Genomic DNA, 55994 nt, shown 5'->3' with positions numbered 1-55994 from the left:
CCCGGGGAGCGACGGCGTAGGTGCCGACGAGCCCGCCGGCCACCCAGGCGGAGGCGCAGAACGGGCAGGTCACGAGGTCGCCCACGGCCCGGCGCAGGCCCTTCCCGCGCGGCGTTTCCCCCACCACGGCCTCGTCGCCGTCATGCTCGTGCCGGGTGAAGGGAGCCCGCAGGAAGCCGGTGACCTTGTCCTTGGTCAGCAGCCGTGAGGCCTTGAACGTCGCCGTCCCGAGCAGGGCCAGGTCCCAGGGCGGGACGGTGTCCGGCAGTCGCAGCCCGCGGCGCCGGGCGGTCGCCGCGAAGACCGCGACGCCTGCCGCGAAGGTCGTCGCGAGCGCCGCGTACCCGCCGAGCGGAGTCTCCTCCTCCGCGCCGTCGTGGCGCTGTTCACCGTCCGTCATGGATGCCTCCTCCTGAACCGCCTCTCGGACGGGAGCCGGGTGCCCGGTTCCCGCCGTCCACACGCGTGGAACCGGGTCCGTCCGTCCACACGCATGGAACCGGGTCGGTCTCAGCGCTCCGCGGTCCGGCCGAAGAGATCGGCGCAGTCCGCGGGCAGGTGGGTCAGGAGACGGTCGACGCGTTCGTCGGGGACGGCTTCGGTGAGGGTCGAGAGTACGGCGCCCGCGTCCCACTCCGCGGTGCGCGGCCGGGCCCCGGTCTGCTGGGCCACGCGTCGGAGGAACTCCTCGCGGCCGAAGGTCTCCGGGTGTCCGCGTTCCAGGCGCAGCGCGTCGCCGAGCGGTGCCGGCAGGTCGGAGGCCAGCGCGGCGGCCTCCTCCGGTCCCACCCGGGACGCCACCGCCCAGAGGACGGCCGCGCTGACCTGCTCGGCCTCGTCCTCGCTGTGGTACTCGCCGCGGTCACGGACCAGGGTCAGGAATGCGTCGAGCCGCACGGCGTGCCTCCTTCCACCGGTGCTCCTGCGGGCCGGGTGCCCGTGGCCCGGTGGCGGAAACGGGCACGGGACGGCGATCGGGGCGGAGGGGGAACGGGCCTCGGGATCGCTCGGGCTCGGCGCGCCCGGACGCCCGGGCACGTGACTCCACGCCTGACGTGGACGCGCGGTCCGTGGCGGGCCGGTCGCGGCGCGTCGGTCGCCTCACCGGCTCGTCCGCCGGGCGTCGGTGAGGGCCAGCAACCGGGTCACGGCGTCGTCGGTGAACAGCGCCCGTCCGGCGGCGATCCGCTCCCGCCGGGCCGGGCCGGGGGCGGTGAGCCGCCGCAGCGCGCGGAGCAGCGCGGTGTCGTCCTCGGCGAGGTCCGAGACGCCCAGTGCGGCCATCCGCCGGACGCCGTCCGCACCGTGGCCGGGGATCGGGCGGTGCCCCACGACCGGCAGGCCGGCGGCGAGTGCCTGTACGGCGGTCTGGCCGGCCGCGTTGTCGACCAGGGCGCGGGCGGCGTGCAGCAGACCGGGCATGTCCGTCACCCAGCCCAGCGCCAGCACTCCCGGGGTCCCGGACAGCGCACGGCGCAGCCGCTCGTTGTCCCCGCAGAGCACGACCGGCAGGAACCCGTGGTCCGCCAGGAACCGGACGGTGGGGCGCAGCCGCGAGCCGACCCCCCAGGCGCCGGCGGACAGCACCACGGCGGGCCGCCCCGGACCGAGCCGGTCGAGAAGACCACGCCATCCGGCCGCCCCTGGAGGGTCGGCGAAGAACTCGGGCGCCACGACCGGACCGCACGTCGACGCGCGTGTGCCGGTGCTCTCCCGCACCTCGCGGGCCGCGTCCGGGGTGAGGCACAGGACGTGGTCGTTGCCGGCGTGGAGCCACTGCCGGTGGACCGCGAAGTCGATCACGAGGACGACGCTGGGCACGGGCAGCAGGCCCCGGGCCCGCAGGTGGCCGGTCAGCTGGGCGCCGAGGTGGAAGACGGGGACGACGACGTCGGCGCCCGTGCGCTCGGTCAGCTCCCGCAGCCGGCCGCCGGCCAGCCGGGCCAGGGGCGTGCCGCCGGGGCGGCGTCCGGTGCCGGGGCGCAGGAACAGGCGGTACAGGAGGGCGTACGCCCAGGGGAAGTGGCGGACCGACCCGCGGTAGAAGCGTCGCAGCGCCCCGCCCAGGCCGTACGGCAGCAGCGTGAGGACGTCGACGGTCACGGCCGTCTCACCGCGCTCCTCGGCCCGCCGGACGATTTCGGCGGCGACCGTGTCGTGCCCGGCGCCCATGCTCGCGCTGAGCACCAGCAGGCGCCGTCCGTCCGGCGGACCGGGCGGGGGGTCCGCCGCACGGCGGGACATCGATGAACTGCGAGGACGCACGGCGGCCCGGGTTGCCCGTGCGCCACGATCCAAACCGCCGCACAACCGGGCGTTTCGGGCGCGCTGTCGGGGATACTCCGTGATCGCCCGTCCGGCCGGACGCCGGAGCCCGACCGCCCGGTCAGCCGCTCGCCGGTGTCCGCCCCGAGCCAAGGTGGTCCTCATGGTCCATGCCTTCTCCCACCCCCGGTCGGCCCCCGGACCGCGGGTCGTCGCGCCCGACGCGGATCACGCCAGGCCCCGGCGGGAGCCCGTCGGCGGCCGGGGCACGCGGACCCGCACCGCGCTCGTGACCGGGGCGTCCTCCGGCATCGGCGCGGCCGTGGCCCGCCGGCTGGGCGACGAGGGTGACTGGCGGCTGGTGCTCAGCGGACGCGACCCGTCCCGGCTGCGTGCGGTCGCCGAGGACGCGTCGGCCACCGCCTTCGCGGCGGACCTGACCCTTCCCGGGGCCGATCGGCAGCTCGCCGACTTCACGCTGGCGACGGTGGGCCCCGTGGACCTCCTGGTGGCCGGGGCCGGGGTCGGCTGGGCCGGGGAGTTCGTGGACATGCCGCCGCACACCATCGACGAGGTGCTGGAGATCAACGTGCCGGCCACTCTGCGGCTGGTACGGCTGGTGCTGCCGGGGATGGTGGAGGCCGGGTCCGGGCGGGTGGTGCTCATCGGATCGCTGGCGGGCAGCGTGGCGGTGCGCGACGAGGCCGTGTACTCCGCCGCCAAGGCCGCGGTCGGCGCCTTCGCGGACGCCCTGCGCTACGAGTTGCGGGGCACCGGGGTGGGGGTGACGCATGTGGTGCCCGGTGTCGTCGACACGCCGTTCTTCGAGCGCCGCGGGACGCCCTACCGGCGGTCACGGCCCCGTCCCGTGTCCGCCGAGCGGGTGGCCGAGGCGGTGCGGACCGCGGTGGTCCGGGGCCGGGACGAGGTCTACGTCCCCGGCTGGCTGCGGCTGCCGTGCCGGGTGCGGGGTGCGGCTCCGGGTCTGTACCGGCGACTGGCCTCGCGGTTCGGGTGAGTTCCGGATGAGCGGGAACGCGCGGCGGTGAGTGTCCTCACCGTCGTCCTCGCCCTGTTCGCGGCGCTGTCCAACGCCGCGGCATCGGTCCTGCAACGCCGGGCCGCGGCGCAGGACGAGGACCGGGCGGGCGCCGTCCACACGGCGGTGCGCTCGCTGCTGCGGCTGGTGCGCGACCCGTACTGGGTGGGCGGCGCGGCGCTGCTCGCGCTGACCACGGTCCTCCAGGGGGCCGCGCTGTCGGTGGGCAGCCTGGCCGTCGTCCAGCCGCTCATGGCCACGGAGCTGCTCTTCACCCTGATGGTCGGCAGCGTCGTCTTCCACCGGCGGCCCGACCTGCGGACCTGGCTGGCCTTCGTGGCCCTGGCGGTGGGGCTCGCGCTGTTCCTCGGTGCCGCCAGCCCTTCGGCCGGTCAGGACACCGCCACCCCGGGGCGCTGGGGCTGGGCGGGCCTGGTGCTGTTCGTCCTGGTGACGGCCCTCGCCTCGGTCGGCGGCCTGGTGCGGGGCGCGCCCCGCGCCGCGCTGTTCGGATCGGCGTCCGCGGTGGCGTTCGGCGGTACCGCGGCACTGCTGAAGGAGGTCACCGGTCGCCTGCCCCAGGGGGTGGGCGCGGTGCTGACCCAGTGGCCCCCGTACGCCACGGCGGTCGTCGGGGTCGTCAGTTTCCTGCTGCTCCAGAGCGCGCTGCGGGCGGGAACCCTCGCGGCGTCGCAGCCGGCGCTGACCCTCGGCGACGCGCTGACCAGCGTCGCCCTGGGCTGGGCGCTGTTCGGCGAGGAGATCGCCCTCGGGGTGCGGGTGGTGCCCGAGCTGATCGGCGTGGCACTGATCGGCCTCGGCAGCATCGGACTGGCCCGGGCGCCGTCGGTCCACGGGGCGTGGGACACGGCCCCCGCGGCGCGGGACGGGCCTCGGCCGGGCGGACGACGGGCGGAGCACGGGCCGGGACGTGAAGGGGAGCGGGAGCGTGACGGCGGTCGGGAACGGGATCGGCAGGAGGACCGGGATCAGGACCGCTGGGGGGCATGAGGGGTCCGCGCGGCCCCGGGACAGGAGGCACACGATGCGCAGGAGACCGGCCATCGGAGCGGCGGTGTGCGCCGCCGCTCCGATGGCCCTCGCGCTGGCCCACATCGGCCCGGCCGCGACCTGGCTGCCGGGGTTCCGCCGGCGCGCGTTCCCGGGTCTGGCGGGACTGGGCCGCCCCGGCCACGTCGCACTCACCTTCGACGACGGCCCCGATCCGGCGTCCACCCCGCGCTTCCTCGACCTGCTGGACGAGCTGGGCGTACGGGCCACGTTCTTCCTGCTCGGCGAGGACGTCGTCCGCCACCCGGCGACGGCCCGTGAGCAGGCCCGGCGGGGACACGAACTCGCCGTCCACGGCTGGTCGCACGACCGCCCCTGGACACCGGCCCCGGCGCGGGACGCGCGCGAGCTGCTGCGGGCGGCCCACGCGGTGGGCGAGGTCGCCGGGCACGTGCCGTTCTGGTACCGCCCGCCCTACGGCATCCTCACCTCCGGACGCTGGGCCGCGGCACACCGGGCGGGGCTGCGGCCGGTGCTGTGGACCGCGTGGGGGAAGGACTGGCGGCCGGACGCCACGCCCGCGTCGGTCCGGGCCGCCGTCGCGGCGGACCTGCGCGGAGGCGGCACGGTCCTCCTCCACGACACCGACCACGCCTCCGCCCCCGGCAGCTGGCGGTCGGCGCTCGGCGCGCTGCCCGGCATCGTGCGCGACTGCCGGGAGGCGGGGCTGACGGTGGGGCCGCTGGGGGAACACGCGGTGGGCCGGCCGGACGCGCGGCCCGCACCGGCTCCGGCCCGGTGACGGCCCCGACCGGGCAGCCACCACCGGCCGGCAGGCGTCAGGCGGCCACGCCCGTGAGGTCGCGGTGGATCGGTGCCGCCCCGCCCGTGAGGGGCGCGCCCGTTCCGCCGCGCCGGGTGGCGACGATCTCCGCCGCGATGGAGAGCGCGGTCTCCTCGGGCGTCCGGGCGCCGAGGTCCAGGCCGATCGGTGAGCGGAGCCGGGACAGCTCCCGTTCGGTCAGGCCCGCCTCGCGCAGCCTCCGGTCGCGGTCCTCGTGGGTGCGGCGCGAGCCCATGGCACCGACGTACGCGACCGGCGTCCGCAGGGCCTCCGTCAGCAGCGGTACGTCGAACTTGGCGTCATGGGTGAGGACGCACAGCACCGTGCGTTCGTCGGTCGGCGTGCTCCGCAGGTAGCGGTGCGGCCAGTCGACGACCACCTCGTCGGCCTCGGGGAAGCGGGCCGCGGTGGCGAAGACGGGCCGGGCGTCGCACACGGTCACGTGGTGGCCGAGGAACTTGCCGGCCCGCACCAGCGCCGCGGCGAAGTCGACCGCCCCGAAGACGATCATGCGGGGTGGCGGCACCCTGGACTCGACGAGCAGCGTGAGTCCGCCGGGGCAGTGCGAGCCGTCCTCCGAGAGGCCGACCGTGCCGGTGCGGCCGGCCTCCAGCAGGGCCCGGGCCTCGGCCACCGCCGTGCGGTCCAGGTCCGGGTGGCCGCCGAGCCCTCCGTCGTACGAGCCGTCGGGGCGGACGAGCAGGGCCCGGCCCAGCAGCCCGGCCGGGCCCTCGACGACCCGGGCGAGGGCCGCGGTCCCGCCCCGGGCGGCGGTCGACAGGGCCCCCCGGAGGACCTCCCGTACGGGCGCGTCCGCGCCGACCGGCGTGACCAGTACGTCGATGACCCCGCCGCAGGTCAGTCCCACCGCGAAGGCGTCCTCGTCGCTGTAGCCGAACCGCTGCCGCACGGGCTCGCCGTTCCGCAGTGCCTCGGCGCACAACTCGTACACCGCGCCCTCGACGCAGCCGCCGGAGACCGACCCGATCGCCGTGCCCGCGCTGTCGACGGCGAGGGCGGCGCCGGGGCCGCGCGGCGCGCTGCCGCCGACGGAGACGACCGTGGCGACCGCGAAAGCCCGACCCTCGGTGAGCCATCCGTCCAGCTCGTCGGCGATGTCAAGCACCGTCCGCTCCCCCGCCGTCGGGTGCCGGGGCCGAGAGCACGCGGTCGGGCCGGATGGGCAGGTTCCGGTGGCGCACCCCGGTGGCGTGCCGGACGGCGTTGGCGACGGCCGCCGCCGCGCCGACGATGCCGATCTCACCGACGCCCTTGATGCCGACCGGGTCGTCCGGGTCGGGGTCGTCGACCCAGTCCGCCTGGACGTCCTGGACGTCCGCGTGGCTGGCGACGTGGTAGCCGGCGAGGTCGGGGCCGTAGAGGCCGCCGCTCACCCGCTCCCGGACCGCCTCCTCGTGCAGGGCCATGGAGATGCCCCAGACCATGCCGCCGACGAGCTGGTTGCGGGCGGTGAGCGGGTTGACGATGCGCCCGGCCGCGAAGATGCCGAGCATCCGGCGCACCCGCACCTCACCGGTCGCGGTGTCCACGGCGACCTCGGCGAACTGCGCACCGAAGGAGTGACGTTCCTTCTGCGCGAGGGCACCGAGCGCCTCGGTGGTGTCGGAGCGCACGGTGATGCCCTCCGGCGGGACGGCCGTGCCGAGGGCGAGCCGCTCGCGCAGTTCACCGGCCGCCGCCGTGATCGCCCACGCCCAGGACCGCGTGCCCATGGAGCCGCCCGCGATCATCGCCGGCCCGAAGTCGCTGTCCCCGATCCGCACCCGGACCCGCTCGGGCGCCACCTCCAGCGCGTCGGCGGCGACCAGGGTCAGGGCGGTACGGGCACCGGTGCCGATGTCGGCGGCGGCGATCCGCACGGTGAAGGTGCCGTCGGCCTCCGCGGTCAGCAGGGCCGTGGAGGGACCGGCGCCCGCTCCGAAGGAGGCGGCGGCCGTACCGGTGCCCAGCAGCCAGCGCCCGTCCCGGCGCACACCGGGGCGCGGGTCGCGCTCGGCCCAGCCGAACCGCCGGGCTCCCTCGCGGAAGCAGGCCGCGAGGTTGCGGCTGCTGAACGGCAGGCCGGAGACCGGGCCGACGTCGGGCTCGTTGCGCAGGCGCAGCTCGATCGGGTCGACGCCGCAGCGCTCGGCGAGTTCGTCGAGCGCCACCTCGATCGCGAAGGATCCCGGCGCCTCGCCCGGCGCCCGCATGAAGGTCGGGGACGGCACGTCGAGCCGTACGACGTGGTTGGCGGTGCGGTGGGCCTCGGCGTCGTACATCACCCTGGCGACGCCGGCGCCGGGCTCGACGAACTCGTAGAAGGTCGACGTCTGGTTCAGCGAACGGTGCTCCAGGGCGCGCAGCCGGCCGTCGGCGTCGGCGCCGAGCCGTACGCGCTGGGAGGTGGGGCTGCGGTAGCCGGCCAGCGAGAACATCTGCCGCCGTGTCATCACCACCCGCACCGGGCGTTGCAGAAGGGTCGCCGCCATGACCGCGGACACCTGGTGGGCGCGCAGGCCCTTGCTGCCGAAGCCGCCGCCGATGTGCTCGGAGCGCACCCGTACCGCGGACTCGTCGAGGGAGAACATCTTCGCCAGCTCGCCCTGGACCCAGGTGGCGCCCTGGTTGGAGTCGACGACCTCCAGCCGGCCGCCGTCCCACCGGGCCGTGGCCGCGTGCGGCTCCATCATGCTGTGGTGCTCTTCGGGAGTGGTGTACTCCTCGTCGACGACGACGGCGGACGCGGCCAGCCCGGCCGCCAGGTCGCCCTTCTCGGTCTCCGCCGGCATGTGTCCGTCGGCCGGGTAGGCGCCGGGGTGGTCCGCCGTGAGCGCGATGTCGTGCGGCTCCGTGTCGTACGTGACGGCGAGGGCCTCGGCCGCCTCCCGCGCCTGCTCGGGCGTCTCGGCGACGACCAGGGCGACCGGCCAGCCCGCGTGCGGCACCCGCTCGTCCTGGAAGACTGCGGCGGTCGGGTCCGGCGGGATGCCCAGCATGCCGATGTAGTCGGTGTCGAGGCGCGGGGCGTTGCCGTGGTGCAGGACGGTGAGTACGCCCGGCATGCCGAGGGCGGCGTCGGTGTCCATCGAGCGGATGCGGCCGCGGGCGACGGTGGACAGCACCAGCCAGCCGTGCGCGAGGTCGGCGAAGGGGATCTCGCCGGCGTAGCGGGCCGCTCCGGTGACCTTGTCGCGGCCCTCCACGCGCGTGTGCGAGGTGCCGACGGCGCCCTTCACCGTCGCGGGGCCGGTGGTGGCGGTGCTCATCGGGCGGCCTCCTCGGTGAGTTCGGTCAGGACGGCCACCACGAGGTTGCGCATGAGGGTCACCTTGTATCCGTTGTCGGGCAGCGGCCTGGCGGCGGCGAGTTCGGCGTCCGCGGCGGCTGCGTAGGTCGCGCCGTCGGCCGGGGCGCCGATCAGCACGGCCTCGGCGGCACGGGCCCGCCAGGGCCGGGAGGCGACCGCGCCGAAGGCCAGCCGTGCGTCGCGTACGACGCCGTCCTCGACGTCGAGCGCGGCGGCGACCGAGCCGATCGCGAAGGCGTACGAGGCGCGCTCGCGGACCTTGCGGTAGCGGGAGCGGGCGGCGACCGGGGCGGCCGGCAGGGTCACTCCGGTGATCAGCGCGCCGGGCGGCAGGGCGGTCTCGCGGTGCGGGGTGTCGCCGACGGGGAGGTAGAAGTCGGCGAGCGGCGACTCGCCCGGTCCGTCCGGTGTCTCGTAGGAGACGACCGCGTCGAAGGCGGTGAGGGCGACGCCCATGTCCGAGGGGTGCACGGCCACGCAGTGGTCGGAGGCGCCGAGTACGGCGTGGTTGTGGTGCTCGCCGGTGACGGCGGGGCAACCGCTGCCGGGGACGCGCTTGTTGCACGGCTTGCTCACGTCGGTGAAGTAGCCGCAGCGGGTGCGCTGGAGCAGGTTGCCGCCGACGGTGGCCATGTTGCGCAGCTGCCCGGAGGCGCCGGCCAGCACCGCCTGGGTCAACGCCGGGTAGCGGCGGCGCACTTCGGGGTGGGCGGCGAGGTCGCTGTTGGTGACGGTCGCGCCGATGCGCAGGCCGCCGTCGGCGGTCGGTCCGATGCCGTCCAGGGGGAGGTCGCGGACGTCGACGAGGCGGGCGGGGCGCTCGACGCCGGACTTCATCAGGTCGACGAGGTTGGTGCCGCCGCCGAGGAAGCGGGCGTCCGGGTCGGCGGCGAGCAGTGCCACCGCGCCGGAGACGTCGTCGGCGCGCTGGTAGCCGAACTCCCTCATGCCGCCGCCCCCTCGGTGGAGCCCTCGCGGGCACCGTCGCCCTCGTGGGCCGTGGCGTCGTGGGCCTCGGCCGCGCGGGCGACCGCCTGGACGATGGAGACGTAGGCACCGCAGCGGCACAGGTTGCCGCTCATGCGTTCGCGGATCTCCTCCGGTGTCAGGGGTGGGGGTCCCGCCTCGGGGCGGACGTCCTCGGTGGCGGCGCTGGGCCAGCCGGCCGCGTGCTCCTCGATGACGGCGACGGCCGAGCAGATCTGGCCGGGCGTGCAGTAGCCGCACTGGTAGCCGTCGAGGTCGAGGAAGGCCTGCTGCACCGGGTGCAGCCGGTCGCCGTCGGCCATGCCCTCGATGGTGGTGATCTCCCGCCCCTCGGCGGCGACGGCGAGGTTCAGGCAGGAGACGGCGCGGCGCCCGTCGACCAGGACGGTGCAGGCGCCGCACTGCCCCTGGTCGCAGCCCTTCTTGGTGCCGGTGAGGTCGAGGCGCTCGCGCAGGGCGTCGAGCAGGGTGGTGCGGTGGTCGACGGTCAGCTCGTGCTTCTCGCCGTTGATGGTCAGGACGACGGCGCTGGACGTCGACGAGGGCGCTGGGGCCATGATCAGCCTTCTTTGTGTCTGGTGACTGCGTCTGGTGACTGGGTCCGGTGACTGGGCTGTGGGCTGTCGGCTGTGTCCGGTGAGGCGGAAGAGGGACCGCGGAGAATGGTTTCGCCCGTGTTCGAGCGCACCTGCGGGTCACGCCGACCCGTTCCGCCGCTATCGTGGCCAGCAACCGGACAACTGTCCGCTCATGAAAACGTAACGGACAGTTGTCCGCTTAGCAAGGACGGTATTCGGCCATGACCGTGGAAGGAGGAGGAGTGCCTCACCCGGGCAGGGACAAGAAGGACGCTCCCCTGCGCTCGGACGCCCAGCGCAACCGCGAGCGCATCCTGGAAGTGGCCAGGGAGGAACTGACGCGCTGCGCGGACGCGCCGCTGAGCGCCATCGCCAGGAAGGCGGGCGTGGGGCAGGGCACCGTCTACCGCAACTTCCCGCACCGCGAGGCGCTCGTCCTGGAGGTCTACCGCTACGAGATGCAGCAGGTGGCCGAAGCCGCGCGACAGTTGCTGGCCACCCGGGACCCCGAGCGGGCCCTGCGCGAGTGGATGGACCGCCTGGCCCGGTTCGCCATGACCAAGGCCGGGCTGGCGGACGCGATCAGGCTGGTCACCTCCACACCCGGAGGGCCGGTCAAGCCGGGCCCCACACCCGTGGTGGACGCGGCCGAACTCCTGCTCCGCGCCAACGAGGAGGCCGGGACCATCCGCCCCGGCGTCACGGCGGACGACTTCCTTCTCGCCATCGGCGGCCTCTGGCAGGTCGACCCGCGCGAGGACTGGCAGCCGAGAGTCACCCGGCTCCTGGACCTGGTGATGGACGGACTGCGGGCGGGCGCGCCCGGCCGGTGAGCGCGCCGGCCCCGCCTGCCCCGCCTTCCGCACCGGACGGGCAACGCTCGGGCTGTTCCGTCGTGCCGTCCTCCCGGCTCCCGGTGCGCGCTCACCGGCCCGGCGGCCGGGCACCGGGCGCGGCCCCGGCCGTCCCGAGCCCCGCGGGACGCTCCCGGAAGCGGTAGCGGCGTTCCGGCCGCCCGGCCACGCCGTACCGCAGGGACACGTCCGCGCTGCCGACGGTGTGGAAGTACTCCAGGTAGCGGCGGGCACTGACCCGGGACACGCCGGTCAGGGCCGCGCACTCGCTGGCGGACAGGGTGTCGTCGGCCGCACGCAGGGTCCGTTCGACCAGCTCGGCGGTCTCCACGCTCATGCCCTTGGGCAACGCCGGCACCGCGGCGGCCGGTGCCGCCGCGGCCAGTACGCGGTCGACGTCGGCCTGACTGCGGACCACCGTGCCGAGCAGGCGGCCCCGCTGGACGGCGTAGCGCTCCAGCCGGACCCGCAGGTCCTCGAACTCGAAGGGTTTGAGCAGGTAGTCGACCACGCCGTGCCGGACGGCGCCGCGCACGGCGTCCGCCTCCCGGGCCGCGCTGATGACCATGACGTCGCAGTCGTGGCCGGCGGCGCGCAGCCGGGGAATGACGTCGAGGCCGAAGACGTCCGGCAGGTACAGGTCGAGCAGGACGAGGTCGGGGCGCAGCTCCCCGACCGCCGCGAGGGCCTCCTCGCCGGTGCCGGCCACGCCGACGACCCGGAAGGGCTCGACGCGTCCGACGAAGGCCCGGTGGACCCGGGCCACCATGAAGTCGTCGTCGACGACCAGCACGCCGATCGGGGCCCCGGCGTCGTGGGCCGCCGCTCCCGTCGCGGCGGCGGGGCCGCTGGTACCCGTCATGGTGCTGCTCCTTCCGCCACCGCTTCGGTGTGCTGGCCGACGGTCATGCGTGCGGTGAACATGGCGCCCTCGGGGGTGTTGGTCACCGAGATCTCACCGCCGTGGCGTTCGCAGACCAGCCGGGTCAGTGCCAGGCCGATGCCGCGTTCGCCCTGCCGGGCGGCCTTGGTGGTGAAGCCGTGCGAGAACACCTCACGGGCCAGCTCGGGGGCCACCCCCGGCCCCGAGTCGCGCACCACGATCTCGACGCCGGTGGCGTCCTGCCGCAGCTCGACCTCCACCCACGCCTCCTGGCCGTCGCCGGGCGCCGCGGCGGCGTCCACGGCGTTGTCGACGAGGTTGCCGACCACGGTCGCCACGTCGGCGGCGTCCGCCGGGGCCAGCCGGTCGAGCGCCGTGCGGTCCGAGACGCGCAGGGCGACCCTGCGCTCGGCCGCGAGCGAGGACTTCGCCGTCAGCAGCGCGGCGACGGCCGTGTCGCGGACCCGGCGGCTGAGGGTGACGTCCAGGGACTGGCGGCGCTGGTTGAGCGCGCGGATGTAGCGCACCACCTCGTCCTGCTCGCCGATCTGGATGAGGCCGGAGATGGTGTGCAGCTGGTTGGCGAACTCGTGGGCCTGCGCCCGCAGCAACTCGGAGGTGCTGCGGAAGGCACCGATCTCCCTTTCCAGACGGGCCAGTTCGGTGCGGTCGCGCAGGGTGGTGACGGAGCCGAGGGGGCGGCCGTCCTTCGTCACCGTCATGCGGTTCATCACCAGGACCCGGCCGTGGCGGACGACGACCTCGTCGCCCCGTCCCGCGTCGCCCGGCTCCGCGTCAACCCGTCCCGCGTCGCCCGCGTCCGCCGCGTCGGTGGCGCCGGCCAGGACGTCGCGCAGGCGTCCGTCGATGCCGAGGCCGTCCAGGCTCTGGCCCACGCAGTCCGCCGGCAGGTCGAGCAGGCGCCGGCCCATCTCGTTGACCAGGGTGAGCCGGTGCTGCGGATCGAGGGCGACGACGCCCTCGGCGATGCCGTAGAGCATGGCCTCCCGGTGTTCGGCGAGTCCGGCGATCTCGCGCGGTTCGAGGCCGAGGGTCTGCCGTTTGACGCGCCGGGCGAGGAGCCAGGAACCGGCCACTCCGAGGCCGCTCGCGATGCCGAGGTAGGCCAGCAGGTAGGAGGAGGCGCCGCTCAGCCGCTGCCACACCGTGGGATCGGCCTCGCCGACCATCACCGTGCCCAGGTGCCGGCCGAGGGTCTGCCGGGTGGCGCCGAGCACCGGCACCTGGGCGACCAGTTCCCGGCCGCCCCGCACCGTCAGCGGCCCCGACCAGCCGCGCCCCTCGTCGGCCCCCTCGCCGCGCGGCAGACGGCCACCGATCGCCGTGGGGTCGGTGGAGCTGACCACGCGGCCGTCGGCGTCGGCCACCGTGACCGAGGTGACGCCGGACTGGGTCTGTGTGGAGTTGACCAGCGGGGCCAGGGCCTCCTGCGGCACGGGACGCAGGAGCTGGCTGCGGACCAGCGGAGTGGCGGCCAGCTGTTCGGCCAGGGCGGTGACCCGGCGCCCCTCGACGCGGTTGAACGTGGCCTCGGACTGGGCGAGCGAGACGGCGGCGACCGCGAGCAGGACCACCACGACGATGGCGAGCTGGAGGACCAGCATCTCGCCCGCGAGGGTCTGACGGCGGAAGGTGGGGGCCACGGCGGACTCGATCTCGACGGACGGGCGGGGACTGGAGAGCGGGAGTACGGAGGTGGGGGGTGCGGGGGCGGGAGTACGGGGCGAGACGGGGGGCGCGGCGCGAGGGCGGGGCGCCCGGCGGCTGTGCCGGGTCGCCATCATGGCGCCCACCTGCGACGAAGGAAAGGGATGTGTTGTCTTCGCAATAAACCGGCGATGAACCGTCGATGAAGCGGCGACCCTTCGGAGACGCACCGCGGGGCCCCGGCACCCGCACGGCCGTGACCGCAAAGACCACAACCTCCCTTGGTTCCGCAAGGAAGACAGGGAGCGGGGGCACGGGCACCATGTGGCCCACGTCACCCTCCCCACAGGGCTCTCCCTACCGATCTACCCAACCGACAGGTGGTGTCATACGTGCGCCTGCGCACCCCCCTGGCCCTGCTCGGGGCCGCCGTGCTCGTCCTCGTGGGACCACCGTTGCTCTCCACGGGCAGCGACGCCGGGAACGGCACACAGATCCCCGGCCTGCGCTTCATGGTCCCCAACACGCCCGGCGGGGGCTACGACATCACCGCCCGCACCGCCGCTAAGAACGCCGAGGACGCCGGACTGACCCACAACATCGAGGTGTTCAACCTGCCCGGCGCCGGTGGCACCGTGGGGCTGAGCCGCCTGGTGAGCGAGCACGGCAACGGCAAGCTCGCCATGTCCATGGGCCTCGGTGTCGTCGGCGCCGCCCGCTCCAACCACGCGCCCAAGACCCTCGCCGACACCACGCCGATCGCCCGCCTCACCGAGGAGCAGGACGTCGTGGTGGTCGCCAAGGACTCGCCGTACCGGACCATCGACGAGCTGATCGGCGCCTGGAAGGAGGACCCGGGCAAGGTCCCGGTGGGCGGTGGCTCCTCGCCGGGCGGCCCCGACCATCTCGCGCCGATGCTGATGGCCCAGGCGGCCGGGATCTCCCCCCGGTCGGTGAACTACATCCCCTTCGACGGCGGCGGCGAGCTGCTCGCCTCGATCCTCGGCGACAAGGTCGGGTTCGGGGTCTCCGGTGTCGGCGAGTACCTGGACCAGATCAGGGCGGGCGAGCTGAGGGTGCTCGCGGTGACCGGCCCGGAGCGCGTCGACGACCTCCCGCAGGCGCCGACGCTCAAGGAGTCCGGCTACGACGTGGACTTCACCAACTGGCGCGGCGTCGTCGCCCCGCCCGGCCTGTCCGACGCGGAGCGGGACAAGCTGATCCGCCTGGTCGAGGAGCTGCACGCCTCCCCCGAGTGGAAGAAGTCCCTGGAGCAGAACGGCTGGGACGACGCCTTCCTCACCGGTGAGAAGTTCGGCGCGTTCCTGGACGCCCAGGACAAGCGTGTGGTGTCGGTACTCAAGGAGCTGGGACTGTGACGACGCGGACCGAATCGACTCCCGCCCCGGAACCGTCGCCGTCGCCGTCGCCCGAGCGGCGCTCCTGGCTGCGCGAGCACTCCGAACTGGGCGTGTGCGTACTGCTGTTGGCGCTCGGCGCCGTGGTCCTGACCGACGCGTTCACCATGGACGTCGACCTCACCCAGCGCGGGCCGGTCGGCCCCAGGACCGTTCCCGTCTTGGTCGGCGCCGGCCTGCTGCTGATCGCCGCGCTGCTCGCCGTGGACGTCCTGCGCGGCGGCCGGGGCGAGGCCGAGGGCGGCGAGGACGTCGACCTGTCCGAACCGGCCGACTGGCGCACCGTGCTGCTGCTCGCCGGGATCTTCCTCGGCTCGGCGGTGCTCATCGAGCCGGCCGGATTCCCCGTCGCCGGTGCGCTCCTGTTCTGGGGCGCCGCCTTCGCCCTCGGCAGCCGCCGGACGGACCGCGATCCACTGATCGCCGCGGTGCTGTCCCTGCTCACCTACGTCGTCTTCGACAAGCTGCTCGGAGTTCCGCTGCCCGGCGGTCCGCTGATGGGAGTGCTCTGACATGAACGCCCTGAACTCCCTCATGGACGGCTTCGGAACGGCCCTCACCCCACTCAACCTCCTGTGGGCCGCACTCGGAGTGCTGCTGGGCACGGCCATCGGCGTCCTGCCCGGCATCGGCCCGGCGATGGCGGTGGCGCTGCTGCTGCCGGTCACGTACGGACTCGACCCGGTCGCCGCGTTCATCATGTTCGCCGGCATCTACTACGGTGCGATGTTCGGCGGTTCGACCACGTCCATCCTGCTCAACACGCCCGGCGAGAGCGCCGCCGTGGTCGCGGCCATGGAGGGCAACCCCATGGCCAAGGCCGGGCGCGGGGCCCAGGCCCTTGCGGCCGCCGCGATAGGTCACTTCGCCGGCGGCATGATCGGCACGATGCTGCTGGTGGCCCTGGCACCGGTGGTCGCCGACCTGGCGGTGGACATCGGCGCGCCGGACTACTTCGCCATCATGGTGCTCGCCTTCATCGCCGTGACGTCCGTGCTGGGTTCGTCGCGCGTCAGAGGCCTGGCCTCCCTCCTGATCGGCCTGACGATCGGCCTGGTGGGCCTGGACCAGATGACCGGCCAGCAGCGGTTGACGTTCGGCTCCCTCCAACTCGCCGACGGCGTCGACGTGGTGATCGTCGCGGTCGGTCTGTTCGCGATCGGCGAGGCCCTGTGGGTGGCGGCGCACCTGCGGCGCGGTGCGGCCGAGCCGATCCCGGTGGGCCGTCCCTGGCTCGGCCGGGGCGACGTGCGGCGGACCTGGAAGGCCTGGCTGCGCGGCCCGTTCATCGGCTTCCCGTTCGGCGCCATCCCGGCGGGCGGCGCGGAGATCCCCACGTTCCTCTCGTACGTCACGGAGAAGCGCCTGTCCAAGCACCAGGACGAGTGGGGCAAGGGCGCGATCGAGGGCGTGGCGGGTCCCGAGTCGGCCGCGTCGGCCTCGGCGGCGGGCACGCTGGTGTCCATGCTGACCCTGGGCCTGCCGACGACGGCGGTCGCGGCGGTCATGCTGGCCGCGTTCCAGCAGTACGGCATCCAGCCGGGCCCGCTGCTCTTCGAACGCGAACCGGAGCTGGTCTGGGGCCTGATCGCCTCCCTGTTCGTCGGCATGGTGCTGCTGCTCGCCCTGAACCTGCCGCTGGCACCGGTCTGGGCCAAGCTGCTGCGCATCCCGAGGCCCTACCTGTACGCCGGGATCATGTTCTTCGCGGCCGTCGGCGCGTACGCGGTCGGCGGCGAGGTCATCGACCTGGTGACCCTGCTCGTTATCGGCCTGGTCGGCTTCGGCATGCGGCGCTACGGCCTGCCGATCCTGCCCGCCGTGATCGGCGTCATCCTCGGCCCCAACGCCGAGCAGCAGCTCCGCCGCGCGCTGCAGATCAGCGACGGCAGCGCGACGGGCCTGGTCGACACGCCGTTCGCGGTGACGGTCTACGCGGTGATCGTGCTGCTGCTGGCGTGGCCGCTGGTGAAGCGGCTGGTACGGAGGGTGCGCCACTGACGGCCCGGACACCGGCGCGTCACCTCCGGGCCCGGTCGCCGGTGACGCGCCGGTGACGCCGCCCGACCGGCCCCACCGCTCCCGTTGCCGTAGGCGGTCAGCGGCTCCCTCGCCGGACCGGACACACGGTGTGACGGCGGGCGGGAAGAGGGCCGACCCGGTCGTGCGATCAGGTCCGGAGGCCGGAACGAGGCGACCCGCGTCGCCGGGCCCGAGGGAAACCTCACCCACGAGGTGCCCCGGTTCGGCGGCCACCTCTCCCCCTGTCCGCCGTCCACGGACCGCCTGCCGCGGTCCGCATGCGAGCGACATCCGCTGATGCGGGACCATGGGGCGTGGGGCCTCCCACACGCCGGCCTCGTCGCACGCCGAACCAGGAGCCACCGTCTTGCCCGAGCGCACCCCGAACGCCGCCCGACCCGACCTGCGAGCCGACTGCGGCGACTGCTTCGGTCTGTGCTGCGTGGCGCTGCCCTTCTCACGTTCGTCGGACTTCCCGGTGGACAAGTCCGCCGGCACACCGTGCGGCAACCTCCAGGAGGACTTCCGCTGCGGGATCCACGAGCGGCTGCGCGACAGGGGTTACGGCGGCTGCACGGTGTTCGACTGCTTCGGCGCGGGCCAGAAGGTCTCCCAGATCACCTTCAAGGGCGTCAGCTGGCGCGAGGAGCCGGACTCGGCCCGCGCGATGTACGAGGTCTTCGCCGTCGTGCGCCGGCTTCAGGAACTCCTGAAATACACCGCGCAGGCCCTGGACCTGCCCTCGGCCCGGCCCGTCCACCGGGACCTCCGCCGCGCGTACGAGCGGATCGACGCGCTCACCCGGGACACGGCCCAGACCCTGCTCGCCGTCGACGTGGACGCGCTGCGGGGCGAGGTCAACCCCCTGCTCCTGCGCGCCGGCGAACTGGCCCGCGCGGCGGTCCCGGGGCGCAAGAAGAACCACCGGGGCGCCAACCTGATCGGCTCGCGGCTTCGCGGCGCGAAGCTGCGCGGCGCCAGTCTGCGCGGCGCTCTCCTCGTCGCGGCCGACCTGTCCGACGCCGACCTGCGCGACGCCGACCTGATCGGCGCGGACATGAGGGACACCAACCTGTGCGGGGCAGACCTGCGCGGCGCGCTGTTCCTCACCCAGCCTCAGCTGAACGCCGCGCGGGGCGATGCCCGCACGAAGGTCTCCGACCCCTTGCGGCGCCCGGCACACTGGGCGGTCTGAAGCGGGTCGCGGAAGGCCGCGTCCGGGCGTCCTTCGGGGCAGGTCCGGGAAGCGGGCAGCGCCGCTCGCGACAGCCGCACCTGCCGGTCGGCGTTGTCCACGTTCGTGTCCGCCGAACTCCGTCGAGGCAACCGTCACGTTGCCGGGGGCGGGCACGCGAAGGACCCCGGCACGTTCGCCGGGGCCCTGACGAGAGGTGGTGCGCCGATCCGGAACGGCGGACCGCCGGCTGTGTTTCGGCGGTCCGCCGTCCCTCTAGACGAGCGTCATCGCGTAGACCTCGACGCGGGAGTCGTCCGGCAGCGAGACCGAACGGACCGTCTTGTCCCCGTCGAGCTCGGCGGCCGTACCGAAGAGCCGGATGGACGGCCCGTCGACACCGCTGCCCCGCTTGATGCGGTGGGGCATGTCGAGGACGACCGTGCCGCCGTCCGGCGCGGAGCCCGCCCAGTCGCCGAACGTCACCGGTGCCTCCGTACTGCTGCCGTCCGTGTAGTGCACGGTCAGCGTGGTGGTCACGGGACCGTTGTGCGCCGAGCCGACCAGCCGCAGCGCACTGTGCCGCCCCGCGGGCAGCAGGAGGGCCTGCCCGCTCGCTTCGAGGAAGTTGTCCGCCGTGCCGGTGGGGTCCGGCGCGTCGTACGTCACCCCGTCCCAGGTGACCGGCCCCGCCTTCGGCAGCAGGTCGCCGTCATAGCTCCAGCCATGTCCGTCGAAGTCGCCCTCGTCGGAGTGCGCCACCGTGGCCGTGCCGTCGTGGCCGAGGTCCGCGCGCAGGTCCACCGCGCACTGCCCGTTCTCCTCACTCGCGCAGGTCGTGGCGGCTCCCACCGCGACAGTGGCCTTGCGGACGACCGGGTCCGCCCCTCGGCCCGCCACCTTCACCTCCACCGGGTAGGACCCGGCGGCGACGCCCGGCGGTACGGTGATGTCGAGTGACACCTTCCTCTGCACCGGAAGGTGTCCGGAATCGATCACCAGTGGTGAACGCGGTGCCGTCGTGGCCTTCCAGCCGTTGGGCACCTTCGCCGTGACCGACACGCCCAGCTTGCCGGGTGCCTGCCCGAGGACGTCCAGCGTGAACTTCGCGGTCTGCGCGGTGTCGCCCGTGGGGACGACCGCCGATGCGGGCCGCAGCGACGCGTCGACGTGCTTGCGGCTGTCGGGGGACGCCTGGTTGACGGAGGGCGGCTGGGCGCCCTTGCCCGTGCCCCACGAGGAGGGGGAGGTCCCGAGCCGGTGGGCCAGCTTCCCGCCGTGCGCGAGCCTGCCCCAGCTCAGCCAGGTCTGGGGTACGTCCTTGCCGTTCAGGGCCACGCTCCGCACGTACCGCTTCGTGTCGCTCGCTCCGGGTGCTTCGATCGTCAGCGTGCCGCCCTGGCCCTTGGTGCCGGACGCCTTGGGGTAGCTGCCGATCCGGACGGTCGCCGACTCGAACTGCGGGCTGGACAGGGCCAGGAAGTCGCCACCGCTCATGGTCGGGTAGAGGCCGAGGGAGGAGAAGACGTACCAGGCCGACATGGTGCCAAGGTCGTCGTTCCCCGTCATCCCGTCCGGCCCGTTGGTGAACAGCGTCATCGCCGCACGCACCACGGTCGCGGTCTTCGCCGGGGCGCCGACCCAGTTGTACATGTACGGCGCGTGCAGGTCCGGCTCGTTGTTCGGGTTGTACGTCGGCTTGCCGTAGTAGTCGTACGGCTGGGAGATCCAGTCGTTCCGAGCGGTGCCCACCGGGTCGGTGAGCAGCTTGTCGTGGACGAAGAAGGAGTCGAGCCGCTTCTCGGTGGCGCTCCGGCCGCCCATCAGGCCGACGAGGCCGGCCGGGTCCTGCGGTACCAGCCACTGGTACTGGTACGCGCCGCCCTCATGGAACTGGTGCGCCGCCTCGACCGGGTCGTAGGGCGTGAGCCAGGTGCCGTCGGCCGTCCGCGGCCGGAACTGCTGGATCGAGGAGTCCCACAGGTTCCGGTACCACTGCCCGCGCGCGGCGAACATCCTGGCGTCCGCCTTGTGTCCCAGCCGGTCGGCCATCAGCGCGAGCGACGCATCGGCCGCGGAGTACTCCATCGTCGCCGACGCCGGGTGCTTGCAGTCGTTGTCGCCGCCCTTGTCCGCGCAGTCCTCGCCCAGGTCGAGACCTGACGGGATGTAACCGCGCTCGGTGTAGTGGTCCGATCCCGAGCGTCCGTTGTACGGCGAGTCGGCGGGCGGGGTGCTGGTCGCGTTCTTTCTCAGCAACGCGTAGGTCTCCGCCTCGTGTCCGGCGAGCAGACCCTTCGACCACGCCTCCACGAGGAAGGGCGTGACCGGGTCACCGGTCATGATGTTGGTCTCGCTGTTGGCGAGCGCCCAGCGGGGCAGCCAGCCGCCGTCCCGGCCGGCCGCGACGACCGACAGCGCGACGTCCCGGGCGACCTTCGGCTCCAGCATCTGCAGGAGCTGGTTCTGCGGCCGGTAGGTGTCCCAGAGCGAGAAGTTCTGATACGGCGTGTAGCCCTTGGCCCGGTGCGTCTTGTTGTCGAATCCCCGGTACATGCCGTCGACGTCACCGGCGAGGTTCGGGTGCAACTGGCTGTGGTAGAGCGCGGTGTAGAAGGCCTTCTGCCGGTCCGCCGAGCCTCCGCGGACCCGGATGGAGTCCAGCTGCTTCTTCCAGGTGTCCTGCAACGCCGCACGCGTGGCGTCGAAGTCGAAGGACTCCCCGGTCTCGGCGGCCAGGTTCTTGCGGGCGCCCTCCACGCCGGTGTAGGACAGCCCGACCTTCAGGACGGCGTCCCGGTCGGTGGTCGCGTCGAAGGTCACCCAGGCGCCGTTCTGGCCGTCTCCCTCGGCGTCGCGGGTGCCGGGCTCGGGGTCCGCGCCGTCCCATGTGCCGTATGCCTTGAAGGGCCGGTCGAAGGTGGCGCTGAAGTACACCGTGTGCTCGTCGTGTCCGGCGCAGAAGCCCCCGGCGTGCACACGGCCCTCGATGGTGCGGTCACCGACGACGTGCACCTCGGAGTCCAGCACGGACTGGTTGGCCTTGCCCGTGTTGAACAGGACGTTGGCCGAACCGGTGGAGGGGAAGGTGTAGCGCTGCCACCCGGTGCGCGCGGTGGCGGTGAGTTCCGCGTCGACGTCGTACTTCTTCAGCCCCACCCGGTAGTAGCCGGGAACGGCCTGCTCGTCGTCGTGGCTGTACGGGGAGCGGTAGGCGTTCGGGTCCACGGAGTCGACCGCGCCCGTGGTCGGCATGACGGGCAGCTCACCCATGACGCCGCAGCCGACGCCGGACAGGTGCGTCTGGCTGAAGCCGTGGATCGAGTCCTGCTTGTAGTCGTAGCCGCCCTGGCCGCCGGTGTCCGGACTGACCTGGACCATGCCGAACGGCGCGCTCGCCCCGGGGAAGGTGTTGCCGAAGTTCTGGGTTCCGACGAACGGATTGACCAGATCGATCGGTTCAGCGTCCGCGGCGGCGGCGGGCTCGGCCATGCCGACCACTCCACCACTCACGAGCACGGCGGCCATCAGACCGGCTGCTATCCCGGAAGCACGTGGACGGAACGGTCTGAAAGCAAACCGCATGGGTTGTTTCCCTTCGAGTCCTGACACGACTGACAACGTTGTCACCCTGTTCGTGGGCACCGTAACCCCCGACCGCCCTGGATGTCACTGGGTCAACGGGAGGCAACTTCCGACGCGTTGCAGCGAGCCGGCCGCCGCGGGACCCTCGGTGAGGCGCGATGCCTGCCGGGCCGAGGCTCCGATCCCTACCCGAGGAACGACAACCGCACCGTGCGGTCGTGATTCGAGACGTTCGTGTCCACCAGGCACACCGACTGCCAGGTTCCGAGTTCCAGCCGTCCGCCGATCACCGGGAGGGTCGCGTGGGGCGGCACGAGGGCGGGGAGGACGTGGTCGCGGCCGTGGCCCGGGGTGCCGTGGCGGTGCTGCCAGCGGTCGTCGGCGGGGAGCAGCGTGTGCAGGGCGGCCAGCAGGTCGTCGTCGCTGCCCGCTCCGGTCTCGATGACGGCGATCCCGGCGGTGGCGTGCGGCACGAAGACGTTGAGGAGGCCGTCGCGGCCGGCGGCCGCCTCGCGGAGGAAGGACTCGCAGTCGCCGGTGATGTCGGCGACACGCTCCGCCGAGCCGGTGGCGAGGTTCAGGACCCGGGTGGTGAAGGCGTCAGGCATGCCTCCCATCCTGACGTACCCGGCGGACCTGACGCGGGCCCGGAGGGGGGCGGGTCGGGGGAAGATCGGAGCCCTCGGCCCGGTTGGTAGAAGCGTGAACAACACACGCGAGGTCGAGGTCGTCGTCATCGGTGCCGGTCAGGCGGGGCTCGCCGCCGCCCACCACCTGCGGCGCACCGGGTGGGAGCCGGACCGCGACTTCGTCGTGCTCGACCACTCCCCCGGCCCCGGCGGCGCGTGGCAGTTCCGCTGGCCGTCGCTGACGTACGGCAAGGTGCACGGGATGCACTCCCTGCCGGGCATGGAACTGACCGACGCCGACCCGGCGCGGCCGTCCGCGGAGGTGGTCGGCGAGTACTTCGCGGCGTACGAGCGCGTCTTCGACCTGCGGGTGCGGCGGCCCGTCGACGTGCGCGCGGTGCGCGAGGGCACGGACGGGCGGCTGCGCGTCGAGACCTCGGCGGGCGTCTGGTCGACGCGGGCGCTGATCAACGCGACCGGCACCTGGGACCGGCCCTTCTGGCCGCGCTACCCGGGGCAGGAGACGTTCCGGGGGCGGCAACTGCACACCGCGCGGTACACCGGCCCCGAGGAGTTCGCCGGGCGCCGGGTCGTCGTGGTGGGCGGGGGCGCCTCGGCCACGCAGCACCTGCTGGAGATCGCTCCCTACGCCGCCGCCACGACCTGGGTGACCCGGCGGCCTCCCGTCTTCCGCGAGGGCCCCTTCGACGAGGACGCGGGCCGGGCGGCGGTTGCGCTCGTGGAGGAACGGGTACGGCAGGGGCTGCCGCCCAAGAGCGTGGTGTCGGTGACCGGTCTTCCGCTGAACGACGCGATCCGGGCCGGGCTGGAGTCGGGTGTGCTGGACCGGCGGCCCATGTTCGACCGGATCACGCCCGAGGGGGTCGAGTGGAGCGACGGGCGGCGCGTGGACGCCGACGTCATCCTGTGGGCGACCGGCTTCCGGGCCGCCATCGACCACCTGAGACCGCTGCGGCTGCGGGAGGCGGGCGGCGGCATACGCGTCGAGGGGACGCGCGCGGTGGCCGACCCGCGCGTGCATCTGGTCGGCTACGGGCCGTCTGCCAGCACCGTCGGCGCCAACCGGGCCGGGCGCGCGGCCGTACGGGACATCAGACGGTTGCTGGCCGAAGGGAAGCAGCTCGCCGCGTGACGTCCCGCCCGGTCACGTGGCCAGGTCCTCCTTGGCGGCGTCCTGCCGGACGCGGTTGAACTCGGCGACGTTGCGCTGGTGCTCGGCGTGGTCGGCGGTGAACCGGGTGTCGCCGGGCTTGACCGTGACGAAGTAGAGCCAGTCGCCGGGGGTCGGGTTGATCGCGGCGCGCATCGCCTCGTCGCCCGGGTTGGCGATGGGGGTGGGAGGCAGGCCCATGCGCTGGTACGAGTTGTAGGGGCTGTCGATCCGGGTGTCCTTCGTGGTGGTGTGCAGCGTGGAGCGCCCCAGGGCGTAGTTGATGGTGGAGTCCATCTGCAACGGCATGCCGCGTTCCAGCCGGTTGAAGATCACCCGGGCGGCCTTCGCCATGTCGCCTTCGGTGGCGACCTCCGCCTGCACGATGCTGGCGATCGTGACGGCCTGGTAGACGTTCAGGGCGTTGCGCTGGGCGCCCGCGGCGACCGGCGCGCCGGTGAACTTCTCGTTCGCCTTGTCGACCATGGCCGCCAGCAGCTTCTCCGGGGTCGGGGCCTCGCCGAGCGGGTAGGTCGCCGGGAAGAGGTAGCCCTCCGGGTTGCCCTCGGCGTCGTTGGGCAGCTTCAGTTCGGCCTTGGCCAGGGACTTCCTGGTGGTGCCGGCGGGCAGGGCCAGGGCCTTGTCGACGGCCGCGTAGACCTGGGTCGCGCGCCAGCCCTCCGGGATCACCAGGGACGTGGGTTCCGACCCGCCCTCGTCGTCCGTCGTCAGCAGCGGCACCGCCACGGCGGTACCGGCGACGACGGCGCCGGTCACGATCAGGGCGATACGGCCCCGGCGCGTCAGTCGGATCGTTCTCCTCGTGCCTCTCGCACCGCGTGGCGGAGTGTTCGTCTGCATGCGGGCACGGTAACCCCCATCTGCATACAAACCCGGCATATCTTCATCTTGTCGGCTCCAGTCGGGCGTCCCGGCGCACCAGTGCCGCGTACCTGCCCTCCTGCGCCAGCAGCTCCTCGTGCGTGCCCTGTTCCGCCAGGCGCCCCGCGTCGAGGACCACGATGCGGTCGGCGTCCCGGACGGTGGACAGGCGGTGCGCGATGGTGATGGTGGTGCGGTTGGCGGACAGGGCGTCGATCGCCTCCTGCACGGCGGCCTCGGTGCGCGTGTCCAGGGCGCTGGTGGCCTCGTCGAGGACGAGTACGGGCGGGTCGCGGAGGATGGTGCGGGCGATGGCCAGGCGCTGCTTCTCCCCGCCGGAGAAGCGGTGGCCGCGCTCGCCCACGACCGTGTCGTACCCGTCGGGCAGGGCTGCGATGTGGTCGTGGATCTGGGCCGCCCGCGCCGCCGCCTCCAGCTCCGCGTCGGTGGCGTCCGGCTTGGCGAAGCGCAGGTTCTCCGCGACCGAGGCGTGGAAGAGGTACGTCTCCTGCGAGACGACGCCGACCGCCCGGGCGAGGGTGTCGAAGTCGAGGTCGCGCACGTCGGCCCCGTCCAGGGTGACCCGGCCGCCCGTCACGTCGTACAGCCGCGGCACGAGGTGGCCGAGGGTGGACTTGCCGGCGCCGGTCGGGCCGACGACGGCGAGGCTGCTGCCCGCGGGGACGGTGATGTCGATGCCGTCGAGGACCGGGCGGTCCGTGCCCTCGTAGCGGAACTCGACGTTCTCGAACCGGACCTCGCCCTTGATGTGGTCGAGGTGGCGGGGGGCGTCCCGTTCGGTGATGTCGATCGGCAGGTCCAGGTACTCGAAGATCCGCTGGAAGAGCGCGAGCGAGCTCTGGATCTGGACGCCGGTCGACAACAGGCTCACGGTCGGGCGGAAGAGTCCCTGCTGGAGCGAGACGAAGGCGACGATCGTGCCGAGCGAGACCTCGGGGCCGCCGAACCGGAAGGCGATGCCGGCGGTCCAGTAGATGACGGCCGGCATGGCGGCCATGACGATCGTGATGACCGCCATCCGCCAGCGGCCCGCCATGTTCGACCTGACCTCCAGGTCGACCAGGCCCTCCGACTCGTCGGCGAAGGCCCGGGTGAGCGAGTCGGAACGCCCCATGGTGCGGCCCAGCAGGATGCCGCTGACGGAGAGCGACTCGGTCACCGTGGCGGCCATCGCGGCCATCTGCTTCTGGCGCCGGGTGGTGATCTTCCTGCGTTCCCGGCCGACGCGGCGGCTGATCCACACGAACACCGGCAGGAGGAGCAGCGAGACGACGGTGAGTCGCCAGTCCAGGACGACCATGGCGGCGATCGTGGCGATCACGCTGGTGAGGTTGGAGACCAGGGAGGTCGCCGTCGACGTGACGGTGGCCTGCATGCCGCCGATGTCGTTGGCGATGCGGGACTGGACCTCGCCGGTGCGGGTGCGGGTGAAGAAGGCGAGGGACATCTGCTGCAACCGGCCGTAGACGGCGGTGCGCAGGTCGTGCATGACGCGCTGGCCGACGGTCGTCGAGATCAGCGTCTGCAGGACACCGAAGACGCTGGTGAGGACGGCGCCGAGGATCATGCCGAGGGCGAGCAGGCTCAGCAGGCCCGTGCGTCCCTCCGGGAGGGCGACGTCGAGGATCTCCTTGAGCAGGAAGGGGGTGGCGACCGACACGAGCGACGCGGCGCCGACGAGCAGACCGACGATCGCCAGCCGGCCGCGATAGGGGCGGAAGAGTCTCAGAATGCGGCGCACCTGCCGCGGCTGTTCCTTCGCCTCGGCGGGTGCGGTCCAGGCGGACTCGTGGTCGGGATGCATGGGCTCCTACGGGGGTCGGCGAGCGGAAAGCCGGGACGGCAGAGGTCGGGGACGGCGGAGGTCGGGGGCGCGGGGCCGGGGGAAGCCTGTCGGATCACGGGCCCCGGGCGGACTGCCGGAGACCTCGCGTATGCGATCCAGGGGATCAGACCCTGCGGATCAGACCCTGCGGATCCGACCTTGCGAATCAGACGTGGCGGACCCGACTCACCGGATCTTAGCTCATTGTTACCTATACTCACAATGAACGTCATCCTGATATTGTTCCCGTATGACCGCCCCCGATCCCGACGGCCTGCTCGCCGAGCAGTTGCTGCGGCTCACGCGCCGGGTGCACCGCATCCAGAAGCGCCATCTCGAACACCGCGACCTCGGCATCACACCGGCCCAGTCCCGGCTGCTGCGCACGCTGGCGCACTACGGCTCACCGCCCCGCATGGCCGACCTGGCGGAGCGTCTGGAAGTGGTGCCCCGGGCGGTGACGACGCTGGTCGACGCTCTGGAAGCCGCGGGGAAGGTCCGCCGCGTCCCGGACCCGGCCAATCGCAGGGTGATCCGGATCGAACTCACCGACGACGGACACGCGGCCCTGCGAGAGCTGCACGGCGCGCGCCGCTGCGCCGCGGAGGAGATCCTGGCGCCGCTGACGGGCGAGCAGCGTACGGTGCTCGGCGGGCTGCTGGACACGCTGGTCGACGGCCCCGGCGTCATGCCGGGCGACCGGACCGGGTGACCGGGGAGGCGTACGCTCAGCGCCGCAGGTGCTCCCTGTCCCCCATGACCACCACCGGGTGCAGGTCCGGATCCAGCGTGCGCAGCAGATGCTCCATGGCCGGCTTGGGCAGGCTCACGCAGGCGGACGTGCCACTGCCGTGGTCCATGTGCAGCCAGATGCCACCCCCCTCGGACGCACCCCGCGGACGGGTCGGGTCGTTCGGCGGGGTGCCCTTGACCCGGTTGTAGTCGATGGCGATCACGTAGTCGAAGTCGTGCCAGTAGGACTTCTTCCACCACCTCGGTGCCGCGAAGGCGGCGGACCGCGTGTAGGGCAGGCCGGCGCCGGGTGCCGGGGCGGGGTCCGGGAGGACGCCGCCGGCGTCGCTGAGCGTGAAGACGCCGACGGGGCTGCGCCGGTCGTTCTCGCGGTGGTCCGTCGTCCACCCCTTCGTACCGTTGTGCGCCGCCCAACTGCGCACGCGCTGCCAGCCGGAGCCCCGCTTCGTGTACAGCACGACCGTGGAGGCGGCGGAGTCCTCGCCCTGCCCGTACACCGCGACGACCTGCCGGGAGTCGGCGGGAACGAGCCGCTGGAGACGGTCGCCGACGCCGGGAATGCGGGTCGGGTCGGCCGTCGCGCCGCCCGCCCCCGTCCCTCCGGCGGGCCCGCTCGCCCGGGCGCCCGCCCCGCCGCCCGCGCCGGGCCCGGACGGGCCGCCGCAGGCGGACACCGTCGCCAGCAAGGATCCGAGGACCGCCAGAGCGACCGCCGTACGCCGTGCACCACCCCTACGCATCGGTCCATGGTCGCACCGGCGCGGCGCCCGTCGAAAAGGGGTGGGGCGGAGGGCCGCCGGATTCATGTCCCCGCGCGGAAAACCGCTTGATTTTGGGCATGCCGCGACGCGAACCTTGCACGGTTTGCAGTCTCTTGCCGCCGTATCGCAACGGCACCCCCTGACACGAGCCACTGGGACGTCATGCAGATCCAAGACCTTCCGTATCCCGACCCGGGCGTGCCGGACGCGCGCTCGGGCCCCCGCTTCCTGTGGTGGCTGTTCCGCAACCAGCTGGGAGGCCAACTCAAGGCCCTGGCCTGGGGCATGTTGCACTTCGTCTCCGTCTCCGCCCTGCCGTTCTGCGTGGGTGTCGCCGTCCAGGCCGTCATCGACCGGTCCGGCGCCCGACTCGCCCTCGCGGGCGGCCTCCTGGCCCTGTGCTGCGTCGGCAACGCGCTCGGCGACACCTTCCTGCACCGTGCCGCCGTCACCAACTGGATCACCGCGGCGGCCCGGGTCCAGCAACTGCTCGCCCGCAAGACCGCGGTGCTGGGCTCCGCGCTGACCCGCCGGGTCGCGGCGGGCGAGGTCGTGGCCGTCTCCACCGGCGACGTCGAGAAGATCGGCTGGTTCGTGGAGGCCCTCTCCCGCTTCACGGCGGCGGCGCTGACGATCGTGCTGGTGTGCGTCGCCCTGGTCGTCTACGAGCCGGCGCTCGGCATAGTCGTGATCCTCGGTCTGCCGGTACTCGCCCTCGCCGTGCTGCCCCTGCTGCCGCGGGCCACCCGACGGGCCGACGTCCAGCGGGAGAAGGCCGGGCGTGCCACCGAACTCGCCTCGGACACCGTGGCCGGGCTGCGGGTGCTCCGCGGCATCGGCGGCGAGGAGCTCTTCCTCGACCGCTACCGCAGCGCCTCCCAGGAGGTGCGCCACGCTGCCGTGCGCAGCGCCCGCATGTGGTCCCTGATCTCCGCGATCCAGGTGCTGCTGCCGGGGCTGCTGCTGGTCGGCGTGGTCTGGCACGGCGTTCATCTCGCCCGCCAGGGCCGCATCGGGGTCGGCGAACTGGTCACCGTGTACAGCTCCGTCATGCTCCTCACCTATCCTCTTCGGCACTTCGAGGAGATCGCCATGGCGTACTCCTTCTCCCGGCCGTCGGCCAAGCGGGCCGCGCGGGTGCTCGCCCTGGAGCGGGCCACCGACACCGCCGGCTCCCGCGCCGCCGAGGTACCGACCGGGGATCTGTACGACCCGGCCACCGGTCTCCTGGCGCCGAGGGGCCGGTTCACCGCCGTGGTGTGCGGCGACCCGGACGCGGCAGGACGGCTCGCGGAGCGGCTCGGTGGGCATCCCTCGGAGCAGGGCGAGTCGGCGCTGCTCGGCGGTGTGCCGCTCGACGAACTGCCGCTGGAGTCCGCCCGCACCGCCGTGCTGGTCCAGGACAAGGACCCGGTCCTGCTCTCCGGCACGCTGCGGGAACTGCTCGACGTGCCCGCCTCCGGCACGGTCGCCGCGCGGGACGCGCTGGCCGCGGCCCAGTGCGACGACGTCCTCGCGGCACTCACGCAGGGGTCACCGGGCGTGCACGACCCGATGGACGCCCGCATCACCGAACGCGGACGCTCGCTGTCCGGCGGCCAACGCCAGCGACTGGCCCTGGCCCGGTCACTGATCACGGACCCGGAGGCACTCGTTCTGGACGAGCCGACGTCGGCCGTGGACTCGCACACCGAGGCGCGGATCGCGGAAGGCGTGCGGACGCTGCGCGACGGTCGGACCACCGTGGTGTTCACCTCCTCGCCGCTGCTGCTGGACCGCGCGGACCGGATCGTCTTCCTGCACGACGGCGAGGTCGTTGCGGTCGGCGGCCACCGGGAACTGCTGCACACCGACCCCCGGTACCGCGCGGTGGTGACCCGTGAGACCGACGAGGAGACCGCGGCGCGCGGGGAGACGGTCCCCGCGGCCGGAGGCGGCCCGGAGCCGGCCCCGAACGGTCGGCCGGCGCTGAACGGTGAGCACCGGCGCGACCGCGAGAAGACCCCGGACGACGGCGCCCTCGTCGACGACGACGTGCTGCGCCGACTGGAAGAGATCGAGGAGACGGCATGATCGGCGTCGCGCCACCGTCGTACGACCCGGCGGCCCCGACCACGGCGAGCACCCTGCCCGTCGGAGCCCCCGCCACCGTACGCGCGTACACGGGAGAACTGCTGCGCCGGCACCGCCGGGCGTTCCTCCTCCTGGTCTCCGTCAACACGGTCGCGGTGATCGCCTCCATGGCGGGCCCCTACCTGCTGGGCGGGCTGGTGGAACGGGTGTCGGACGAGTCGCGTGAGCTGAACCTCGGGCTCACCGTCTCGCTGTTCGTGCTCGCGCTCGTCGTCCAGGCCGTGTTCGTGCGGGAGGTGCGGCTGCGCGGGGCCGTGCTGGGCGAGCGGATGCTGGCCGATCTGCGGGAGGACTTCCTCGTGCGGTCGGTCAGGCTGCCGCCCGGCGTGCTGGAACGGGCCGGCACCGGTGATCTGCTCTCCCGGATCACGACGGACATCGACCGGCTCGCCAACGCCATGCGCGAAGCCGTGCCGCAGCTGGTCATCGGGGCCGTGTGGGTGGTGCTGCTGCTCGGCGGGCTCGTGATCACGGCGCCGCCGCTGGCGCCCGCGGTGCTGATCGCCGTGCCGCTGCTGGTCGTCGGCTGCCGCTGGTACTTCCGGCGGGCGCCCGCCGCCTACCGCTCGGAGGCCGCCGGGTACGCCGCCGTCGCCGCCGCGCTCGCCGAGACCGTGGACGCCGGCCGCACCGTGGAGTCCCACCGCCTCGACGCCCGTCGCATCGAGCTGTCGGAGCGGCGGATCACCGAGTGGACGGCCTGGGAGCGCTACACGCTCTGGCTGCGGTCGGTGCTCTTCCCGGTCATCAACGTCACCCATGTGACCGTGCTCTCCTCCGTCCTGCTGATCGGCGGCGTGTTCGTCCTGCAGGGCTGGATCGGGGTCGGTCAGCTGACCACGGCGGCGCTGATCGCGCAGATGCTCGTCGACCCGGTCGGCCTGATCCTGCGCTGGTACGACGAGCTCCAGGTCGCGCAGGTGTCCCTGGCGCGGCTGGTGGGAGTGCGGGACATCGAGCCCGAGGCCGGTGACCCCTCGCTGGCCCCCGAAGGACGGCACGTGCACGCCGACCGCGTGCACTTCGGCTACGTCGAGGGCGTGGACGTCCTGCGCAGGGTGTCGCTGGAGGTCGCTCCCGGCACCCGGCTGGCGCTGGTCGGGCCCTCGGGCGCCGGCAAGTCGACGCTGGGCAGGCTGCTGGCCGGCATCTACGGCCCCCGCGACGGCCGGGTCACCCTGGGCGGCGCCGAGCTGTCCCGGATGTCCGCCGAATCGGTCCGCTCGCACGTCGCCCTCGTCAACCAGGAGCACCACGTGTTCGTGGGCTCCCTGCGCGACAACCTGCGCCTCGCCCGGACCGGAGCCACCGACGCCGAGCTGTGGGCGGCGCTGGGCGCGGTCGACGCGGACGACTGGTCCCGGGGACTCGAGGAGGGCCTGGACACCGAGGTCGGCTCGGGCGGCTCCACGCTCAGCCCGGCCCAGGCCCAGCAGATCGCGCTGGCCCGCCTGGTGCTGGCCGACCCGCACACCCTGGTCCTGGACGAGGCGACGTCCCTGCTCGATCCCCGGGCGGCCCGCCACCTCGAACGGTCCCTCGCCCGGGTCCTCGACGGCCGGACGGTCGTCGCGATCGCGCACCGGCTGCACACCGCCCACGACGCGGACGTCATCGCCGTCGTCGAGAAGGGGCGGATCAGCGAGCTGGGCAGCCACGACGAGCTGGTCGCGGCGGGCGGGGCCTACGCGGCGCTCTGGCGCTCGTGGCACGGCTGACCGGGCCCCGACGGGCACCCTCCGGCCGGACTCGGGCCACCCCGCCGCTCGGCTCCGGCCGGGCGGCGGGCCGGGCGGACGCGGGGCGGGCGGCACCGGCACGGTCGGCGTCGCGGGCCGGAGTGCGGGGTACCCGGTCGACGGCTGTGGCGTTGCGCGGTCCCGAACGGGAGTGGAAGGCTGGAAGCAGGCACCGGCTCGGGGTAGGCCCGGGAACCGTGCGGTTCGTGACGGGTGACGCCTGTGCCCCGTGCAGCGGCGGCCCGCCGCGGTCCACGGTGAGAAGGGGCCCGTCCCCACCCCCTGGAGGTACCCGTGAACAGCGCCGACGGATGGGGAGACGACGTCTACCAGCCCGACGGATCCGAGCAGCGGGAGGACACCGGGCTGCTCGACGGGGAGGACACCCTCGAGAACGACGGTGTCGACGATCCGCTCGACCGTGGCTGGTCCCCGCCGGAGCGCCCCTGGGCGGTGGAGCACACCGGAGTGACGGCGGCCGAACGGCAGGCCGGCGAGACGCTGGAGCAGCGGCTCGCCGAGGAGCGGCCGGACGTGCTCGCCCCCGACGGTGACGGACTGGGAGACTCCGACGGCACCGACGGAGAACTGCTAGACAACGAGGTCGGCGCGGACCGCTCCGGTCGGCTCGTGGCGCCCGACGAGGGGGTTCACGAGGACGAGGAGCCGGCGCTGGTCGCCCTGGACGTCGGGATCGACGGGGCGGCGGCCTCCGCCGAGGAGGCCGCGATGCACGTCGTCGACGAGGACTCGCTGCCCGGCTGACACCCCCCGTGGCGGTGATCCGCCGCCGACCCGACGATCCGCGCCGTACGAGGAGCACTCATGCAGCAGGACAAGCACCCCGAGTACCAGCCCGTCGTCTTCCGTGACCGCAGCGCCGGGTACGCCTTCCTCACCCGGTCCACGGCCACCAGCGACCAGACCATCGCGTGGGACGACGGCGAGACCTACCCGGTGGTCGACGTGGAGATCTCCTCGGAGAGTCACCCCTTCTACACGGGCAAGGCCCGGACGGTGGACTCCGAGGGCCGCGTGGCGCGTTTCGAACGGCGCTACGGCGGAGGCGAGGGTCAGGGCTCGGACACACCGGGCTGAGCAGGCAGGGGCGGCGGCCCTCAGATGAAGTTCAGCGCGGCCGCGCCGCCGACTCCCCCGAGCAGCATGAACGCCGGCATCAGCACCTTCAGCTCGACCCAGCTGCCCGCCCGGAACCGCATGGCCTTCGGCGGACCGATCGGATACCAGCGCTTGCGGCCCACCGGTATCGGCCAGAGTATCGGGCAGCCCGAGACGGTCAGCGCGTCCCCGATGTCGTGGACGAGGGCGCCGAGCACGATCGGCAGCCCGAGCCACAGGTACTCCTGTCCCGGCGCGGTGAAGAGCCAGTCCGAGCCGCCCTCCGACTTGTCCAGTATCCCGGCGATGATCCAGGCACTGGTCCCGGCGAGCAGCCAGACCAGCACGTCGCTGCTGGAGCCGCGGGTCGCCCGCCAGAGCAGGCCCTCGATGGCGAGCACCATGTGCACGAAGAGGAGCGCCAGCACGGCCCAGCGGCCGCCCGTGACCGCCAGCGCCGAGGCCCCCGCCCCGATCAGGACCGCCCAGAGCCAGGTGTGGGTCAGCGTCCGGTGTCCGCCGGAGCGCCGTGGGTCGCCCTGCTTCTTCGTGGCCTTGTAGACGGCGTAGGACAGCTTGTCGACGATCTCGCACAACCCCCGTGAGACGGGTCCGAAGGCCCGGGAGATGGTGGCCGCCTTGTGGTCGAGGTCCGGGGCGAGGGCCGCTCCCGCGCAGATCAGGGCTCCGGCGAGCAGCACCGGCCAGGGCATCGGGTACCCCGCGGCGGTGGTCGCCGCCCCGACGCCGAGCCATGCCGCGGCGCCCGAGAGTGAGTGTGCTGGTCCCATCATCGCCGTTGCCCGCCCCATTCCTCGTGTGCCGCTGTGCAGTTGTCCGGGTCCGCTCGTGCCTCGTCGGCGACCCAGCGTAGCGTTCGTGATCTTCACGCGGACAGCCGATTCCCCCATCGCGACCGAGGCCAGGCAAGATGGGGGCGTGACCCTCATCGATCAGCTGCCGCGGACCGCCGACCCCGATGCCCTGTACGAAGCCTTCGAGGCGTGGGCGCAGGAGCGCGGTCTCACGCTCTACCCCCACCAGGAGGAGGCGCTGATCGAGGCGGTCTCCGGTGCGAACGTGATCGTGTCGACGCCCACCGGGTCCGGCAAGAGCATGATCGCGGCAGGCGCCCACTTCGCCGCGCTGGCCCGGGACGAGGTCACCTTCTACACGGCTCCGATCAAGGCACTGGTGTCGGAGAAGTTCTTCGAGCTGTGCAAGATCTTCGGCACCGAGAACGTCGGCATGCTGACCGGCGACGCCTCCGTGAACGCCGACGCCCCGGTCATCTGCTGCACCGCCGAGGTCCTGGCGTCGATCGCCCTGCGTGACGGCAAGCACGCGGACGTCGGGCAGGTCGTCATGGACGAGTTCCACTTCTACGCGGAACCGGACCGCGGCTGGGCCTGGCAGATCCCCCTGCTGGAACTGCCGCAGGCCCAGTTCGTCCTGATGTCGGCGACGCTCGGTGACGTCTCCTTTTTCGAGAAGGACCTCGCACGCCGAACCGGCCGTCCCACGGCGGTGGTCCGCTCGGCCACCCGGCCGGTGCCGCTCTCCTACGAGTACCGCTACACGCCCATGACCGAGACGCTCACCGATCTGCTGGCGGCGCGGCAGGCCCCCGTCTACATCGTGCACTTCACGCAGGCGCAGGCCGTGGAGCGGGCGCAGGCGCTGATGAGCATCAACATGTGCACGCGTGAGGAGAAGGAGCGGATCGCCGAGCTGATCGGCAACTTCCGCTTCACCACGAAGTTCGGCCGCAACCTCTCCCGTTACGTCCGGCACGGCATCGGTGTGCATCACGCGGGCATGCTGCCCAAGTACCGGCGACTGGTGGAGAAGCTGGCGCAGGCCGGCCTGCTGAAGGTGATCTGCGGGACGGACACGCTCGGTGTGGGAGTCAACGTCCCCATCCGGACGGTGTTGTTCACCGCCCTGACCAAGTACGACGGCAGCCGGGTGCGCACGCTGCGGGCCCGTGAGTTCCACCAGATCGCCGGCCGGGCCGGACGCGCGGGCTTCGACACGGAGGGCTTCGTCGTCGCCCAGGCGCCCGAGCACGTCGTGGAGAACGAGAAGGCCCTCGCCAAGGCCGGTGACGACCCGAAGAAGCGGCGGAAGGTCGTCCGGAAGAAGGCTCCCGAGGGCTTCGTGGCCTGGTCGGAGAGCACGTTCGACAAGCTCATCGTCTCGGAGCCGGAGCCGCTGACGTCCCGGTTCCGGGTCACGCACACCATGCTCCTGTCGGTGATCGCCCGGCCCGGTGACGCGTTCGCGGCGATGCGGCACCTGCTGGAGGACAACCACGAGCCGCGCAAGCAGCAGTTGCGGCACATCCGGCGGGCGATCGCCATCTACCGCTCGCTGCTGGACGGCGGCATCGTCGAGAAACTCGACCGGCCGGACGCCGAGGGGCGCATCGTCCGTCTCACGGTGGACCTGCAGCACGACTTCGCGCTGAACCAGCCGCTGTCCACGTTCGCCCTGGCCGCGTTCGAGCTGCTGGACCCGGAGTCGCCTTCGTACGCGCTGGACATGGTGTCCGTCGTGGAGTCCACCCTGGACGACCCGCGGCAGATCCTCGCCGCCCAGCAGAACAAGGCGCGCGGTGAGGCCGTGGCCGCGATGAAGGCGGACGGCGTCGAGTACGAGGAGCGCATGGAGCGCCTCCAGGACATCACGTACCCGAAGCCCCTGGAAGAGTTGCTCTTCCACGCGTACGACACGTACCGCAGGAGTCACCCGTGGGTCGGTGACCACCCGCTGTCGCCCAAGTCCGTCATCCGCGACATGTACGAGCGGGCGCTGACCTTCACCGAGTTGGTCTCGCACTACGAGCTGGCCCGCACCGAGGGCATCGTGCTGCGCTACCTCGCGAGCGCGTACAAGGCGCTGGACCACACCGTGCCGGACGACCTGAAGTCCGACGATCTGCAGGACCTGATCGAGTGGCTCGGCGAGATGGTGCGCCAGGTCGACTCCAGCCTGCTGGACGAGTGGGAGCAGCTCGCCAACCCGGAGGAGATGACCGCCGAGGAGGCGCAGGAGAAGGCCGACCAGGTGCGGCCGGTCACCGCCAACGCGCGTGCCTTCCGCGTCCTGGTCCGCAACGCCATGTTCCGCCGTGTCGAGCTCGCCGCCCTCGACCAGGTCGAGCAGTTGGGCGAGATGGACGGCGACGCCGGCTGGGACGCCGACGCGTGGGGCGAGGCCATGGACAAGTACTGGGACGAGTACGAGGACCTCGGCACCGGCCCGGACGCCCGCGGCCCGAAGCTGCTGGTGATCGAGGAGGAGCCGCAGAACGGGCTGTGGCGAGTCCGGCAGATTTTCGACGACCCGAACGACGACCACGACTGGGGCATCAGCGCGCAGGTCGACCTCACGGCCTCCGACGCGGAGGGCCGGGCGGTCGTCCGCGTCACCGATGTAGGCCAGCTGTGAGCACAGGAGAAGCCCACTCATGACGAATCCGGCCGAGAGCCTCGTGTCCCTGCTCGACCTGGAACAGATCGAGGTCAACATCTTCCGCGGCCGCAGCCCCGAGGAGTCGCTGCAACGGGTCTTCGGCGGCCAGGTCGCCGGACAGGCCCTGGTGGCCGCGGGACGCACCACGGACGGCGAGCGCCCGGTGCACTCGCTCCACGCGTACTTCCTGCGCCCCGGGCGACCGGGTGTGCCGATCGTGTACCAGGTCGAGCGGGACCGGGACGGCCGGTCCTTCACGACGCGCCGGGTCACGGCCGTGCAGCAGGGCCGCACGATCTTCACGCTCACTGCCTCCTTCCACAAGCCTGAACAGGGGAGTTTCGAGCACCAGCTGCCGCCGGCCCGCAAGGTTCCGGACCCCGAGTCACTGCCGACGGTCACGGACGAGGTGCGGGAGCACCTGGGGGCGCTGCCCGAGCAGTTCGAGCGGATGGCCCGCCGCCAGCCCTTCGACATCCGCTACGTGGACCGGTTGCGCTGGAGCGCCGAGGAGGTCGAGGAGGCCGAGCCGCGCAGCGCCGTGTGGATGCGCGCGGTCGGGCCGCTCGGTGACGACCCGCTCGTGCACACCTGCGCCCTGACCTACGCCAGCGACATGACGCTGCTGGACGCCGTGCGCATCCCGGTGGAGCCTCTGTGGGGGCCGCGGGGCTTCGACATGGCGTCTTTGGACCACGCCATGTGGTTCCACCGGCCGTTCCGTGCCGACGAGTGGTTCCTCTACGACCAGGAGTCGCCCATCGCCACCGGCGGGCGGGGTCTGGCACGGGGCCGGATCTACGACACGCAGGGGCGCATGCTGGTCTCCGTCGTCCAGGAAGGGCTCTTCCGGGCGCTGTAGGTCATGGGCCCGCGCGCCACAGCCTGCTGAACATGGTGCGGATCCGTCCGGGGGCCTCGGCCTCGGACGGGCGGGGCTCGGGACCGGGTGGGGGCGGGACCTGCGGCACCGGGTGGAGTTCCGGGTGCGGCGCTCGGCGCGATGGGTGCGGGTCCCTCGGTGTCCGGCCGTGTCCGGCCTCTCCCGGAACCGGGCGCGGGAGCGGGCGAGGGGCCGGGTGCTGCCCGCGAGCGACGTCCAGCGCACCCGTCAGGTCCACGCGGAGCCAGTCGATCTCGTCGGGGTCGGTCGCCGTCATGATCTCCTCGGCCAGTTGCGCGGCCGGGGAGCCGGGGGTCCCGTGGAACGGCTGGGCCGGTCGGAACCGCAACAGGTGGGAACGTTCGTAGGGGTCCCTGACGACCTCCGACACCGACACCGGGTCGAGCAGCGACGCCACGGCCGCGGCACGGGACCACGGGTCGTCGGCCCGGCGGAGCAGGAACCCCAGATGCCGGCCCCGCCAGTTGCGGGGGCGCAGGTCAAGGCCCTCCGTCAACTGGTCCCGCAGTCCTTCCGGTGTACGGCCCTTCAGAAGTGCGGCGTTCCCCTCGTCGGAGGCGAACTGCCGCAGGTCGTCGGCCAGGTAGAGCCAGACGACGGCGCGGTAGCGGTTGACGTAGAACGACACGGGGGCCAGGAGGCCCAGCCGGGCGAGGCGGGTGAAGCGGGCCCTGGTCACTTCCAGGAGAGCCGCGCCCTCCGCGGTCCCGACGCAGCGGACGCTCTGCCGCAGTCCGTCGGGGAAGCCCTGCTGCGCCCGGATCCGCTCGATCTCGTCGCGGGCCACCCGCCCGCCCCCTCCCCCTTCGTCGGGCAGCGTGCGGATGCGGCCGAGGTGCACCGCGAGAGCGAACTCGCTGCGCTTGAGGCCGAGTTCGCGTGCCGCTCGGCCGGGCGTGAGGGACGTGCCGCCGCGGGTGGTGCCGATCCGGTCTACGGAGGCCGTCGTTTCGTGCGTGAGGATGTTGCCGGACATGCTCGTCTCCCCCGTGGAGTGTGCGGCCGGCGCCGTCCGCGCCCGCCTGACACAAAACCGTAGCCGCCGGCGCGGACTCGGCGGCGGGCCTGTGGAAAACTCTCCGGACGACCTCACCCGAGGATGAAAACCCCAGGTCAGAACTCTGTCGGTGCTATGCGACCCGGCTGTCGCGCGTCGACGTCGAGGTGTTCACCGACCCGGTTCACGAGCAGCGTCATCTCGTAGGCGATCTGCCCGATGTCCGCCTCGGCACCGCTGAGCACGCACAGGCAACTGCCCGAGCCGGCGGCGGTGACGAACAGGACGGCGTCGTCGAACTCGACCATCGTCTGCTGCACCTGCCCGGCCCCGAAGTGCCGGCCCGAGCCCTTGGCCAGGCTGTGCAATCCGGACGAGACGGCGGCGAGATGCTCGGCGTCCTCCCTCCGCAGCCCCGTACTCGCCCCGGTCACCAGCCCGTCGTTGGACAGCACCAACGCGTGCCGGACGTGTTCCACCCGCCCGGTCAGGTCGTCCAGCAGCCAGCCGAGTCCCTGGTTCTGCACCATGGTCCGAACTCCCCGTGTTGTCCCCGTATGCATGGTCTCCCCCTGGCCGGAGGATCTGCCCGCCAGCCTTCCCCACGCCCGTGCTCCGGGCAAGGAGGATGGGGGCATGGCAGAGAAGATGACCGATGAGGAATGGCGGGCGTTCGTCATGGACGGCACCCGCACCGCGAAGCTGTCGACCGTCCGGGCGGACGGCAGCCCGCACGTGGCCCCGATCTGGTTCCTGCTCGACGGGGACGACGTGGTGTTCAACACCGGCAAGGACACGGTGAAGGGACGCAACCTGGTCCGTGACGGGCGTGTCGCCCTGTGCGTGGACGACGACCGGCCGCCCTTCGACTTCGTCGTGCTGCAGGGGCGTGCGCGGATCTCGGAGGACCTCGCCGACCTCCGGCTCTGGGCCGAGCGCATCGGTGCCCGGTACATGGGCGAGGAGCGCGCCGCGGAGTTCGGGGCCCGCAACGGCGTCCCGGGCGAACTGCTCGTCCGCGTCACCGTGGAGAAGGTCCTGGCGCAGCGGGCCGTGGCGGACTGAGGCCCGTCCGGTCCGAGGCGTGGCGCGGTCAGCGCACGGAGTCGAGCAGTCGGGCGGTGTGCATCCGCCCGGCGTACTCGACGAGCCGGATGAGCACCTCCTTCCCCGAGGCGCGGTCCCGGGCGTCGCACAGCACCACGGGCGTCCCCCGGTCGAGGTCGAGGGCGCGCAGCACGTCGTCGGCGTCGTAGCGGCGTGCCCCCGTGAAGCAGTTGACCGCCACGACGAACGGGATGCGCCGGTGCTCGAAGTAGTCCACCGCCGGGAAGCAGTCGGTGAGGCGCCGGGTGTCCGCGAGGACGACGGCGCCGAGCGCTCCCTGGGAGAGTTCGTCCCACAGGAACCAGAAGCGGTCCTGACCCGGTGTCCCGAAGAGGTACAGGGAGAGTCCGGAGCGGATGGTGATGCGCCCGAAGTCCATGGCGACGGTCGTGGTGACCTTGCGGTCGACGCGGTCCTTGTCGTCCACCAGCCGGCCGGCCTCGCTGAGTTGTTCCTCCGTACGCAGCGGCCTGATCTCGCTGACCGCCCCCACCAGGGTGGTCTTGCCCACGCCGAACCCTCCGGCGACCAGGATCTTCAACGCCAGAGCGCCCGTGTCGCCGTCCGCGGCGTCGGAGTGTTCGGAGGCCATTGCTCACTTCTTCCCGTCCGGGTGGTCGTGCACGGTGTTGCCGGTCATGGTTCTCGGCCTCCGCTAGAGGGCGCGGAGCCCGTCGATCACTTCGCGCAGGATCCGTTCGTCGGGCAACTGCGCGGGTGGTACGGGACGGCTGACGGTGACCGAGCCGAGTTCCACCAGGTCGCCGAGGAGCACTCGGACGACGCCCACGGGCAGGTCGGCGCCGGCGGCGAGTTCGGCGACCGACTGGGTCTCCGTGCGGCACAACCCGAGCAGGGTCCGGTGTTCCGGTCCCAGCGCGGGGTTGTCAGCGTCCGGTGCGCCTGGGGCACGCGTCACGAGGGCGATGAGGTCGAACGCCGTGCCCGCGGGGCCCGGGCGGGTGCGTCCGCCGGTCATGGCGTAGGGACGCACCAGCGGTCCGGCCTCGTTGTCGTACCACTGGCTGCCCGGCCGCTCCCGGCCGTGGCCCGTGGTGTCTCCGTTCATCCGCGCGCCCTTCCCGTTCATCCGCCGGCGGGCGGCCGTGCGGCGGCGCGCGGGGCGGTGCGGAGGTGCTCGCCGACGCGTCGCACCATGCGTGCCATCTCGTAGGCCACCAGGCCGATGTCCACGGTCACGGCGGTGAGGACGGCGAGACAGGAGCCCTCGCCGGCGGCGGCGACGAAGAGGAAGCCGTCGTCCATCTCCACCATGGTCTGGCGCACGCCCCCGGCACCGAAGTGACGGCCGGCACCTTTGGCCAGGCTGTGGAAGCCGGAGGCGACCGCGGCGAGGTGCTCGGCGTCCTCGCGTCCGAGGCCGGTCGAGGCGCCGACGGCGAGGCCGTCGTTCGACAGCACCACGGCGTGTCGCACTTCGCCCACCCGTATGACGAGGTCGTCCAGCAGCCAGTCGAGTGCGCGGGTCCGCCGGGCGGTTCCCGGGCCGGAGTCGTGGATCATGCGGGGTCTCCTTCATCGCTGTTGCCGCCTCCCGTGGTGCCCCCCGGTGCACCGCGGCCGGCTCTCCGGCCCCCGCCCCGCGCCCAGCCGTCCCGGTAGGCCGTCATGCGGTCCCGGGCGGCCTCGGGGGTGCGTTCGTCGTCGCGCGGCGGCGGCTGTGCGCGGCCCGCGGGGCGTCCGTCGCGCAGTTGCGGCGCGAGACTGGCCTGCCGTGTGCGCCGGGGGAGGCCTTCGGGCTCTTCCGGCACGGACCGCAGAACGGGCTCGTCGGAGCCGGCCGAGTCGCCGGGAGAACGGTGCAGTCGCAAGGCGGGGGCTCCCGGGTTCCGGGTCGGTGCGGTCGGTTCCGGCCTGACCGGTGCGAAGGCCGCCAGGGCAGGCCGGTCGGCCGGTGCCGAGACGGTCTCCTGGTGTTCCGCGGGGCCGGGCACGCACGCGCGGAGGTCCTCCTCGGTCCGCGGTGCCTCGTGCGCGGCCCTGGGTGACGGGGTCGCCGCTTCGCCGTGCAGGAGCGCGGTGGGCAGCAGGACGACGGCGGTGGTGCCTCCGTAGGGGGAGGTCCTGAGGTGGACCTTGATGGCGTGCCGGGCGGCGAGCCGGCTGACCACGAACAGGCCGAGCCGGTCGCTGTCGAACAGGTCGAACGTCTCCGACCGGGCGATGCGGTGGTTGGCCTCGGCGAGGCTGTCCTTGCCCATGCCGAGCCCACGGTCCTCGACCTCGATCGCGTATCCGTTGCCGACGGGCTCGCCTGTGACGCGGACGCGTGTGTGGGGTGGGGAGAACTGGGCGGCGTTCTCGATGATCTCGGCGACGAGGTGGGTGAGGTCGGCGACGGCGGCCCCGACGACGGACGCCTCGGGCAGCTGCCGTACCTCCACGCGCGCGTAGTCCTCGACCTCAGAGACGGCCGCGCGGACGACATCGGTGAGGGAGACCGGCATGCGCCAGGCCCGGCCGGGCGCCGCGCCGGAAAGGATGATCAGGCTCTCGGCGTGGCGCCGCATGCGGGTGGTGAGGTGGTCGAGGCGGAAGAGGTCGCTCAGTTCGTCGGGGTCCTCGGAGCGGCGCTCCATGGTGTCCAGGAGGCTCAGCTGGCGGTGGACGAGGATCTGGCTGCGGCGGGCGAGGTTGACGAAGACGCCGGAGATGCCACTGGCCAGTTCGGCGCGTTCCACCGCGGCCCGCAGGGCGGCACGGTGCACGGTGTCCAGGGCTTCGGCGACCTGACCGGGCTCGTCCTCGGCGGGTGGTCCGGGCGGCGCCTCGGAACGGATGTCGATCTCCTCTCCTTCGCGCAGTCTGCGCATGGCCTCGGGCAGCTTGCGCCGGGCGATCCGCAGGGCGCTGTCGCGCAGGCCGACCAGGTCGACCACGAGGCCGCGGCCGATGCGCACGGAGACGACGAGCGACGCGGCCACGGAGAGCAGACCGAGGAGGACCGCGGCCCCCGCCGGTGTGAGCAGGCCGCGCGTGAACGGGTCGGCCCGGTCGGCGACCTCCCGCCCGGCGTTCCGTTCGATGGTCCGCATCCCGTCGCGTACGCGCGCGTACGCGTCGTCCCAGGTGGCCCGTGGCGCCGTCGCGTCGATGCCCCGGGGTCGCGCACCGCGGGCGAGCAGCCTGTCCTCGGTCGCCCCCAGGGACGCGTAGGCGCCGCTTGCGGCGAGTTCCCGCCAGGCGGCGCGTTCGGGGCCTCGCAGGTCGGCGACGGAGGAACCGGTCAGTGTCCGGCGGCGGTCGACGGCTCCGGTGAGCAGCCGCAGCCGCTCGCCGTCGAGGCCGTCGGCGAGGCGGGCGCCGGCGAGCAGGGCGTCCTCCTGGGCCAGTGCCTCGCCCGCGCGGGCGAACTCGACCAGTACGCGCGCGTCGGAGCCGAGATCGGCGTCCTGGACACCGCTCAGCGCGCCGCCCACCGGGAAGGCCGCCGCGATGGCCACCGTGTACCGGCGGTACACCTGCTCCCAGTCCGTGCGGCGGTCGAGGACCGCGTCACGCAGTGGCCCGAGCCGTTCGACGCCGTCGACGAAGGCGTCGAGGCGCCGGGCCACATCGGCGGGGAGGTCCTCGCTGTCGGCGACGGTGTGGCGGTCGCCGAGCCGCAGTCTCGCGACCGCGCTGTCGGTGCGCGCGAAGAGTTCCCGGTAGTCGCCGCTGGGCGCCGCCGACGGATCGGTGGTGTGGCGTACCGCGGAGAGCCGTTCGGCCTGCAACGCGGCGACGGCGGCGCTCACGGGGGACCTGACCTGGCCGTCCACACGCTGCACCTGCCGCAGCCGGGCGATGTCCTGGGCGGTGGTGACGGTGGCGTACGCCCACAGACCGAGCAGGGAGACGACGGGCACCATCAGCAGGCAGACGACTCTGGCGCGCACGGTGCGCGGGCGTATCCCGCGGCGGGCGCGGGTGAGCACCGGGTCGGGTGTCTCGCTCACGGGGTCCGTCCGGTCCTCGTCGGCCGGTGGTCCGGCGTGCGCGCGACGGCCGCGGACGGCCGGCTCGGGCGGCGACGTCCCGGCGCGGGTCGCGGTGGTCGTACGGGTTGTGCGCATGGCCTCCTCGCTCGGTGAGGATCGGTCGGTGCCTCGGGTCGCCGGACTTCGTGGTCCGGGGCCCGTCACCGGGTGCTGCTCCCCACGGGCCGCCGGGCCGGGACGGTAGCCTCCCGCTCCCCTGCCGTCGGCGACAGTGCGACGAAGGCCGCGGTCAGGAAGAGGTAGGACCCGAGGCCGACGGCGAGGGGGAAGACGAACTGCATCGCCGTGGCCCCGGGCAGTGCCGCGCCGGAGGGCGTGACCCGCACGCTCACCGCGGACATGCCGGTGTAGTGCATGCTGCTGACCGCCGCTCCCATGATCAGCGAGGCGCCGGTGACGGCGAGGGGCGAGCTGATGTCGAGCGCCGCCCACAGGGCTGCTGTGGCCGCGGCGACGGCGACGAGGACGGAGAGTCCGACGCGCGTCGGGTCGTAGCTCACGTCGCCGTGCAGGCGCACGGCCGCCATGCCGAGGTAGTGCATGCCGGCCACGCCGAGACCCGTGGTGAGCCCGCCGAGCAGGAGTGACCGCCCGCGGTGGCGACCGTAGCCCACCGCGAAGACGCCGGCGCAGACCACGATCATGGCGACGAGGAGGCTCACGAAGGTGAGCGGTACGTCGTAGCGGATGTCGGTGCCGTGGACCCGGAAGCCGAGCATGGCGACGAAGTGCATCGTCCAGATGCCCGTGCCGATCGCCGAGGCGGCGGTGAGGAGCCAGTTGCGGCGCGCCCGCCCGGTGGCGGCGAGGGCGCGTACGGTGCAGCGCAGTCCGAGGGCCGCGCCGGTACAGGCCATCGCGTACGACAGCGCGGGGGTCAGCCAGCCGAGGGCGGCGTGGTCCAGGTGTCCCATGGCCCCGGGACGCTAGTCCCGGCCCGGGCGCACAACGGGGGCGCATTGCGAAAGGTGTTGTTATCTGACGCAGAGAAGCGCTGGAACGATCGCGTCATGCTCGAACGTGCGCACTGCGGCGTCCTCCCTGCGCTTGGGGGATCATGCGGACCATGAGCGACGACCACACACACGTGCAGGACTTCTTCGGCGCCCGCGCCGCCGACTGGGACAGCCGGTTCCCCGACGACGGGCCCGCCTACGAGGCGGCGGCCGCACAGCTGGGTCTGCGGGAGGGGGACCGCGTGCTCGACGCGGGGTGCGGTACCGGCCGCGCCCTGACGCCGCTTCGGGCGGTCGTGGGGCCGTCGGGCCTCGTGGTCGGGGCCGACCTGACACCTGCGATGCTCCAGGCCGCCGTACGGGCCGGCCGGGATCGTGACGGGCGGCTGCTGCTGACCGACGTCGCCGCGCTGCCGCTGCGGTCGCGTTCGCTCGACGCCGTGTTCGCGGCGGGTCTCGTCGCGCACCTGCCCGATCCCGCGCGCGGTCTGCGGGAGTTGGCACGCGTCGTGCGACCCGGCGGGGTGCTGGCCCTGTTCCACCCGATCGGCAGGGCGGCGCTCGCCGCACGGCAGGGGCGGCGGCTCACACCGGACGACCTGCGGGCCGAACCCCGTCTCCGCCCCCTGCTGGCCGGTTCCGGGTGGTGCATGACGTCCTACGTCGACGAGGACGACCGCTTCCTGGCGCTGGCCGTGCGCGAGGACTGACCGCTCAGCCCCGGCCCGCGACCGCGGCCGCGAAGACGTCGGGCCGGTCGAACATGACGTTGTGCCCGGCCCCCGGCACGGTGATCACGCGCACGCCCGCGTCTTCCAGCGCCTGCCGGCCCGCCACTTCACCGCTGAGTTCGCCCTGGAGGTACACCCGGTCGACCGGCAGCCCTTCGAGGAGGGCGCGCATCACGGGCCGCGACCCCCGGCGCAGCCCCACGGCGGAGCGGTGCAGGGCCCGGGGGTCGGCCAGCCGCATCGTCGCCGCCCACACCGGTCCGACGTGCTCCAACACGCGCGCGTGGCCGCCGTCGACGAAGTCGTCCTCCTCATGGGCGGCTATGCCGCTGCTGCCGGCGGACGGTGGCGGGCAGGCGTCGAGGTTGGCCTCCGTGAGGACCAGGCGGGAGACCAGCTCGGGCCGCCGGTGGGCGAGGACGACGGCGACGGCGCCACCCATGCTGTGCGCGATCAGCTCGGCCCCGGACAGGCCGGCCTCGTCCAGCGCGGCGGCCAAGGCGTCGGCGTGGTCCTCGAGGGTGTAGCCGAAGCCCGCGGGCCGGTCGCTGATGCCGTGACCGGGCAGGTCCACGAAGAGGCTGCGCCGTCCCGCGAGTTCGCGACGCGCCGCGATGTGCGCGTGGTACACGGACGACATCGCGCCGAGACCGTGCACGTACACCCGCGCGGGTTCCTCCCCCGGCGTCTCCGTCCAGCGGATGCGGCTTCCCTCGCTGTCGAAGCGGGCCTCTCGCATTCCGTCCTCCCTCGGTGGGCCGCGGCCCTCGCCGCCCCTCCAGGAGAATACATCGGGACCGATGTATTGGGTAAGCGGAGTATCACACGCTCGATGTACAGCGGTCGTGCGCGAGAATGCGGGCATGCTGGAACTTTCCATCCTCGGATTCCTCTACGACGCCCCCCTGCACGGCTACGAGCTGCGCAAACGCATCAGCGCGCTCACCGGGCACGTCCGGCCCGTCGCCGAGAGCACGCTCTACCCCGCGATCAAGCGCCTGGAAGCGGCGGGCCTCCTCGCGCGCGCGACGCAGCCGGGCTCCGTGGCGGCCCCGCGCCATGTGCTGACCCTCACCGAGGAGGGACGGCAGGAGCTGCGCCGTCGGCTCGCCGAGCCGACGAAGCGTGACATCACCGACGAGAACCGCTGGTTCACGGTCCTCGCCTTCCTCCGGCACCTGGACGACGCCGACGCGCAGGCCGCCGTACTGCGCCGCCGACTGGCCTTCCTGGAGGAACCGGCGAGCTTCTTCTACGACGGTGACCGGCCGCTGCGCGCCGAGGAGCTGGACGACCCCTTCCGGCGGGGCGTCCTCACCATCGCCCGAGCCACGTCCCGGGCCGAACTGGGCTGGCTGCGCGAGACCCTCGGCTCACTCGGCGGCTGACGCCCCGATCCGACGGACCGGGCAGCCCCGGACGCCGGGGGTCGGGTGGGTGCCCAGCTCCGCCAGCCGGTAGCCGTCCGGGTAGCCCTTGATCTCCCTGTTCTGCCGGGCGTGGTGCGGGGCGCGCCTCGGTGGCATCAGGCGGACCGCACGCCCGCGCAGGCGCACCGCGCGGCGCACGATCGCACGGCTGGTGGCGCTCGGCGGCGTGTACCGGAACGCGCTCAGGAGGGGCTCGTCGAGCAGGGCGAGGGTGCCGGTACGCAGGAGCGGTGCGAGGGCGCCGGGGTACCAGGAGGCCATGAGGTCGAGGGTGCCGTCGGCGACCCGGCGTGCCTCCTCGTCCCACGCGAAGTGGGCCTCCTCGTAGGCGTCGAGGCAGGCTTCGAACTCCTCGTACGAGGCGGGCACCTCCTTGATGCCCATGTGCCGTCCCAGCGTGCGGTGGTGGACGGCGGAGGCGACGGTCTCGTGGCGCGACAGTCTGCGCCAGCCGTAGGCGTCGATCCACCGCTTGGGGATCACCACGAACGTGCACAGGACGTAGCGCATGTCGTCGTTGGTGATGTCGTAGGCGCGGTGCATCTGGTTGATGCGCCGGATGGCCGTGCGGCCCTGCTCACTGCCGAAGCCGTGCTCGACGACGGCGTCGAGCAGCAGCGCCGTGTCGTCGTAGCGCTTCTGCGCCCGGTCCGTGAACTCCTCGGTCCGCGCCAGCAGTCGGCCGATGCTCGGCACGGCGTAGGTGCGGTACAGCGCCAGCTCCAGGGCGCGGGCGAAGTCCCACGGGAACTCGTAGGCCGAGGCCAGCCGATAGATCTCCGACGCGTCCTCGTTAGGGTCCATCCGCCGGATCTGCCGCAACCGCTCGTAGCGCTTCACAGTCCCCGTCCCCTTCTGCCGTAGGAGCTTCAACTCTACTTTGGGGAGCGGGAGATGCACGGTCGCCGACCGTGGTATCCGGCAGGGGAGGTGGTCCGCTTGTTCGGCAGGATCCGCGAGAACTGGGGCAGGTCCCGCACCGTCCGGCGCACCGGGGGCAGCGGCGGAGGGGGGCCGCGTTCGCGCAATCTCTTCGATGCCGCCGCCGCCTACGTCTCGGCGGCCGCGGAGAACGACCAGGAGGGCATCGACGAGGCGGCGGGCTGGGTGTCGCCGGAGGCCCTGTCGTTCGGGGTGAACGAGCTGGCCTGCCGGGCCGTGATCGCGCTCGCGCGGGAGCGCGGCGAGTCGCCGCGGGAGGTGGCCCGGGACCTTCTGGGGCTGCCCGCGTCCTGACCCGGCCCTGCGGGGGCCGGTGGTCGATTCGCCCCGACCAGCCGGAAAGCTGCAGCTAGGGTGCGTCTGGGAGTCGTGACAAGGGCTTCCCGGTCGCACTAGGGTGCGCGCCATTGGACCAACCGATGGGGAGGCTGGGATGGCCGGGACGGACGAGGACACCGTCGCCGCCGCGGAAGATGCGCTCTACGTGCTCACGGCGGTGTTGCTGACGCCGGCGAAGTTCCCGAGTGTGCTGGGCGACGACTACGTGGAGGCGTGCGCGGCGCTCGGTCTCCCGCCGCTGGCCGACGGCTACGGCCTGGTGCTCGGCCAGGACGGCGACGGTGCGCGGTGGACGGTGGTCATCGACGACGCGTCGCTGGTCGCCGTGGCCGTGGCGTCCTGGGACTGCGGGATGGAGTACGAGCTGTCGCCGGACGAGCGTACGGTCGTCACCGCGCTGCCCGGCTGGCCCCTGGCGGTGGCCGTGGCGGCCCCGGGCGTGCCCGCGCCGCACGATCCCGGTCCCGAGTCCGTCGACCAGCCCGCGTTGACGCCGCCGGACACGTCCGTGTGGGGGCCGGCGCAGCGACGGCTGGGGGCCGACGAGATCGCCCAGCAGTGGGCCCGGTGGCGGGAGCAGATCGACGACGCGGACTTCCCCGTGCCGGACGGCGGGCCCGCCGCGGACGGGCGCGTCCCGAACGATGACGATGACGCCGCCGCCGACGGGGACCGGGCCGCCGGCGCCGACGAGGGGGCGCCGGCCGGCGGCACGGACCGGGCCGCCCCCGCGGACGGCACCGGCACCGGCACCACGGACCGGGGCGCCACGACGGATCAGGCCGGCGCCGTGGGCCCGGTCGATGCCGGGTCTCCCGGGCACAGCGGTGTCCGGCGCGTGCTCGCGGAAGCGCGCGCCTACCTCGACACGCCCCCGCCACTGGGACGGGTCCGTTCGTCGTTCGCGTCGGGGGACGCCCGGACACTGCGGGCCGACGGTCCCGGCTGGTCGCTCGTCGCCCGCACCGACGACATCGCCTTCATCCTGCTCGACGAGGAACCCGGGGAGGTTCTGCCGGTCGGCCGGGGGCCGTCGCTGCCCGGGCTCCTGGAAGCCCTCGACAGAATGGCGGTACGGCCGAGCTGATCGGGTGGCGGAGGGCCCGGCAACGGTGCGGGACCGCCCCGGGCCGCCTTCCCCCCCATACCTGGCCGTTCCCTCATGTGGTTCGAGCACATGGATACGGTCGCGGTGGGCCCGCACGATGGGGCAGCCCTGAGCTCCGCCCCACAGCGCCTGGAGGCCCTGATGCGTCTGCCCCGTGGTGTCCCCTTCCTCGCCGCCGCCCTCACCGCGGTCGCGCTCACCGGGCCGGCCCCCGCGGCCGCGCAGGCCGACGGCGGAGGGGGGCACTGCTCCCGCCAGGACCGTGTGCGGGTGCCGGGCGCGGCCGTGCAGCGCAGCGCCTGCCTGGACGATCTGACCACCACCGGGCTCGCGGGCACCCCGTACACCGACATGGCCGACCAGGCCGGGCTGACGGCCGGTGGCACCGAGGTGCCGTCCGGTGTTCCCGGCGTCCAGGTGGACGGCTACTTCCCGGACTCCTCCCGCTTCAACGCCACGCACGGCTGGCGGCACGACGCGCAGTTCGTGATCCGGCTGCCGGACCGCTGGAACGGCGGCCTCGTCGTCACGGGGGCGCCGGGCACGCGCAAGCAGTACGCCACGGACAAGGCGATCTCCGACCGCGTCCTCGCCCAGGGGTACGCGTACGCCGCGACCGACAAGGGCAACAGCGGCGCGGACTTCTACCGGGACGGCGCACGGCCCGGAGACGCGGTCGCCGAGTGGAACACCCGCACCACGCAACTCACCCGCGCCGCACGGCGCGTGGTCGCCCAGCGCTACGGACACGCACCGCGTCACACGTACATCACCGGGATCTCCAACGGCGGCTACCTCACCCGCTGGCAACTGGAGAACCACCCGGAGCTGTACGACGGCGGTGTGGACTGGGAGGGGGCGCTGTGGACCGCGGACGGCCCCAACCTGCTCACGTCCCTGCCGGTGACGGTGGCCCGGATGCTCGGCGGGGCACGGGAGGAGGACCTGTACACGGCGGGCTTCGCGCGCGGATCCGAGTTCCTGTGGCCCTACCACGAGAAGGCCTACTGGGGGCTGACCCAGAAGATCTACCGCGCCGAGTTCGACCCGGGCTACGACCCCCGCTGTCCAGGACCGACCGCCGGGACCGCGCTGGAGGAGATCCTGGCGCCGTGCCCCTCCGACGCCGTCTACGACTACGCGGCGCGCCCCGCCTCCGTCCACCGCGCGGTGGCCCGGGTCGCCCTGACCGGACGCGTCGCGAAGCCGCTGATCACCCTGCACGGCGATCTCGACGCGCTGCTGCCCAAGGCCGCCGACTCCGACGTGTACGCGCGCATGATCGACGCGAACGGCCGGGGGAGGCTGCACCGTTACTACACGATCGGGGGCGGCACCCACGTCGACGGGCTGTACGACACCCATCCCGACAGGCTGCGACCCATCCTGCCCTGCTACCGGTCGGCGTTCGACGCGCTGACCGCGTGGGTGGAGCGGGGCACCCAGCCGCCCGCGGACCGCACGGTCGGCAGGCCCGCGGACGGCGACGTGGTCAACTCCTGCTCGCTGCGGGAGCCGGCCGCGACGGGGCGTTAGCGCCTCATCGGCCTATCTCCCTGCGGGTCGTACGGCGCAGTCTGCGCCGCTGCGAGGGGTCCAGGGTGAGGTATGCGGCGGCCGGGACTCCCAGAACGATCAGCAGGGCGGCCCACCACGGGAGCCAGATCAGCAGGATGAGCCCGGCCGCCACACCTCCCGCGGCAACCTTGGCGTTCTTCGACATGGTCTCGCCTCCTTCGCGGCCACTGCCGCTCTCTGTCCTGAAAACGGGCCCGCGCTCCCGGCAGTTCCGTGCGGCGCCCCTGAGACCTCCCTGAGGCTCGACCCCTACGCGACCCTGAGACGGCGCACGGCGGCGTTTCCTCCCGGCGCTTCGTCCGAGGCGTCGTCCGGTACTGCCACTCTCCTCCTCGAACAGTGTCGCAAGCCACACCCGGGGCGCACCTCACGGCAACGGAAAGCAGGTAAGCTCTGCGCTCGCGACCTTGGCTAGTCAAATTTGAGGAATACATCATCGCCGCACGGACCGTCCTCCCGGCCGCACCCTCCGCCCTCTCCGACCTCTCCGACCTCGCTCACTGCCGTGCCGTCTTCCTGCCCGGCGATCCCGCCCGCGCCGGGGCGGTCGCCTTCTGGCACCCCGACGCCGAGGACCCTCCGGGCGTCGCCACGGGGCTGCCCGCGGAGCGCCTGACGGTCGTGCTGCCCGAGGGTGACGGTGTGCGTCCGGTGAGCGTGTCGGCGACGCTGCTTCCGGTGGGGTCGGCACTGCCGGTCCTCACGCGCGCGCGGGTCCGCGCGGAGGGCCATCGGGCGACGGAGTTCTGGGGCGCGGTCGCGGTCGAGGCCCTCCACCTCGTGGCGCGCGGGCTGCTGCTGCCCGGCCTGTCCGCGGCCGACCACGAGGCCTGGCGCGCGGGCCCGTTGGGCGCCGACGACGCCGAGCGCGTGCGCCATCTGGCGGCCGCTATGCCGCCCGAGGCACACGCGGTCCCGATCGACGGCGTCGAACCGCTGCGGCTCCCCGACCCGGAAGGGCTGGTGCGCGCCTTCCTGGACGCCGTCGCCGACACCCTGCCCCGCTCCCCCGCCGCCCCGATGGTGACGGCCGGTCCCGCCTACGCCTCGCGGGAGCCCCGGCGGATGCCCGAACTGCGCGAATGGGCCGCCGACGTCGCCGCGGGTCACGACGCGGGCGTACGCCTGTCCCTGCGCGTCGAGGTCCGGGGGCTGTCGGACGCGGCGCCCTCGGAGGCTCGGCCGGCGTTCCGGGCGGTGGTCCAGGTGCACAGCGTGAGCGATCCGGCGCTCGTCGCGGACACCGCCGAGGTGTGGGCCGGATCCGCGGTCGCCGCGTTCGGCACCCGCGCGCGGCTGGACGCCCTGCTCGCCCTCCGCCGGGCCGCCCGGGCCTGGCCCGCCCTCACGCCGTTGCTGTCGGCGGCCGTGCCGGACGCGGTCGAACTGGCCGACGAGGAGGTCACCGAGCTTCTCGGGGCGGCTTCCCGGGCGCTGGCCGGCGCGGGAGTCGACGTTCACTGGCCGAGGGAGCTGGCCCGTGACCTGACGGCTCACGCGGAGGTCGGACCGCCCGAGGAGGAGTCGGCGGGGCGCACGGCCTCGTCCGACGCCGGTCCGTCGTTCCTGTCCGCCGACGCGCTGCTCGCCTTCGACTGGTCGTTCGCCCTGGGCGACCAGCGGCTCACCCGTGCGGAACTGGAACTCCTCGCTGAGGCCGACCGCCCCCTGGTGCGCCTGCGTGACCAGTGGGTGCTCGTCGCCCCGGAGGAGGCGCTGCGCGCCCGGAGCCGCCGGGAGCACAAGGTCACGCCCGTCGACGCGCTCGCCGCCGCCCTGACGGGCTCGACGGAGGTCGACGGCGAGCGCGTCGAGGTGCGCCCCACGGGGTGGCTGGCCGAGCTGCGGGAACGCCTCGCCGATCCCGAGGCGCGGGAGGCCGTGGGACAGCCCGCGGCGCTCGACGCCACGCTGCGCGACTACCAGCTACGGGGACTCGGCTGGCTGGTCCGCATGACGTCACTGGGGTTGGGGTGCTGTCTCGCCGACGACATGGGTCTCGGCAAGACCATCACCGTGATCGCGCTGCACCTGCACCGGCAGACCGATCCGACCGCAGCCGGGCCCACGCTCGTGGTCTGCCCGACCTCCCTCATGGGCAACTGGCAGCGGGAGATCGAGCGGTTCGCGCCCGGCACCCCCGTGCGCCGCTTCCACGGCGCACGACGTGACCTGGAGGGCCTGGCGGACGGCGCGTTCGTGCTCACCACCTACGGCACCATGCGCCTGGACGCCGGACGGCTGGCCGCCGTCCCGTGGGGCCTGGTCGTGGCGGACGAGGCACAGCACGTGAAGAACCCGTACTCGGAGACCGCGCGGCAGCTGCGTTCCCTCGGCGCGCGCGCACGCGTGGCACTCACCGGCACCCCGGTGGAGAACAACCTCTCGGAACTGTGGGCGATCCTCGACTGGGCCACCCCGGGTCTGCTGGGGCGGCTCGGCAGGTTCCGCGAGCACTACGCGCAAGCCGTCGAAGGGGGGCAGGACCCGGCGGCCGCTGAGCGGCTGGCGCGCCTCGTCCGGCCGTTCCTCCTGCGCCGACGCAAGTCGGATCCCGGCATCGCTCCGGAACTGCCGCCCAAGACGGAGACCGACCACCCGGTGTCGCTGACCGCGGAGCAGACGGGCCTGTACGAGGCGGTGGTGCGCGAGGCGCTCGAGGAGATCTCCGGGGCCGACAGCATGGCGCGACGCGGCATGATCGTGAAACTGCTGACGAGCCTCAAGCAGATCTGCAACCACCCGGCGCAGTTCCTCAAGGAGGACCGTCCCCGGATCGCCGGACGTTCGGGGAAGCTGGAACTGCTGGACGAGTTGCTCGGCACGATCCTCGCCGAGGGGTCGAGTGTGCTGGTCTTCACGCAGTACGTGCAGATGGCGCGCCTCCTCGAACGACACCTGGCCGCCCGCGGCGTGTCGTCGCTGTTCCTCCACGGGGGGACGTCCGTCACGGCGCGGGAGTCGCTCGTGCGGCGCTTCCAGGACGGGGAGGTCCCGGTGTTCCTGCTGTCGCTGAAGGCGGCGGGCACCGGACTGAACCTCACGCGCGCGGAGCACGTCGTGCACTTCGACCGCTGGTGGAACCCGGCCGTCGAGGCGCAGGCCACCGACCGCGCCTACCGCATCGGCCAGACCCGCCCCGTGCAGGTGCACCGGCTGGTCGCCGAGGGGACGGTCGAGGACCGCATCGCCGCCCTGCTGAACCGCAAGCGGAAACTGGCCGACGCCGTACTGGGAGCCGGCGAGGCGGCGTTCACGGAGCTGACGGACACGGAACTCGCCGACCTGGTCGAGCTGCGAGGGGGTACGCGATGACACGGTACGACGACGACACGCAGCGGACGTTCGCCGCACTGCCGCCCGCACCGGGCCGGGGCTTCGCGCAGACCTGGTGGGGCCGCTCCTGGCTGAAGGCCCTGGAGGACGCCGCGCTGGACACGGCCCAGGTGAAGACGGGCCGCCGGCTCGCACGCGCGGGAGCCGTCGGGGCGGTGTCGGTACGGCCGGGCCGTATCACCGCCGTCGTCCAGGACCGGGACGGCACCGCGCACCGTGCCGACGTCCTGCTCGAGACGCTGTCCGACGCCCAGTGGGACCGCTTCGTCGACATGGCGATCGAGCGGTCCGGGCACGTGGCCGCCCTGCTGGACCACGACATGCCGCCGCACCTCGTGGAGGACGCCGCGACCGCGGGGATCGACCTGCTGCCGGGCCTGGGCGACCTGGAACCGGAGTGCGACTGCGACGCCTGGGACCACTGCGGGCACACCGCCGCGCTCTGCTACCAGGTGGCCCGGCTCCTGGACCAGGATCCCTTCGTGCTGCTGCTGATGCGGGGCCGCGCGGAGAGCGCCGTACTCGACGCCCTTCAGACGCACGGCGGGACGTCCGCGGAGGGACGCGCCTCGCGTCCGACGGGGGTGGACCCCGCCGAGGCCTACGCGGCGGGGCACGTGCTGCCTCCGCTGCCCGCGCTGCCCGCTCTGGGCAAGGAGCCGGGCGTACCGCCCTCCCTGGAGACCGAGGCGGTGCCACCCGCCGGCATCGACCCCGCCGCGCTGGCCTACGTGGCCGCGCAGGCCGCGGCGGAGGCGCACCGGCTGCTCGCCGAGGCCCTGCGTTCGGGGGTCCCGGGTGACGGGCAGACCGGGTCCGCGGAGGCGACCGCAGCGCAGGACGCGGTACGGCTGGCGGCCGGCGACCCCGGACCGGAAGTGACGCGACGCCTCGCCGAGGGCTCGGGACGTGACGGGGAGGAACTGGCCGTCGCCGTGCGCGCGTGGCGGCTCGGGGGAACGGCCGCCCTGTCCGTGCTCGAGGAGGAGTGGACACCGCGGGGCGACGCCTACGCACGCGCGCGTGCCGCGCTCGGGTCCGCCTGGGACGAGGACGAGCGGCCGTCGCTGCGGGCACGGGCCAACCGTTGGACCGTCGTGGGCGCGCCGCATCAGCTCCGGCTGGACCGCGACGGCCGCTGGTGGCCGTACCGCAGGGAGCGGGGCCACTGGCTCCCGGCGGGCGGTCCGGTCCGGGACCCCGCGACGGCCCTGGCCGCGGCGGCGCTCGCGGCGGACGAGGGAGCGTGACGCCCGTCCCCCCGACATCACGCCGGGGGGCGGGCGGTCGAACGGGCTCCGGCCCCACCCGTGCGACGGGGGGGGCCGGAGCCGTCGGTCAGCGGACCGCTCAGCGGGCGCCGAGGAGGTGGTCCATGGCGAGCTGGTCGAGGTGCTCGAAGGCCATGCCGCGGGCGGCGGCCTCGTCCACGTCGAAGGTGTCGTAGGCGGTCGGGTCGGCCAGCAGCGCCGCGAGGCCGTCCTCGGCGGTCGGACGGGCCAGCTCGTCCAGCCGTGCCGCGGCGAGCGCCTCCTGCACCTGCGGGTCGGCGCGGAACGCGGCCGCCCGGTCCTTGAGGATGAGGTAGTTGCGCATGCAGCCGGCCGCCGACGCCCACACGCCGTCGAGGTCCTCGGTGCGCGGCGGCTTGAAGTCGAAGTGCCGCGGCCCCTCGTACCCGGCCCGCTCCAGCAGGTCGACCAGCCAGAACGCGGCCCTCAGGTCACCCGCGCCGAACCGGAGGTCCTGGTCGTACTTGATGCCGGACTGGCCGTTGAGGTCGATGTGGAACAGCTTGCCCGCCCACAGTGCCTGCGCGATGCCGTGCGGGAAGTTGAGCCCCGCCATCTGCTCGTGGCCGACCTCCGGGTTCACCCCGTAGAGCTCCGGCCGCTCCAGCCGCTCGATGAACGCCAGCGCGTGGCCCACCGTCGGCAGCAGGATGTCGCCGCGGGGCTCGTTCGGCTTGGGCTCGATAGCGAACCTCAGGTCGTAGCCCTGCTCGGTGACGTACTCGCCCAGCAGGTCGAAGGCCTCCTTCATGCGGTCCAGCGCGTCCCGCACGTCCTTGGCCGCACCGGATTCCGCGCCCTCCCGGCCGCCCCAGGCGACGTACACGCTCGCCCCCAGCTCCACCGCGAGGTCGATGTTGCGGATCGTCTTGCGCAGCGCGTACCGGCGCACGTCGCGGTCGTTCGCGGTGAACGCGCCGTCCTTGAAGACCGGGTGCGTGAACAGGTTCGTCGTCGCCATCGGGACCTTCAGGCCCGTCGCGTCCAACGCCTGCCGGAACCGCTTGACGTGCTCCTCGCGCTCGGTGTCGCTCGACCCGAACGGGATCAGGTCGTCGTCGTGGAACGTGACCCCGTACGCGCCCAGCTCGGCCAGGCGACGCACCGACTCCGCCGGGTCCAGTG

Annotated in this window: 50 protein-coding genes (2 of these 50 running past the window's edge); 24 read left to right on the top strand and 26 right to left on the bottom strand. The window is 73.4% G+C overall.

Features of this window, described 5'->3' with window-relative positions; translation table 11 throughout:
* The 3 genes from AC07FV_RS13180 to AC07FV_RS13170 form a co-directional block, all read right to left on the bottom strand.
* A protein-coding gene (locus tag AC07FV_RS13180) for a DUF1360 domain-containing protein (protein WP_479086951.1) crosses the window boundary here: on the bottom strand, nucleotides 1–400 show its 5' portion. It extends 95 nt beyond the left edge of the window; only the first 400 of its 495 coding nucleotides appear in the window; it begins with the start codon at nucleotides 398–400; its stop codon lies beyond the left edge, outside the window.
* Between the two features lie 110 nt (nucleotides 401–510).
* Nucleotides 511–897 (bottom strand): DUF2267 domain-containing protein, encoded by a 387-nt coding sequence (locus AC07FV_RS13175; RefSeq protein WP_479086949.1) that lies wholly within the window; start codon nucleotides 895–897, stop codon nucleotides 511–513.
* Between the two features lie 204 nt (nucleotides 898–1101).
* Nucleotides 1102–2244 carry an MGDG synthase family glycosyltransferase gene (locus tag AC07FV_RS13170; protein ID WP_479086947.1) on the bottom strand — a complete coding sequence of 381 codons (1143 nt, stop codon included), beginning with the start codon at nucleotides 2242–2244 and terminating at the stop codon, nucleotides 1102–1104.
* 184 nt (nucleotides 2245–2428) lie between these two features.
* Between AC07FV_RS13170 and AC07FV_RS13165 the strand changes: the two genes are divergently transcribed.
* The 3 genes from AC07FV_RS13165 to AC07FV_RS13155 are packed head-to-tail and all read left to right on the top strand — an operon-like array spanning nucleotide 2429 to nucleotide 5117.
* Nucleotides 2429–3283 carry an SDR family NAD(P)-dependent oxidoreductase gene (locus tag AC07FV_RS13165; RefSeq protein WP_479086945.1) on the top strand — a complete coding sequence of 285 codons (855 nt, stop codon included), beginning with the start codon at nucleotides 2429–2431 and terminating at the stop codon, nucleotides 3281–3283.
* Nucleotides 3284–3310: 27 nt separating this feature from the next.
* Complete coding sequence (locus AC07FV_RS13160; protein ID WP_479086944.1) at nucleotides 3311–4315, top strand: DMT family transporter; 1005 nt, start codon at nucleotides 3311–3313, stop codon at nucleotides 4313–4315.
* A gap of 34 nt (nucleotides 4316–4349) precedes the next feature.
* Nucleotides 4350–5117: a polysaccharide deacetylase family protein gene (locus tag AC07FV_RS13155; RefSeq protein WP_479086942.1), complete on the top strand. Its 768-nt coding sequence runs from the start codon at nucleotides 4350–4352 to the stop codon at nucleotides 5115–5117.
* Nucleotides 5118–5154: 37 nt separating this feature from the next.
* Here the strand turns inward: AC07FV_RS13155 and AC07FV_RS13150 are convergent, their stop codons facing one another.
* Genes AC07FV_RS13150 through AC07FV_RS13135 form a run of 4 tightly spaced genes read right to left on the bottom strand, consistent with a single transcriptional unit; the run spans nucleotide 5155 to nucleotide 10013 of the window.
* Nucleotides 5155–6285: an XdhC family protein gene (locus AC07FV_RS13150; protein WP_479086940.1), complete on the bottom strand. Its 1131-nt coding sequence runs from the start codon at nucleotides 6283–6285 to the stop codon at nucleotides 5155–5157.
* Entirely contained in the window at nucleotides 6278–8428 is a 2151-nt protein-coding gene (locus AC07FV_RS13145) for a xanthine dehydrogenase family protein molybdopterin-binding subunit (RefSeq protein WP_479086938.1), read from the bottom strand. Before AC07FV_RS13145 ends, AC07FV_RS13150 begins: the two co-directional genes overlap by 8 nt.
* Complete coding sequence (locus AC07FV_RS13140) at nucleotides 8425–9417, bottom strand: FAD binding domain-containing protein (protein WP_479086936.1); 993 nt, start codon at nucleotides 9415–9417, stop codon at nucleotides 8425–8427. Before AC07FV_RS13140 ends, AC07FV_RS13145 begins: the two co-directional genes overlap by 4 nt.
* Nucleotides 9414–10013, bottom strand: coding sequence for a (2Fe-2S)-binding protein (locus AC07FV_RS13135; RefSeq protein ID WP_479086934.1), 600 nt, complete (start codon nucleotides 10011–10013; stop codon nucleotides 9414–9416). Before AC07FV_RS13135 ends, AC07FV_RS13140 begins: the two co-directional genes overlap by 4 nt.
* A 263-nt stretch (nucleotides 10014–10276) precedes the next feature.
* On the opposite strand from AC07FV_RS13135, the gene AC07FV_RS13130 reads away from it, so the two are divergent.
* A complete protein-coding gene (locus AC07FV_RS13130; protein WP_479086932.1) occupies nucleotides 10277–10867 on the top strand; it encodes a TetR/AcrR family transcriptional regulator in 591 nt (196 codons plus the stop codon).
* A gap of 91 nt (nucleotides 10868–10958) precedes the next feature.
* Here the strand turns inward: AC07FV_RS13130 and AC07FV_RS13125 are convergent, their stop codons facing one another.
* Both AC07FV_RS13125 and AC07FV_RS13120 read right to left on the bottom strand, forming a co-directional pair.
* Complete coding sequence (locus AC07FV_RS13125) at nucleotides 10959–11750, bottom strand: response regulator (RefSeq protein WP_479086930.1); 792 nt, start codon at nucleotides 11748–11750, stop codon at nucleotides 10959–10961.
* Nucleotides 11747–13435: a sensor histidine kinase gene (locus AC07FV_RS13120; protein WP_479086928.1), complete on the bottom strand. Its 1689-nt coding sequence runs from the start codon at nucleotides 13433–13435 to the stop codon at nucleotides 11747–11749. The genes AC07FV_RS13125 and AC07FV_RS13120 overlap by 4 nt, the downstream gene beginning before the upstream one ends.
* Before the next feature lie 396 nt (nucleotides 13436–13831).
* On the opposite strand from AC07FV_RS13120, the gene AC07FV_RS13115 reads away from it, so the two are divergent.
* The 4 genes from AC07FV_RS13115 to AC07FV_RS13100 all read left to right on the top strand — a co-directional run bounded on the left by AC07FV_RS13115 (nucleotide 13832) and on the right by AC07FV_RS13100 (nucleotide 18074).
* The gene (locus AC07FV_RS13115) at nucleotides 13832–14818 is read left to right on the top strand and encodes a Bug family tripartite tricarboxylate transporter substrate binding protein (RefSeq protein WP_479086926.1); all 987 of its coding nucleotides are present in this window, start codon (nucleotides 13832–13834) and stop codon (nucleotides 14816–14818) included.
* Nucleotides 14815–15369 carry a tripartite tricarboxylate transporter TctB family protein gene (locus AC07FV_RS13110; protein ID WP_479086924.1) on the top strand — a complete coding sequence of 185 codons (555 nt, stop codon included), beginning with the start codon at nucleotides 14815–14817 and terminating at the stop codon, nucleotides 15367–15369. The genes AC07FV_RS13115 and AC07FV_RS13110 overlap by 4 nt, the downstream gene beginning before the upstream one ends.
* Nucleotide 15370: 1 nt before the next feature.
* Nucleotides 15371–16858, top strand: a complete 1488-nt coding sequence (locus AC07FV_RS13105; protein WP_479086922.1) for a tripartite tricarboxylate transporter permease — start codon at nucleotides 15371–15373, stop codon at nucleotides 16856–16858.
* A gap of 388 nt (nucleotides 16859–17246) precedes the next feature.
* A complete protein-coding gene (locus tag AC07FV_RS13100) occupies nucleotides 17247–18074 on the top strand; it encodes a pentapeptide repeat-containing protein (protein ID WP_479086921.1) in 828 nt (275 codons plus the stop codon).
* A 255-nt stretch (nucleotides 18075–18329) separates the two neighbouring features.
* On the opposite strand, the gene AC07FV_RS13095 is transcribed toward AC07FV_RS13100, so the two are convergent.
* Together AC07FV_RS13095 and AC07FV_RS13090 are read right to left on the bottom strand one after the other, a co-directional pair.
* On the bottom strand, nucleotides 18330–21545 hold the full coding sequence (locus AC07FV_RS13095) for a GH92 family glycosyl hydrolase (protein ID WP_479086920.1): 3216 nt from the start codon (nucleotides 21543–21545) through the stop codon (nucleotides 18330–18332).
* Nucleotides 21546–21823: 278 nt separating this feature from the next.
* Entirely contained in the window at nucleotides 21824–22246 is a 423-nt protein-coding gene (locus tag AC07FV_RS13090) for a secondary thiamine-phosphate synthase enzyme YjbQ (RefSeq protein ID WP_479086919.1), read from the bottom strand.
* 94 nt (nucleotides 22247–22340) lie between these two features.
* Between AC07FV_RS13090 and AC07FV_RS13085 the strand changes: the two genes are divergently transcribed.
* Nucleotides 22341–23420 carry an NAD(P)-binding domain-containing protein gene (locus tag AC07FV_RS13085; protein ID WP_479086918.1) on the top strand — a complete coding sequence of 360 codons (1080 nt, stop codon included), beginning with the start codon at nucleotides 22341–22343 and terminating at the stop codon, nucleotides 23418–23420.
* Nucleotides 23421–23432: 12 nt separating this feature from the next.
* On the opposite strand, the gene mltG is transcribed toward AC07FV_RS13085, so the two are convergent.
* Together mltG and AC07FV_RS13075 are read right to left on the bottom strand one after the other, a co-directional pair.
* On the bottom strand, nucleotides 23433–24299 hold the full coding sequence (mltG, locus tag AC07FV_RS13080; RefSeq protein WP_479086916.1) for an endolytic transglycosylase MltG: 867 nt from the start codon (nucleotides 24297–24299) through the stop codon (nucleotides 23433–23435).
* Between the two features lie 43 nt (nucleotides 24300–24342).
* Nucleotides 24343–26145 (bottom strand): ABC transporter ATP-binding protein, encoded by a 1803-nt coding sequence (locus AC07FV_RS13075; protein WP_479086915.1) that lies wholly within the window; start codon nucleotides 26143–26145, stop codon nucleotides 24343–24345.
* Nucleotides 26146–26416: 271 nt separating this feature from the next.
* Here AC07FV_RS13075 and AC07FV_RS13070 point away from each other — a divergent pair, with 271 nt between their 5' ends.
* Nucleotides 26417–26878 (top strand): MarR family winged helix-turn-helix transcriptional regulator, encoded by a 462-nt coding sequence (locus AC07FV_RS13070; RefSeq protein WP_479086914.1) that lies wholly within the window; start codon nucleotides 26417–26419, stop codon nucleotides 26876–26878.
* A gap of 16 nt (nucleotides 26879–26894) precedes the next feature.
* On the opposite strand, the gene AC07FV_RS13065 is transcribed toward AC07FV_RS13070, so the two are convergent.
* Nucleotides 26895–27659 (bottom strand): hypothetical protein, encoded by a 765-nt coding sequence (locus tag AC07FV_RS13065; protein ID WP_479086913.1) that lies wholly within the window; start codon nucleotides 27657–27659, stop codon nucleotides 26895–26897.
* Between the two features lie 183 nt (nucleotides 27660–27842).
* On the opposite strand from AC07FV_RS13065, the gene AC07FV_RS13060 reads away from it, so the two are divergent.
* The 4 genes from AC07FV_RS13060 (at nucleotide 27843) to AC07FV_RS13045 (ending at nucleotide 32650) form a co-directional block, all read left to right on the top strand.
* The gene (locus AC07FV_RS13060) at nucleotides 27843–29753 is read left to right on the top strand and encodes an ABC transporter transmembrane domain-containing protein (protein WP_479086911.1); all 1911 of its coding nucleotides are present in this window, start codon (nucleotides 27843–27845) and stop codon (nucleotides 29751–29753) included.
* Nucleotides 29750–31531 carry an ABC transporter ATP-binding protein gene (locus AC07FV_RS13055; RefSeq protein WP_479086909.1) on the top strand — a complete coding sequence of 594 codons (1782 nt, stop codon included), beginning with the start codon at nucleotides 29750–29752 and terminating at the stop codon, nucleotides 31529–31531. Before AC07FV_RS13060 ends, AC07FV_RS13055 begins: the two co-directional genes overlap by 4 nt.
* Nucleotides 31532–31846: 315 nt before the next feature.
* Complete coding sequence (locus AC07FV_RS13050) at nucleotides 31847–32317, top strand: DUF5709 domain-containing protein (protein ID WP_384691105.1); 471 nt, start codon at nucleotides 31847–31849, stop codon at nucleotides 32315–32317.
* 60 nt (nucleotides 32318–32377) lie between these two features.
* Nucleotides 32378–32650: a type B 50S ribosomal protein L31 gene (locus tag AC07FV_RS13045; RefSeq protein WP_384691102.1), complete on the top strand. Its 273-nt coding sequence runs from the start codon at nucleotides 32378–32380 to the stop codon at nucleotides 32648–32650.
* Nucleotides 32651–32670: 20 nt separating this feature from the next.
* Here the strand turns inward: AC07FV_RS13045 and AC07FV_RS13040 are convergent, their stop codons facing one another.
* Nucleotides 32671–33465: a metal-dependent hydrolase gene (locus tag AC07FV_RS13040; protein WP_479086907.1), complete on the bottom strand. Its 795-nt coding sequence runs from the start codon at nucleotides 33463–33465 to the stop codon at nucleotides 32671–32673.
* A gap of 145 nt (nucleotides 33466–33610) precedes the next feature.
* On the opposite strand from AC07FV_RS13040, the gene AC07FV_RS13035 reads away from it, so the two are divergent.
* Together AC07FV_RS13035 and AC07FV_RS13030 are read left to right on the top strand one after the other, a co-directional pair.
* Nucleotides 33611–36124 (top strand): DEAD/DEAH box helicase, encoded by a 2514-nt coding sequence (locus AC07FV_RS13035; RefSeq protein ID WP_479086905.1) that lies wholly within the window; start codon nucleotides 33611–33613, stop codon nucleotides 36122–36124.
* A 19-nt stretch (nucleotides 36125–36143) separates the two neighbouring features.
* A complete protein-coding gene (locus AC07FV_RS13030) occupies nucleotides 36144–37010 on the top strand; it encodes an acyl-CoA thioesterase (RefSeq protein WP_356606584.1) in 867 nt (288 codons plus the stop codon).
* A 1-nt stretch (nucleotide 37011) separates the two neighbouring features.
* Here AC07FV_RS13030 and AC07FV_RS13025 read toward each other — a convergent pair whose 3' ends face one another.
* Both AC07FV_RS13025 and AC07FV_RS13020 read right to left on the bottom strand, forming a co-directional pair.
* Nucleotides 37012–38028 carry a DUF6397 family protein gene (locus AC07FV_RS13025; RefSeq protein ID WP_479086903.1) on the bottom strand — a complete coding sequence of 339 codons (1017 nt, stop codon included), beginning with the start codon at nucleotides 38026–38028 and terminating at the stop codon, nucleotides 37012–37014.
* Nucleotides 38029–38165: 137 nt separating this feature from the next.
* Entirely contained in the window at nucleotides 38166–38579 is a 414-nt protein-coding gene (locus AC07FV_RS13020) for a roadblock/LC7 domain-containing protein (RefSeq protein WP_356606580.1), read from the bottom strand.
* 106 nt (nucleotides 38580–38685) lie between these two features.
* Between AC07FV_RS13020 and AC07FV_RS13015 the strand changes: the two genes are divergently transcribed.
* Nucleotides 38686–39114: a PPOX class F420-dependent oxidoreductase gene (locus AC07FV_RS13015; RefSeq protein ID WP_479086902.1), complete on the top strand. Its 429-nt coding sequence runs from the start codon at nucleotides 38686–38688 to the stop codon at nucleotides 39112–39114.
* A 28-nt stretch (nucleotides 39115–39142) separates the two neighbouring features.
* On the opposite strand, the gene AC07FV_RS13010 is transcribed toward AC07FV_RS13015, so the two are convergent.
* The 5 genes from AC07FV_RS13010 to AC07FV_RS12990 all read right to left on the bottom strand — a co-directional run bounded on the left by AC07FV_RS13010 (nucleotide 39143) and on the right by AC07FV_RS12990 (nucleotide 44071).
* Nucleotides 39143–39748: a GTP-binding protein gene (locus AC07FV_RS13010; RefSeq protein ID WP_479086901.1), complete on the bottom strand. Its 606-nt coding sequence runs from the start codon at nucleotides 39746–39748 to the stop codon at nucleotides 39143–39145.
* Nucleotides 39749–39811: 63 nt separating this feature from the next.
* Complete coding sequence (locus AC07FV_RS13005) at nucleotides 39812–40225, bottom strand: DUF742 domain-containing protein (RefSeq protein WP_479086900.1); 414 nt, start codon at nucleotides 40223–40225, stop codon at nucleotides 39812–39814.
* A 17-nt stretch (nucleotides 40226–40242) separates the two neighbouring features.
* Nucleotides 40243–40680 (bottom strand): roadblock/LC7 domain-containing protein, encoded by a 438-nt coding sequence (locus tag AC07FV_RS13000; protein ID WP_479086898.1) that lies wholly within the window; start codon nucleotides 40678–40680, stop codon nucleotides 40243–40245.
* Nucleotides 40677–43232: a sensor histidine kinase gene (locus AC07FV_RS12995; RefSeq protein ID WP_479086896.1), complete on the bottom strand. Its 2556-nt coding sequence runs from the start codon at nucleotides 43230–43232 to the stop codon at nucleotides 40677–40679. The genes AC07FV_RS13000 and AC07FV_RS12995 overlap by 4 nt, the downstream gene beginning before the upstream one ends.
* Before the next feature lie 65 nt (nucleotides 43233–43297).
* The gene (locus tag AC07FV_RS12990; RefSeq protein ID WP_479086895.1) at nucleotides 43298–44071 is read right to left on the bottom strand and encodes an MHYT domain-containing protein; all 774 of its coding nucleotides are present in this window, start codon (nucleotides 44069–44071) and stop codon (nucleotides 43298–43300) included.
* Between the two features lie 152 nt (nucleotides 44072–44223).
* Between AC07FV_RS12990 and AC07FV_RS12985 the strand changes: the two genes are divergently transcribed.
* Complete coding sequence (locus AC07FV_RS12985) at nucleotides 44224–44823, top strand: class I SAM-dependent methyltransferase (protein ID WP_479086894.1); 600 nt, start codon at nucleotides 44224–44226, stop codon at nucleotides 44821–44823.
* Between the two features lie 4 nt (nucleotides 44824–44827).
* Here AC07FV_RS12985 and AC07FV_RS12980 read toward each other — a convergent pair whose 3' ends face one another.
* Nucleotides 44828–45583 carry an alpha/beta fold hydrolase gene (locus AC07FV_RS12980; RefSeq protein ID WP_479086893.1) on the bottom strand — a complete coding sequence of 252 codons (756 nt, stop codon included), beginning with the start codon at nucleotides 45581–45583 and terminating at the stop codon, nucleotides 44828–44830.
* A gap of 124 nt (nucleotides 45584–45707) precedes the next feature.
* On the opposite strand from AC07FV_RS12980, the gene AC07FV_RS12975 reads away from it, so the two are divergent.
* Nucleotides 45708–46232 carry a PadR family transcriptional regulator gene (locus AC07FV_RS12975; protein WP_479086891.1) on the top strand — a complete coding sequence of 175 codons (525 nt, stop codon included), beginning with the start codon at nucleotides 45708–45710 and terminating at the stop codon, nucleotides 46230–46232.
* Here AC07FV_RS12975 and AC07FV_RS12970 read toward each other — a convergent pair.
* A complete protein-coding gene (locus AC07FV_RS12970; protein ID WP_479086890.1) occupies nucleotides 46218–47114 on the bottom strand; it encodes an oxygenase MpaB family protein in 897 nt (298 codons plus the stop codon). The two genes, AC07FV_RS12975 and AC07FV_RS12970, sit on opposite strands and share 15 nt — an antisense overlap.
* Nucleotides 47115–47213: 99 nt before the next feature.
* Here AC07FV_RS12970 and AC07FV_RS12965 point away from each other — a divergent pair, with 99 nt between their 5' ends.
* From AC07FV_RS12965 to AC07FV_RS12955, 3 genes are all read left to right on the top strand, one after another.
* Entirely contained in the window at nucleotides 47214–47510 is a 297-nt protein-coding gene (locus tag AC07FV_RS12965; RefSeq protein ID WP_479086889.1) for a hypothetical protein, read from the top strand.
* Nucleotides 47511–47649: 139 nt separating this feature from the next.
* Complete coding sequence (locus tag AC07FV_RS12960; protein ID WP_479086888.1) at nucleotides 47650–48642, top strand: hypothetical protein; 993 nt, start codon at nucleotides 47650–47652, stop codon at nucleotides 48640–48642.
* A gap of 162 nt (nucleotides 48643–48804) precedes the next feature.
* Nucleotides 48805–50199, top strand: a complete 1395-nt coding sequence (locus AC07FV_RS12955) for a tannase/feruloyl esterase family alpha/beta hydrolase (protein ID WP_479086886.1) — start codon at nucleotides 48805–48807, stop codon at nucleotides 50197–50199.
* Nucleotides 50200–50203: 4 nt separating this feature from the next.
* On the opposite strand, the gene AC07FV_RS12950 is transcribed toward AC07FV_RS12955, so the two are convergent.
* Complete coding sequence (locus AC07FV_RS12950; RefSeq protein ID WP_356606553.1) at nucleotides 50204–50386, bottom strand: hypothetical protein; 183 nt, start codon at nucleotides 50384–50386, stop codon at nucleotides 50204–50206.
* A gap of 290 nt (nucleotides 50387–50676) precedes the next feature.
* On the opposite strand from AC07FV_RS12950, the gene AC07FV_RS12945 reads away from it, so the two are divergent.
* Nucleotides 50677–53556, top strand: coding sequence for a DEAD/DEAH box helicase (locus tag AC07FV_RS12945; RefSeq protein WP_479087360.1), 2880 nt, complete (start codon nucleotides 50677–50679; stop codon nucleotides 53554–53556).
* On the top strand, nucleotides 53553–54827 hold the full coding sequence (locus tag AC07FV_RS12940; protein WP_479086884.1) for an SWIM zinc finger family protein: 1275 nt from the start codon (nucleotides 53553–53555) through the stop codon (nucleotides 54825–54827). Before AC07FV_RS12945 ends, AC07FV_RS12940 begins: the two co-directional genes overlap by 4 nt.
* Before the next feature lie 100 nt (nucleotides 54828–54927).
* Here the strand turns inward: AC07FV_RS12940 and xylA are convergent, their stop codons facing one another.
* Nucleotides 54928–55994, bottom strand: partial view of a xylose isomerase gene (gene xylA, locus AC07FV_RS12935; protein WP_383637032.1) — the 3' portion only. The gene runs 97 nt beyond the window's last position; 1067 of the gene's 1164 nt are visible here — the last part of the coding sequence; the start codon falls outside the window, past its right edge; its stop codon occupies nucleotides 54928–54930.

Source organism: Streptomyces sp. NPDC045956 (assembly GCF_056430705.1).
Note: the sequence above shows the minus strand (reverse complement) of the source record. Positions and strands in the feature narration are given on the sequence as shown.

Excerpts from the sequence above, each read along its gene's own strand:
- AC07FV_RS13170 (WP_479086947.1), bottom strand. The coding sequence starts at position 2,244 with ATGTCCCGCCGTGCGGCGGACCCCCCGCCCGGTCCGCCGGACGGACGG.
- AC07FV_RS13165 (WP_479086945.1), top strand. The coding sequence starts at position 2,429 with ATGGTCCATGCCTTCTCCCACCCCCGGTCGGCCCCCGGACCGCGGGTC.
- AC07FV_RS13155 (WP_479086942.1), top strand. The coding sequence starts at position 4,350 with ATGCGCAGGAGACCGGCCATCGGAGCGGCGGTGTGCGCCGCCGCTCCG.
- AC07FV_RS13145 (WP_479086938.1), bottom strand. The coding sequence starts at position 8,428 with ATGAGCACCGCCACCACCGGCCCCGCGACGGTGAAGGGCGCCGTCGGC.
- AC07FV_RS13140 (WP_479086936.1), bottom strand. The coding sequence starts at position 9,417 with ATGAGGGAGTTCGGCTACCAGCGCGCCGACGACGTCTCCGGCGCGGTG.
- AC07FV_RS13135 (WP_479086934.1), bottom strand. The coding sequence starts at position 10,013 with ATGGCCCCAGCGCCCTCGTCGACGTCCAGCGCCGTCGTCCTGACCATC.
- AC07FV_RS13125 (WP_479086930.1), bottom strand. The coding sequence starts at position 11,750 with ATGACGGGTACCAGCGGCCCCGCCGCCGCGACGGGAGCGGCGGCCCAC.
- AC07FV_RS13105 (WP_479086922.1), top strand. The coding sequence starts at position 15,371 with ATGAACGCCCTGAACTCCCTCATGGACGGCTTCGGAACGGCCCTCACC.
- AC07FV_RS13095 (WP_479086920.1), bottom strand. The coding sequence starts at position 21,545 with ATGGCCGAGCCCGCCGCCGCCGCGGACGCTGAACCGATCGATCTGGTC.
- AC07FV_RS13090 (WP_479086919.1), bottom strand. The coding sequence starts at position 22,246 with ATGCCTGACGCCTTCACCACCCGGGTCCTGAACCTCGCCACCGGCTCG.
- mltG (WP_479086916.1), bottom strand. The coding sequence starts at position 24,299 with ATGCAGACGAACACTCCGCCACGCGGTGCGAGAGGCACGAGGAGAACG.
- AC07FV_RS13075 (WP_479086915.1), bottom strand. The coding sequence starts at position 26,145 with ATGCATCCCGACCACGAGTCCGCCTGGACCGCACCCGCCGAGGCGAAG.
- AC07FV_RS13070 (WP_479086914.1), top strand. The coding sequence starts at position 26,417 with ATGACCGCCCCCGATCCCGACGGCCTGCTCGCCGAGCAGTTGCTGCGG.
- AC07FV_RS13065 (WP_479086913.1), bottom strand. The coding sequence starts at position 27,659 with ATGCGTAGGGGTGGTGCACGGCGTACGGCGGTCGCTCTGGCGGTCCTC.
- AC07FV_RS13060 (WP_479086911.1), top strand. The coding sequence starts at position 27,843 with ATGCAGATCCAAGACCTTCCGTATCCCGACCCGGGCGTGCCGGACGCG.
- AC07FV_RS13055 (WP_479086909.1), top strand. The coding sequence starts at position 29,750 with ATGATCGGCGTCGCGCCACCGTCGTACGACCCGGCGGCCCCGACCACG.
- AC07FV_RS13045 (WP_384691102.1), top strand. The coding sequence starts at position 32,378 with ATGCAGCAGGACAAGCACCCCGAGTACCAGCCCGTCGTCTTCCGTGAC.
- AC07FV_RS13040 (WP_479086907.1), bottom strand. The coding sequence starts at position 33,465 with ATGATGGGACCAGCACACTCACTCTCGGGCGCCGCGGCATGGCTCGGC.
- AC07FV_RS13030 (WP_356606584.1), top strand. The coding sequence starts at position 36,144 with ATGACGAATCCGGCCGAGAGCCTCGTGTCCCTGCTCGACCTGGAACAG.
- AC07FV_RS13025 (WP_479086903.1), bottom strand. The coding sequence starts at position 38,028 with ATGTCCGGCAACATCCTCACGCACGAAACGACGGCCTCCGTAGACCGG.
- AC07FV_RS13020 (WP_356606580.1), bottom strand. The coding sequence starts at position 38,579 with ATGGTGCAGAACCAGGGACTCGGCTGGCTGCTGGACGACCTGACCGGG.
- AC07FV_RS13015 (WP_479086902.1), top strand. The coding sequence starts at position 38,686 with ATGGCAGAGAAGATGACCGATGAGGAATGGCGGGCGTTCGTCATGGAC.
- AC07FV_RS13010 (WP_479086901.1), bottom strand. The coding sequence starts at position 39,748 with ATGGCCTCCGAACACTCCGACGCCGCGGACGGCGACACGGGCGCTCTG.
- AC07FV_RS13005 (WP_479086900.1), bottom strand. The coding sequence starts at position 40,225 with ATGAACGGAGACACCACGGGCCACGGCCGGGAGCGGCCGGGCAGCCAG.
- AC07FV_RS13000 (WP_479086898.1), bottom strand. The coding sequence starts at position 40,680 with ATGATCCACGACTCCGGCCCGGGAACCGCCCGGCGGACCCGCGCACTC.
- AC07FV_RS12995 (WP_479086896.1), bottom strand. The coding sequence starts at position 43,232 with ATGCGCACAACCCGTACGACCACCGCGACCCGCGCCGGGACGTCGCCG.
- AC07FV_RS12990 (WP_479086895.1), bottom strand. The coding sequence starts at position 44,071 with ATGGGACACCTGGACCACGCCGCCCTCGGCTGGCTGACCCCCGCGCTG.
- AC07FV_RS12985 (WP_479086894.1), top strand. The coding sequence starts at position 44,224 with ATGAGCGACGACCACACACACGTGCAGGACTTCTTCGGCGCCCGCGCC.
- AC07FV_RS12980 (WP_479086893.1), bottom strand. The coding sequence starts at position 45,583 with ATGCGAGAGGCCCGCTTCGACAGCGAGGGAAGCCGCATCCGCTGGACG.
- AC07FV_RS12975 (WP_479086891.1), top strand. The coding sequence starts at position 45,708 with ATGCTGGAACTTTCCATCCTCGGATTCCTCTACGACGCCCCCCTGCAC.
- AC07FV_RS12960 (WP_479086888.1), top strand. The coding sequence starts at position 47,650 with ATGGCCGGGACGGACGAGGACACCGTCGCCGCCGCGGAAGATGCGCTC.
- AC07FV_RS12955 (WP_479086886.1), top strand. The coding sequence starts at position 48,805 with ATGCGTCTGCCCCGTGGTGTCCCCTTCCTCGCCGCCGCCCTCACCGCG.
- AC07FV_RS12950 (WP_356606553.1), bottom strand. The coding sequence starts at position 50,386 with ATGTCGAAGAACGCCAAGGTTGCCGCGGGAGGTGTGGCGGCCGGGCTC.
- AC07FV_RS12940 (WP_479086884.1), top strand. The coding sequence starts at position 53,553 with ATGACACGGTACGACGACGACACGCAGCGGACGTTCGCCGCACTGCCG.